Below are 55338 nucleotides of genomic sequence, written 5' to 3'. Positions count from 1 at the left end.
ACTGATGGCACCATAACGATGTCTCCCAGCCCGCCCTCGGGTTGAGGAGACTCAATGCCTTCTTGCTGAGCTTTCAGCCGAGCGGTGGCTCGTTCGAACAATGCACGACCATCAACCTCGTCCGGAAGAAACCGGGGCGCCTCTTGAGTCACCCAAGTCGCCTGAGACACTTTTGAAACCTCAGCGTAAATTTGAGCACCTGAGTTGCCACCGCCGACGACGAGTACGGTCTTTCCTTCGAAAGCATTCGGCCCAGCATAATGTGCGGAATGGATCTGCTGCCCCTCAAACAACTCTTGCCCTGGATAGGCTGGAATGAATGGGTGGCGCCAAGTGCCTGTTGCACTGATGACCGCTTTGGCGTCCCAGTATCTATCCCCAGAGACAACACGCAATCCGCCTTTAATACTCTCGACACGGGTTACTAGCGTGGAGCGGATAATGGGGAAATCATATCGACGCTCATACTGAGTCAGATAGCTGACAACGTCGTCCCGCCCAGGTGTGCCTTCGGCTACAGCTGGCATCGGCCAGCCAGCAATTGAACTCCATGCAGAAGGCGAGAAGAGCCGCAGCGAATCCCATCCGTGCTGCCAGGCTCCTCCCGGCGCTGACTCAGCATCGAGTAATACGTAGGACAGCCCGGTTCGCTTCAGAAAGTACGCAACGGTGAGCGCGGATTGGCCACCACCAATAACTACCACATCAAATTTCGAGTTCTGACTCACTGTCATGCCCCTTACGTATGCTGCACAACGACTGCGTGGCCTCAGACTTTACGGCCATGCTCATCAATAATCACTTGCCCGTCCTCTTTAACGAAACTGCGCGTTGTTCCTGTGGAAGCAAGTCGAGGACGGCTTCGACGGGCGGGCCTTAGCGAGTGTCGCAATCGTGCCTGCTATGACGGCATCACTGACTTTTCGGTTTAGTTGAGTCGAGAGATTCGAGGCCAGGGTTTTGGTAAAAACCTGCTTTAGAAACGAATCATCGGGTTTCGTCAATAAAGACTGCGGTGCTTTAAGCCAGGGTGACTACCCCGATATTCGCCGGCCACTGAAGATGGTCATGAAAGCATCGGGATGAGGCTTACTGTCAACCGATCCCATCTGACCGATCAAGCATCATAAAGAGCGTCGCGCATGCCCTGTCTGATGCCGATGACGAATCTGTCGCTCGTTACATGGCGATAGTGGGAGCAAAAGATAACGGCTATATGCCGCGCTTGCGATAAATCTCTTGTTGGCCGGGTTGATAAAGATCAGAGCCTCAAAACAACGGTGCCAGATAATTTAACCGCCGCGGGATTTTACCCGCAGCCCCCAAGGAGAATACCGATGAATAAGTGCTTACCCGTTGTTGTACTCAGCATACTTCTGGCGATGTCGGCCGGTTGCAGTAGTAAGCCCAAAGAAGTGGATGCACGACTGGATTCCGCGCAAAGCACTGCCGCAGCGGCAAGGGCCAGAGCTGACGAGGCGTACTCGAAGGCGGAGCAGGCAGCTGCAGCGGCCAGCGAGGCGCAACGTGCGGCCGATCAGGCTAACGAGCGTGCAAGTCGCATGGTCGAAAAGGCAAGTCGCAAGTAGTAAACGATTGCAGCACCCGACAAATCGTCGGGCTTGCTGCAGCCGGTTCTATGTTTCCAGCCTCAGGATGCCTGGGCACAGGGCTGAATGTTTATCGGCTACCGGCACCCGCGCTGTCGCGTTACATACATGGGGTTACTATAAAAAGCCCCTTGCCGGCTTCCCGACAAGGGGCGGTGCACACCGGGACTTAATGGCTTTTGATTGGTACGACTTTATCCGCTTTCATGGCTTCCGGTTTTTTTGGCAATGTAATACTCAACACGCCTTTGCTGAAGTTCGCGTCGATTTTCTCCGCATCCACCCCCTTAGGCAGATTGAAGACGCGTTCGAAAGAGCCGTAATGACGTTCGCTGAGGTAGTAGCCCTTCCTGTTTTCTTCCTTGTCCTCATGCTTCTCGCCCTTGATGATCAGGCTGCCGTTGGACAGTTTGATTTCGATATCCTTTTGATCCAGACCCGGCAGCTCGGCGGCGATTTCGTAGCTGTCGTCTTTCTCGCTGATGTCCACGGCTGGCATGCCGTGGCCAATCAGCTCTCGACGCCAGAAGGGTTCGACATCGAACAGGCCTCTGCCCAAAGGTAAAAGCCCTGAACTGTGGTTGAAGTCTTCAAACAGGTGATCGACCTGCTGTCGCAGTTTTTCCAGCGGACGCCAAAGGTCTCTCGTAATCGGGTGCCGGTCAGATTTCTGATCAGTCGTGACCGGCATTTTTTTTACGGAATTGCTCATCTTTTAGTACTCCTCTTCAGAAAGAAGGCAGACTGCGAACTTCCTCGGCGCGGGCTGCCAGGACAAAACAAGCGAGCGATACTCGCCCTTACACGGTCAGCGCCCCGGACCATAACATCCAGGCGGCATAAGCCGCTGCCGCCCAGATGACGAGCAACAGCCCCGTTTCAGGACGGTTGAGCGGTCGTCCCTGACGGGCCTTCAGGGTGCCCAGGTAGATCAACGAGCCGGGCGCGTAGAGCAGGGCGCTGAGCAGCATGTACTTGGGCCCGGCGGCATAAAGCAGCCACAGGCAATAGACGGTGGCGACGGCGGCGATGGCAGCGTCGCGCAGTTGCAGGGCACGGTGGCCGGTATAGGCTTTCCCCTGCCAAGTCAGCTTTAACGCATAAAGACCGCTGAACAAGTACGGCAATAGAATCATTGAGGTCGCCAGGGAAATCAGCGCGAGGTAGCTGGCGCTTGAATACAGCGTCAGCAGCAGGAACAACTGTATGCAGCCATTGGTCAGCCATAGTGCGTTGGCTGGGACGGCTTGGGCATTCTCCGACGCAAGCAGCCCCGGCATGACCTTTTCCCTGGCGGGTGTGAACACCGACTCAGCTGCCAGAAGCGTCCATGCGAGTAGGGCACCGCCCACTGAAACGATCAGGCCAATGCTGATCAGCACCGCGCCCCATGGCCCTGCTGCAGCCTGAAGCACGCCAGCCATCGACGGATTTTTCAAGGCGGCGAGTTCTGGCTGGCTGAGCACGCCCAGCGACAGCAATGACACCGCAATCAGCAGCAACAGGGTGATCACAAAACCGATAACCGTGGCGCGCCCGACGTTGGCGCGCTCCGCCGCACGGGCGGAAAACACGTTGGCGCCCTCGATCCCGATGAACACCCATACAGTGACCAGCATGGTACTTTTTATTTGATCAAGGGTGCTGCCAAGGGCGGGCGTGCCCCAGAAATCCACCCTAAAGGTCTCGCGCTGAAATGCTGCGATCACCAGACCGATAAACAGCAGTAACGGCACGATCTTGGCGACCGTAGTCAGCGCATTGGCCCGTGCTGCAGTACGCATGCCCCTCAGGATCATCCAGTGCAGCGACCACAACACCACAGAAGCCCCGACAATCGCCGCTTTATTGTTGCCGTCACCAAACAACGGGAAGAAGTAACTCAGCGCGGCGAATAGAATCACCAGATAACTGACGTTGCCGATCCAGGCACTGATCCAGTAGCCCCAGGCGGAATTGAAGCTCAGGTAGTCACCCCCCAATGCTCGGGCGTAGGCAAACACACCGTTATCCAGCGCTGGTTGGCGGTTGGACAGGGTCTGGTAGACGAGCGCCAGCGACAGCATGCCGACACCGGTAATCAGCCAGCCAATCAGAATGGCTCCCGCTCCGGCGCTTGCCGCCATGTTCTGTGGCAGGCTGAAAATGCCACTGCCGATCATTGAGCCGACCACCAGGGCAATCAACAGGCTCAGGGACAGACGCTTGGGCGCTGCCTTTTGCACACTGGCTTCAAGAGAAGGGGCAGAAGGTGGGACAACGGGTTGAGTACCCTGCAGGTGAGTAGCCATGACAAGCCTCGAGGCGACCAAAGTTTCTGCATCCATCGGAAAAGACGGTGCGACAGCTGCCTCTAATTTCAGCGCCAATCCCTGCAGCGTGATTGATTTAGATCAGAAACAGGATGAACACTTGGACATTGTCCGCAATGAGTGCGGGCGCGCCCGACAGCTTCATGACCGGGTTTTACTGGAAGGAATATTACTGTCTGATTTTTATCAAGGTGTTCGCCGGTGCAGGGAGGACAGTGCAAAGGTACTGCCGGTACCTCATCAATGCGCTTGGTTGCTCTATCCAAACCCACCGGAGAATGTTCATGGCTGGCTCAATGAAAACCAGTGCTGCCCCACAGAACCGCTATGGCGCATGCAACTCGGGAAGCTGGTATCCGGTCGAGCAAAAATGACACGGTTGTTATCAGGGGGGAAAAGCGCGAGGAGGAAATGATAAGGCAATGAGGCGCCACCTTGCCGAGCGTCGTTTTGGCATGTTTGAGCGGCGTTTCGCTTTGCCCCAAAGCGTGGACTTCAATGAAAGTCTCGAAAATCATGGTAACGGTGTATACAAGCGGGCTTCCCCATACGCCTGGGCGCGAAGAGAGAGGCGTTCCGGAATGAGGGACTTTTACCTTTGAGTGCTGGAAATCCAGGTACCCACCTTCTCGCCGAAAAACGCGCGGACTAAACTGCCGTCCCGAACAGCGCCCCCACGGCTGCCGTAATGCCCATGGCCAACGCGCCCCAAAGGGTTACCCGCCAAGCGCCGATCACTATTTTTGCCCCTCCGGCCTTGGCCGCAATGGCGCCAAGGCCGGCAAGAAATACCAGCGACATGCTGGATATCCACGGCACAACACTGTGCGAAGGGGCGACGAAAGTGACCGCCAGGGGCAAGGCGGCGCCGAGCACAAAACTGGCGGCCGAGGCGAGCGCTGCTTGCAGCGGTTTGGCCGTGAGTGCTTCGCTGATGCCTAGCTCGTCTCGCGCGTGTGCGCCCAGTGCGTCATGTGCCATTAATTGATCGGCCACTTGATGGGCCAGTTCGGATGATACCCCTCGGTGCATGTAGATATGGGCAAGCTCGCTGTGTTCGGCTTTCGGGTTGCTGTCCAGCTCTGCCCGTTCCCGAGACAAGTCAGCTCGCTCGGTATCGGCTTGGGAGTGCACGGAAACGTATTCACCCGCTGCCATGGACATTGCACCCGCCACCAGCCCGGCGATGCCGGTGACAATCAGTGTGGAGTGGGTGGCGTTGGCGGCGGCGACGCCGATCAACAGACTGGCGGTGGAGACGATCCCGTCATTGGCTCCCAGGACAGCGGCGCGTAGCCAGCCGATACGGTCACTGCGATGATGCTCGGTGTGCCTGTGCATAAATCTCATGGTTTAACGGGACTCAGGTTATTGACGGGGTCAGATTCGGCAGGCTTCAGCCTGCGCTTGCAGTGTGCCGCCTACAATCGATATTTCCTTTAGCTCTCCACCGTCGCGCACCACAAACAGTGCGTCCATCCCACGTTCTTGCGCCAGGCGCGGGCCTTCGATTTCGCCCAGCACCATGAGTGCCGTGGCCCAGGCGTCGGCGAGCATGCACGAGGCCGCCACGACGGTGACCGCTGCGAGTGTGTTGCGCAGCGGTGCGCTAGTGTGGGGGTTCATTGTGTGGGCGCAGGATTGCCCATTCACCTCCACCCAGTGTCGGTAGTCCCCTGACGTAGCGATGGCGGCGTCGCTAAGCTCCATGACGCCCATGACTTCTCTCACGCCCCGGCAGGGCTTTTCAATCGCCACGGCCCAGGGTTGGGCATCAGGTTTCATGCCCCGGGCGCGCATTTCGCCGTCGATGCCGACCAGGTAACAGGTGATGCCAGATGCTTCCAGGCAACGGGCCAGTTCGTCGACGCCAAAGCCTTTTGCGATGCCATTCAAGTCCAGGTTCAGCGGCGCCCGTTTGCGCACCCGGTTGCGTTGCGGGTCTACCATCAATGCCGCGCTGGCGCAAAGCCGAGCGCGTGGCGGCGCCTTCATGAGTGCCCGTTCGGTGATCGTCTGTTCGCCGGGGCCGAAGCCCCAGGCGTCCACCAGGTCTCCGACTGCGATGTCGAAGGCACCACCGGATTGCTGGCTGACCCGCAGCGCGGCGGCCAGCACTGTGGTCAGCTCTTTGGGCACTGGCAGCCATTCCTGCTCGGGGGCCGCGTTGAGGCGGTTGAGGTCGGAGTCGGCTTTCCAAGTGGACATTTGCCGGTCCACCCGGCCTACGGCGCGGGCCAGGCTGTGGCCGATCTTGTCGGTGTCGAAGCCGGGCGCGGCATAGAACACGGCGGTGTAGCGGGTGCCCATGGTCTCGCCGTTCAGGTTGTAGCGCCGCATATCAGTAGACATCTTCACGGTAGCGTCCTTGTACCTTGAGGGTCAGCACGCTCAGGTTAAGCGGTGCCAATACTTCATCCAGGGCCTGCATCACGCCTTTGGCCATTTCACGACTGCCGCACACCAGCACCTGGGCGCCTTTCTCCACCAGCGAGCGCAAGGCCAGGGCATCACTGATCAACCGGTCCTGGACGTAGTTGCCGTTCTGTACTTGGGAAAAAGCCGCGCGCAAGGCCGTGAGGCGCCGGTCTGCCAGGTAGCGGTTAAGTTCAGGTTCGTACAGAAAGTCCGAAGCCGGGTTGCGCCCGCCCCAATATAAATGCATCGGGTGGCGGGCAGTGTTGTTGCGAATAAATCCGGCCAGGGGGCCGATGCCGGTGCCGGCGCCGATCAGGATCACGGGGTGTGTACCAGACGCAGGACGAAATTGCGGGTTGGGCTGGATAAAGGCGTTGATCGAAGCGCCGAGGTTCAGGCCATGCAGGAGTTGCGAGCAAATGCCGCCTTCGTGTTTGCGTACGCAGATCTCCAGCACACCGTCTTCAGAGCTGCTGGCCAGTGAGTAAAAGCGTGGGACTGGGCTATTTGGCGGGATAATTCCCACCAGGTCTCCCGCCTGAAAGCCCGCAAGCTCGCTGTGCGCCTTGAAGCGCAGGACGTGGGTTGGCGCATTCACTTCTTCGCCATATACGATGCGTTCGGTCAGCTCCAGTTGATGGGTGCGCGGTTGCTCCGGCGTATGGGTCAGGGTCAAGTCATGCCCCAGTGCTTCGGCCAAGGCGTGGCCCCAGCGCGCAAACTCCTGGGAAGACTGGCGGTTGATGGTTTCCAGCCCCAGCAACGACGAGGCTCCGGCCAGTTCCATCGCTGCCTGCACCTGATGGGCGTACTGACAGAATTGTGGAAACTGTCGATCCCCCAACCCCAGCACAGCAAAGGGCAGGCCGGATTTGACGCCCACTTGGTTCAGCCGAGCCAGAAACTGCGAGGCCGAAGCGGGTGCATCGCCGTCACCGTAGGTTGCGGTGAGGATGAACAGCCGTTGGGCGTTGCGGTACTTGCCTTTCCATTCATTCATCGCCGCGCTATGCACCCGATGTCCGGCTTGGTGCAAGGCATCGTGCAGGGTTTTGGCAAAACCCCAGGTGCTGTTGTTTTCACTGCCCACCAGAATCACGCTGTCAGCGGAATGGGCGGGGCTGTTGTGGCGGAGGGTCGGGGCGGCCTTGCGGCGGCGCCACCACAATAGAATGCCGGTCACACTCATCAATGGCACGCACAGGGCACACAGCCCCAGTGGCAAACCTAGCCACCAGAGGCCTTCTGCGGTGTGTAGCTGATAGATCCATTGGTAGACGTTGTGCATTGAATCGTGAGCCTGATAGGACAGCAGCGTGCCGCTGACCGGGTCTACGTAGCCATCACCCTGAGCTGTGCGCAGGGAGAACACATCGTTTGGGTTGCCCGGACTCGGGTAGACCAGTTCGCGCAGGTCATTCAGGTCGATGGCCTGCAATGCTTGCAGGTTAGCCACCGGTAACGCCGGACCGGCGCTGATGTGGGTGGGGAAGGCCGGTTCGCTCTGGCTGCCGTCGGCGATCAAGCCAAAGGTCGTGGCGGCCATGTACAGCCCGCTCACGGCCGACAGCAGTATCCCGAGCAAGGCCAGGCGCCCGACTTCCGCATGCCAGCGCTGGCTTAACGTGCCGCGCAGTGGCCGCAGCAGGTTGCGCCAGCCACCCAGGCGCCGGGCCAGCAGCAACGCTCCGGACACTGAGAGGATCAACATGAACAGTGCACCGATGCCCGACACGCCATGGCCCGGTATGCCCATGAATAGCGAGCGGTGCAAGTCTTTTACCCAGCGGGTGAAGGTGGACGGCTGGTAGGGCGCGAGGCCCTGGCCCGTCAGCGGGTCGACCGTTTCGGCCCCGGACTGGCCATCCCTGTTGTAGTAGACGATGAGCGTGCCGGAGGCGGTGCGCTGGATTTGCTCCACGCCTGGAAAGTGGCCGGTGACACGTTCCGCTAACTGGCCGATATTGAGCTGGCCGACAGCGGTGGACGTGTTGTGCAGGCGTTCCAGCGCCGGATCAACCGACAGTACCGCGCCGCTGACGGCCAATAACATGACCAACAGGGCGGCGATCAGACCGGGCAGTGAATGGAACTGGCGAAGCATATTCAGCCTCCAGAAGTCGTGTACTACAGGCCGTAAGTAAACGCGTTGACGTAGGTGCTGCCGGTTGCCGGCTTGCCTGATCCTTTGGAGGTCAGGGGGACGCTGACGTCGGCTCGGCCTTCACGCTGGTTTTCCACGGCGCTGTCGATTCGGATCTGATACCCGGCATCAATCAAGGTGTCTGCCAGTTCAACACTGACTTTGAGGGTGCGTCCGCTGCCCACACTGGCGCCGCTGACCCCGTCAAACTGGCTGGGGTTGAGACCGCTGCCGCGGGCCCAGTCGGTCAAGTGCCGGTAGTACTTGGCCTTCTTGCCGGCGACCCAGAGGGTTTTTTGGTACTGGCCGTTGGCATCGGTGACATAAATCGCCAGGTACGCATCGTTACCTCCGTAGTCCTTGAGCTGGGTCGTCAGGGTCACTTCTCGGGCCTGGGCCAGCCCCGGCAAGGTAATGGCGACGGCGAGGCAGGTTGCAGCGATCATTTTTTTCATAAGGATTTCCTGGTTGAATGTTGTGGCGAGAGCCTGGACTTGCTGGCTGACAACAACCTGAAAGCCCTGGAAAAAAACGAATGATCATTCAGAGGCCGGGCTTGCGAGGTAATCCCGAGCATCGCCGTCGTCGCCGAAATTGACTTGCAACGTGCGCATGCGCAGGGAAGCCGGTGCATAACGTGCCTCGATGGCGTTGCCCTTGCGGTCGGCAGCCTTGATCTTGTAGCAACCGTCGTCAACCTTGATGCGCTGCACGTTCCAGCCATATTGCTGCTCTACGCGTTGACGCAAGGTTTCCCGTGGTTGCCAGTCGCTGACGGGCTCGCGGCAGTCGTCATCGGCCAGGGCGTAACCGGTGAGCAGCACGCTCAACAGGGCGGTACTGGCAATAAAAGCTGATTTCATGATCTGTCTCCTGCCGGATCGGCGTCTGTGGCATACCCTAAAGTACATTCCTGACAACTAGCTGAATCTTCAGATTCACGTCGGGTAAGGCGGTTAAAGTGCTACACGACAACCATCACAGGAGGTGCCAGATGCGGGTTTTATTGGTCGAGGATGCGCCTGGGCTGGCGGAGGCTGTGCGCGAACAAATCGCCGACGACGGCCACGCCGTCGATTGGGTGCAACGCCTGGACCACGCGAGCAATAGCGTGCGCACCACGCCTTACGACCTGATCCTTCTGGACCTGATGTTGCCGGATGGTCGAGGGCTGGATTTTTTGCGCCAGCAGCGCTCAGCTGGCAGCGTGACCCCGGTGATTATCCTCACCGCTCAGGACCAAATATCCGATCGCATCGCCGGCCTCAATGCCGGAGCCGACGATTACTTGGTCAAACCGTTCGATCTGTTTGAGCTCTCGGCCCGTGTGGCCGCCGTGGCCCGACGTTATAGCGGCAACCCCAACCCGCAGATCAAACTGGGTGAACTACAGATCGACATCAATGCTCGTACGGTTCAGCGCGCCGGTACTACCGTCGACCTGACGGCACGGGAATGGGCGCTGTTCGAAGCGTTTGTGCAGCGCCCCAACGCCTTGCTCTCGAAGTCCCAGCTCGAGGAGCGTCTGTACGCCTTTGGCGCTGAAGTAGAGAGCAACACCATCGAGGTCTACATCAGTCGCCTGCGCAAGAAACTGGGGCGCGACCTGGTTGAGACCGTGCGTGGCATGGGTTATCGGTTGACGTCGGTATGACGTCGTCGTTAAGCCTGCAAAAGCGCCTCGGCCTGGGATTAACCCTTGGCATGACCTTGCTTTGGCTCGGGGCGACCGTCGGTACCTGGCTGGTGGTACAACATGAGTTGAATGAGGCGTTCGACAGTGCCCTGGAAGAGACCGCGCAACGCATCCTGCCTTTGGCCGTACTGGAGATCAGCAACCGTGAAGTGTCCCGTGAGGCACAACATGTGGCCACTCTGGAAATGCACAAGGAATACCTGACGTACCTGGTGCGCGATGCGCAGGGCCGGATTTTGATGCAATCCCATGACGCCAACCCGAAGACCTTCAACAAACAACCGGGTGAAGGGTTTTCCACCACTGAAAAGTACCGGCTGTATGGCGCGAGCGCTTTGCGCAAAACGCTGTTCATTGAAATTGCCGAACCGCTTGCGCATCGCGGTGAAGCGGCGCGGGAAGCCTTGTTTGCGTTGTTGTTGCCGTTGTTGGCGCTGATCCCAATCAGCCTGTTGGGTACCTGGTTATTTGTGCGCATCAGCCTGCGCAGCGTATTGGCCTATCGCCGCGCCCTGGAAACCCGGGGTGCAGGGGATTTGTCACAGATCAACGTGGCACGACTGCCGGCAGAGATCGACCCATTGGCCGACGCGGTCAACCACTTGCTTGAGCGCTTGCGCAAGACGCTGGAGGCCGAGCGCAGTTTTACCGCAAACAGCGCCCATGAACTGCGCACGCCGTTGGCCGCGACGTTGGCGCAGATTCAGCGCTTGCGCCAGGAGGCGCCAGAGGGCCCGCTGCGTGTGCGGGCGGCGAAGATCGAAAGCTCATTGCGCGACCTGGCGCGGCTCTCGGAAAAACTCATGCAACTGGCCAAGGCCGAGGGTGGTGGGCTTCTATCCGAGGCTCCCCAGGACCTTATCCCGTTATTGGCCCATGGGGTGGACGAGTGGAATCGCAACAACGGGCAACGAATCCAGCTGCTGCTGCCGACCCAGGGTAGTGTTTACTCGGCGATTGACACTGATGCGTTTGGCATCCTGCTGCGCAACCTGATCGAAAATGCCTTGAAGTACGGTGCCGTGGACCAACCGGTCGAAGTCAGCCTCACAGACCAGGCGCTGCTGAAGGTGATCAACGGCGGTCCGGCGTTGCCGGAGTCAGTGTTGCAGCGCCTGACCGAACGCTTTGTGCGGGGTAACAGCGAAGCCAGTGGTTCAGGGTTGGGCTTGGCAATTGTCAAAGCGATTGTCCTGGGCGTCAACGCGCATATGACCCTGACCTCGCCGGCGATAGGCCGGGAAGATGGGTTTGAAGTCGACGTTCAGTTTTTGCGCCCGCCAGCGTAAATGCGGATTGAGCCCCGAAGGCTATAATCTTCAGGGTCCAACGATGGCACCGGCGTCCAGCTCACCGAAACCGGTTAGGCTGCGCATCACCGAGAAATTGATGATCAGCGTTTTGAGCTTGCGCTGGCACAGTGATATGAGTAGTTGTTCTTGGCCGTCACCAGTGATGTTTTCTAGACACAGCCCTTCTGGTGTCAAAGCCCACAAAGCTTTGATGCTCTGCCTTTGCCCTTGCGCCAAGGTCTTGGCCTGCCGAACTGGGCCGAAAGTTGCCGATGCCCTAATCTGCGAGGCGCAAGTTCAACCAGAGACGGACCCGCTGCTTTCTGTTTAGATCCAGACGTCGTTATCGGCTGTTCGTTCGCCACCTTCATGGCCGGTATTCAATACTCCACGAGGCTCGATCATCAGCAACCTGGCTTCGCCTTCGGCAGCTGTTCTATGCTCGACTCCTCGCGGCACCACATAAAGTTCGCCCGGGGCGACGTATACGCTGCCGTGGGGTAGATCGATCCTCAGCGTCCCGTCTATTACGAGGAATGCTTCATCGGTTTCCGGGTGTGAATGCCAAATGAACTCACCCTCAATGCGTACCACCTTGAACTGGTACTCATTCATCTCGGCAATTACCCGTGGGCTCCATTGTTGATCTATAAGGGAAACTTTTTGCGCAAGATTGATCGCGTGCTCACTTGAGTGTCGTTGAGTGTGTTGCATGGCGGATTCTCTCTAAAAACGGGAGCCATGACTCTAAAAGAGGGGCGCCGGTCCCGGCTTGTACGATCCTGCAAGTTGATGCCTGGCTCGAATACGCTCCAGCCAGCGCAGTGGGGGCACTCCGTAACAGGCGCTGAAATGCCGGGTCATATGACTTTGGTCATGAAACCCTGCTGCCAGCGCGGCATCTACGAGGGTGAATCTATCAAGGATCAGCGCGCGAAAAAGATCCAGGCGGCGCAGGGTCACGAAACGATAGGGGCTAGTGCCGAATAACGCCCTGAAGTCTCGCGAAAGGCTCCACCGCTCTCGACCGCTGGCATGCTCAAGCATCTCTAAGGTGATCCCCATGTGAAGATTCGCCATAATGAAGTCGCGCGCGCGCAGGGCCGCTTGGTAGTCCAATTTCTTGCGCCCGTGAGGCTTGTTCGCAACAGCTCGCAGCGCCATTGCAAGGTCGAACAACGCATCCTGTTCTTCCAGCAAGTCGAGCGGATGATCCATGGCATGCATGAACGGTTGGCTGGCGTTATATAGGCGCACATCTTCGGACAGCCCGCCTGCAACGTAGGGCAGGGATTCCCCGCCCAATACTTGCTGAATCAGGGCGGGGTCCACATACGCCATCCGGTAACGGAAGCCCGATTCAGTCCCGGCCATACCGTCATGCAGCTCGTCTGGATGCAGTACTAACGTATTTCCCGGCATGCCGTGGCGCAGAGTGCCTTTGTAATGGAAACTCTGTACGCCCGACATCGTCCGGCCGATGGAGTACGTATCGTGGCGATGCGGGTCGTAGCCATGCCCTCCGAACCATGCCTCGATTCGTTCTATCCGCCCCGGTGCGGCGCTGCGCAGAACCCAGTCCGTAGTGGGGAACGATTTATTTCGATCCATGAATAGCCTGCTGATAGTTCTTCGGTCTATTGGTCCGTATCAGACCATGGAGGGAAAACTATACCCGTGCTTGGACAGAGGCGGGGGCTCACATACTTCAAGGCGTCATCATTGGCTGGAATCGGCTCTTCGCCAACATCCGACCATCAAGACGTAGACACATGTCATTGCCGCAAGCATGTCCGGGGTAATCGGCGAGATCGCCAGGTCCGAGCAGAGCAGGGCGGTTTCCAGGGTGATCGAGCGCGCGCCTTGTGTATCGATCAACATCAGATCGAAATCATCAGCAAAAGCCGCGACCAGGTTTTTCAGGCGCAGACGCCCGTCAGCCGCGTACAGCAGCATATTGCTGAGCTGGTTATGGGGATCGTTGGACAGGATAAGCGACAGGTTGGGGATGCAGGTGCGGGAGATGACCTGATCGGCCCGCGTCTGATTTTGCGAAATCAGCTCGTAGGTACCGCCCGGCGCTTCGTGGTCAAGGCGGTAAAACGAGGACAACGAAGGTTGTGTATCGAGATCGACAAGCAGGGTACGGAGATTGGCTTCGGCGCAGAGCGCGCCCAGATTGGCGGTGACCGTGGTTTTACCAGGGCCGCCTTTGGTCGAGATGACCGATGCGATTTTCATGATGCAAGCCTCTAAATCGAATGATTAGAGACAGCGGGTGCACCGGCACAAAAAACCTGAAAGCTTTGTAACCAGATGTGTAAAACGACAAAGAGCGGGTCTGCAGAGCGATTCAGCGACCTCGATGATGGTCATCGTGGTCTTTGAAACATCCTGCAAAACCCGCTCAAAGCCTTGTAGCATCTGGCTCCACGACCTGGACTCGAACCAGGGACCCAGTGATTAACAGTCACTTGCTCTACCAACTGAGCTATCGCGGAATGAGGGCTATCTTACTGATTGCTATAGAGAAGTCAAGCGCGGGTAATAAATTTTTTACTGTTGTTTGCGTGGGGTAACCATTCTCGACACCACTTGCCGGGGGCCGTGCAGCATGTGTGATCGGCCAAGCCATTTCGGCCGCCTATTGGCCGGCCACGCACAATACTGCCTGATCCCTGGATAGACCGAGCCTTCGAATCCGGTGTTTGCCTGATAAAGGCGTTCGAGGCGTTTCGTTCTCGTTCCGGTCATTCGGCAAGTCATCGAGTTCAATGCAGAGGGGAGTAGGGTTCTGGTATGCATATCATGCTTGTCGCCCTGGCAATTTGCTGGGGCGCGTCCTTTGGCGGCCACAGGCCGTTTGCATAATGACGCGCTCTTAATTCAGCACGCTCTTCCAGAGTGGAAAATCCCCAAATGTGGGTGATGCGCGGCGGCCCATCGAGGGCATACATATTCAGCACCAGATGAGAGGTGTATTCACTTGCTGGCGCCAGGGCATCCTTCCAGCTGGCCAGTGTAGGCGTGAGCCCTCCGGGCTTGAGAAAGTAGGTTCTGAATTCATAAATGCTTCCGAATGCGCCCGCAGAAACATCCGCGAGGAACGGAAACCGCTGGTAGCTTTCTGTTTGCAGTCGAATGGCGGGATCCGTGATCCCGAAGGGTGTGTTCGCCATCAGCGCTCGGCGACGCTCATCTTCAAGGGCATCAAGCCTGTCAAACCTACGCAGCAACTTGACCTGAAACAGGTCGCCAATCTCGGAGCGCCAGACGCCGAGGAGTTGGCCTGCCCCTTGCGCCATCCACTCGCAGGCTGCGGTCGCGACGGCTGCCTCCGTGAGTGGTGGGCAACTGAGTGTGATGAGTTCGTAAAACATGGACTATCTCGACTTGCAGAGCAATATGTCCCGGTCCGGGTTTCAGCGTGGGCCAGGCCCATGCAGTCAACCTTGAAGATAATTGCTATCGGATCTTCGATAAATGCCTGCGCATCAGCTTGTTTAACAACAGATGGTTGTTAATGCTCGGTCGACCGCTCAGGTTTCAGGGCGTTAACAGGTGCCTGCCTTGCACGCGCATTCGAGGCAGTCAATGGAGCAATTATCAGAAAAAGGCTGGGATCATTTTGTACTCATACAGTCTTTTTGGCTTTCTTGCGGCCGCCCTTCAATTGAATCCAGGTGGGTGCGTGGTCGCTGGCATGTGCTTCACCGCGCACCCAGGTATCGACACCTGCATCATGAAGATAAGGTGCCAGAACCGGATTCAACAGGAGTTGATCGATACGCAGCCCGGAATTCTTCTGCCAATGCTGTCTGAAGTAATCCCAGAAGGTGTAGATGCGTTCCTTCGGATAAAGGTGTCGCATTGAGTCGAGCCAGCCTTGAGTGAGCAGTCGCTGATAGCAGCCACGACTCTCGGGTTGCAACAGTGCATCCTTGAGCCAGGAGCGGGGGTTGTAAATGTCCATGTCGGTGGGGACAACGTTGAAGTCTCCTGCCAGGACGGCGGGGTGTTCACTGGCTTGCAATGACTTGGCGTGCTCGATCAAGTGCTCGAACCACCTGAGCTTGTAGTCGAACTTCGGTCCGGGTTGAGGGTTGCCGTTGGGCAGGTACAGGCAGGCAACGACGATACCTTGCACGGCGGCTTCCAGATAACGGGACTGGCTGTCCTGTTCTTCGCCGGGCAGGCCTTTGTGAATCAGTAGCGGCTCAGCGTCCCGCGCCAGAATCGCCACGCCATTCCTGGACGCCAGGCCATGATGCAGGCAGCCATAACCTGCGGCCTCAAGATCCTGGGCGGGAAAGGCTTTATCCTTGGCCTTGAGCTCTTGCAGACAGACGATATCCGGTTGCTCACGTTCCAGCCATTGCAACAGATTGGGCAGCCTGGCGCCGATGCCGTTTACGTTGAAGGTGGCTATTTTCAGATTTTTCATGACCTCTTCCCTCGCGTCCCGGAGCCTTTTCTTCTGAGGTCGCGCTATCGCAGGAGTTCGGGTTTTTCGCCGGAACCGGACCGTTCGAGAGAGCCTGATGATGACGCGCCGGTGGAGGAGGAGATGGAGAATGTGGACGTGAACAATGCGATCTCTGAAGAGCACCCGCCAAAGCGTTGAGTGTCTATATTGATCGGCACTGAAATCGATAAAGCCGAGGTGAGGGCCTTACATGCACGACCAATCCGCAACGCTGCACGATATTACCCGGCTGCTGGCCGTCATCGACACACGCTTGCCTGCGCCGGTTGTCGCGACGCTTCGGCCTCCTGCCAGTGCAGAGTCGATCGCGCAGATCGAACACCTGTTAGGCGCTTCGCTGCCGTCAGAGTTGCATCAATTACTACGATGGCACGACGGGCAGGAATGGAATGCGGCGCTTCGGGAAAGTGACAACCGCCGCCTGATCTCGGTAGGTGAGATTGTCGATGCATTGAAGTTTTTCCTCGACCCTGAAGAGGAGTTTCTCGAGCCATGGGGGCGGTATTGGTTACCGTTCCTGACCAACGATTCGGGGGATTATGTCGTCGTCGATGCTTCGCCCGAGGGCAAAGGAGAAGTCATCGCGTATTGGCACGATTGGGAGGACAGAAGCGTGGAGTACAGCTCCATGGTTGAGTGGGCGGCGGGTTTGATCGACGAATTGGGTGAAGGAGAGGTATAGGCTCCATTTCCTCAAAAAAACCGGCCGGAGCCGGTTTTTTTGTTGTTACAGCTGCCAACTGAATAGCTGCTTTACACCGTAGATCAGCCGTTGAACGCATCGCGATGCAGAGTCACAAACTCCTGCACTGTCATTGGCGACTTGCCGGTGACCTCGCGGATGATCGAATCTTCACCGGCGAACACGCCGTGTTGATAGTCCTTGGCGACTTCGATCAGGTGCTGGATGAGGAAGGGCGGCAGCCCTGCTTCAGCCAGCTCCTGGCGGTACTGTTCCAGTGTGATGGGCACATAGTTGATTGCCCGCCCGAGAACTTCGCCGACAGCGTCCGCCACACCTTGTTGCGACAGTTCGATCGGGCCATGCAGTGGATAGGTTTTGCCCTGGTGCGGGTTCGGATTCTGCAGGATTTCAGCAATCAGGCGTGCCTGATCTTCAGCCGCGATAGGTGCATGGCGGCCATCGCCGAATGGCAGGCGAATCTCGCCTTGTTCCACGATGTGTTGGCGCCAGTGCGGGTAAATCAGCCATTGCGAGAAATAGGTCGGGCGCAGATGGGTCAGGGCCAGGCCTGACCAGTCGAACACCCGCTCGGCGGTGTAGTGATCCAGCGCCGCATTGCTTTGTGCCACGCGGCGTGCGGATATCTGCGACATATTGACCACCGATTTGACGCCGGCTTCCTTGGCAGCCAATGCGAAGCGGGCGGTGGCATCGATCAGGCCTGGCGCGATGGGGTACACGAAGTAGGCCGTTTGAATGCCTTCCAATGCTGCGCGGGTAGCATTGAGGTCCAGCAGGTCGCCAATGACAACCTCTGCACCCAGCGCGCGCAGTTCTGCGGCGCGATCATCTTCCTTGCGCACCATTGCGCGCACCGCAACGCCTTTGTCACGGAGGATTTGCACGGTTTGCTTGCCGGTAAAACCGGTGGCGCCGGTTACCAGAATGGTTGCTTTGCTCATGAGTCATTCCTCAAAAAAGGTGCTGCGAACGCAGCGTGGATGTTTATATGATGGTTGACATATTAATAGATGGTGACCACCATCTAAGTCAATCTTTTTTATTCGGAGCTTTCGATGCGCAAGAGCAGAGAGGAAACCGCGACAACGCGGCACAGGATCGTTGAATCCTCAGCCAGAGAGTTTCGCCGCCGGGGCATTGATGGCAGTGGCCTGACAGGGCTTATGGCGGCGGCGGGGCTGACCCAGGGCGGGTTTTACAAGCACTTCGCTTCCAAGGCGCAACTGGTCGGCGAGTCGGTGGCGGTGGGGGTGGATGGCCTGATCACCAGTCTTCGGGCACGGTTGGCCGAGGTGGACAATGACAGCGGGTTCGACACTCTGGTCAGCGGTTATCTCTCGCAGGCGCACCGCGATGAGGATGTCGGGTGTCCCTATGCCGGCCTTGGCAGTGAGCTGGCGCGAGCAGACGGGCAAGTACGAAGTGCTGCTGTAGATGGATTCGAACGCATGTTGGGGCTTCTGGCAGAACAATTGGCCGATCAAAGTGATGCTTGCGCGCGCGAGCAGGCCTTGTTCGCAATGTGCGCGATGATGGGGGCTCTGACTGTCTCGCGAATGGCTGAAGGCCGGGCGCTTTCCGATGAGGTGCTCAGTGTGGTGGGCCGCCGGTTACGTGGCGTTGATTGACCGTAAAATCCGAACAAAATCTTTGTGTTTGAGATTGGTCGCAGATTTTCGTCCGCAGGCAACGGTACCTGAACGCTATGGAATAAGCCCCGCCGTCCGATAGGCCTCGATGGTGCGGTCGAACACGCTGATGTCGGCACGCCCCCTGGAAACCAGTTGCGCACCTTCCACCGCTGCGTAGATGGCGAGGGCCTGCTGCTCCCTGGCCTCAGGGCTGTGTGTCGGGCGGCAAACCGACAGCACCTCGGTCAGCCAGCGCACGTTGACGTCAGTGAAGTTGTCCACCTGCACGCGGACCTCTTCTGGAAGGTCGTCGTATTCAGCCGACATGATGCCGCACAGGCACATGCGGTTATCGTCAACCAGAGCCATGCGAAACACATCGGTGTAGCCCTTGATCCAGACCTCTGGATCGTCGGATTTTGCCCGCAAGCCAGCGAGGTATTCGGCGCCGTCCTCCGTATAACGCCTGGCCAGTGCCGCGCCCAGATCGCCCTTGGTGGGGAAGTGGTAGTGAATGCTTGCGCTCTTGATACCGACCTCCTTGGCCAGCTCGCGGAAGCTCAGGCCAGCGTAGCCGCGGGTCTGCACCATTTTTCGGGCGACCGACATGATTGTTTCTCGGGTATCTGTTGTCATGATTTACCATTCTATCGATAGATAGGCGTTGACAGGGTCAAGTTTCTTGCTCATTGTATATCTACCACTAGGTAGATAGCTACGGAGCTTGCAATGAAAGTTTTTGATATCCCAGGTTTCCCCAACCCACTGCGCATTCGCATCGTCCTGGCAGAAAAGGGCCAGGCTTCTCAAGTCGAGTTCATCAAGATCGACTTGCCTGCTGCAGAGCACAAGCAGCCTGCCTTTCTCGATATAAACCCGTTGGGCACCGTACCGGTGCTGCAACTGGATGATGGCACCAATATCTCTGAATGCACTGCCATCACCGAATACCTCGACAATCTGGACGGCAACCCAATCCTCACCGGCAAAACGCCGAAGGAAAAGGCCGTCATTCATATGATGCAGAAACGCGCCGAGTCTGAGCTGGCCGATCCGGTGGGTTTCTACTTCCATCACGCAACGCCCGGTCTGGGCGCCGCTTTGCAGGCCTACAAAAGCCCGGAGTGGGAAGGGCGCGCGGATTGGGGCAACCGTCAGCGTGACAAAGCCGTCGCTGGCATGAAGTACTTCGACAAGGTTTTGCGCAGCCAGTCCTATATCGCCGGTGAGCAGTTCTCCATGGCCGACATCACGGTATATGCGGGCCTGATCTTTGCCGGTTTCGCCAGCATTGCCATCCCGGATGAATGCACGGCACTGGTCGCCTGGCAGGGTCTCGTCCAGCAACGTCCGAGCATAAAGAATCCGGCCTGATTCCGACCTGCCCTGACCCGGCAGCGGTCGGGGCATAACCTTTCAATACTCCATTTCCAGGTATATCTACATGATCGTTTTCAACACTGCCCGGGTCCTGCGCCATACCTTGGCTATCGCTGTACTGGCGGCTGCTTGCGGGACACTGACCGCCCAGGCCAGCAATGCCCCGGCAGCCTCCCATGCCGCTCACAGTTACACCCACCAGACAGCGCCGACTCAATTTGTCGAAGTCGATGGCGCCCGTCTGGCCTATCGCCGATTCGGCAAGCCCAGCGGCGTGCCACTGGTCTTCCTGCAGCACTTCGTCGGTAACCTCGACAGTTGGGACCCTAAAGTCATCGACGGTTTCGCCCGTGATCGTGAAGTGATCCTCTTCGACAACGCCGGCGTCGCCAGCTCTGGCGGCGAAGTGCCGAACAACATTGAAGACATGGCCAAGTACGCTGCCGGTCTGCTCAAGGCACTGAATGTGAAGAAAGCCGACCTGCTGGGTTTTTCCATGGGCAGCCTGATTGCCCAGCAAGTGACACTGGATCACCCGGATCTGGTACGCCGTCTGATACTGGTGGGTTCGTCGCCGCGTGGCGGTGTCGGCATGGCCTCGCTGACGCCGGAATTCCAGGGTTATCTGGCCAAGAAGCGCGAGGTGCCGGATGAGCTGCTGCTGGACGTGTTCTTCACCCAGACCCCAGACAGCCAGGCCTCTGGGCGCGAGTTTCTGAACCGCCTGCGCGCACGCAAGGTCAATCGCGATATCGACGTCAACGGTAAAACCGCACCAGCCCAAGCGGCGGCAATTGCCGGATGGGGTGCACCCGCCGAGCATGCCAACGACTACCTGAAAGCGATCAGGCAGCCCACCCTGGTAGTGGCCGGTAGCAACGACATTGTGTTCTATACCGCCAATGATGTGACCTTGCAGCAGAGCCTGGCCAACGGTCAATTGATCATTTACCCGGACTCCAACCACGGCGCGATCTACCAATACCCGGACCTGTTCGTCAAACACGCGACGCTATTCCTCAATGCAGTGAAATAGGCGGAGCATACGTAGCTGATGCTGATTCAAGCGGCACAAATCAAGCTTATTGAATTATAGTTGTAATTCTATAATTACTCGCCTGGCGACAGACCGGCATCCGGACATCGTCCAGGCACTTGCTCAGCAGCGAGGCATCAGGAGATTGATATGTCAGATTCAACTGACAGCGACGCAGTGGCAGGTCCAGCCAGCCGTTTCGCTTTCCCGCTATTGGCCGTGGTGCTGTTCGGGTTTTTCTTCGCGGCCAGTACGCCTTCGCCATTGTTCGTCGTGTTTCAGCGGCACTGGGGATTTTCCTCGGGAATGCTGACCATCGCGTTTTCGGCCTACGCCATCACGTTACTGGTTGCGCTGCTCAGTGCGGGTGCGTTGTCAGACCATATCGGTCGGCGCCCGGTGATCATTGGCGCTCTGATACTGCAGGCACTGGCAATGGTGCTTTTTGCTTGCGCCGGGGACATTAATCAGTTGATTGCGGCGCGCTGTCTCCAAGGCCTGGCGACCGGCATCGCCAGCGGTGCATTGTCTGCGGCGGTGGTAGAGGCGGCGCCGGTCACACGCAAAAAGGCCGGGGCCTTGTTCAGCAGTATTGCGCCGTTGTCCGGCTTGGCCACGGGGTCTTTGATCACCGGGTTATCGGTGTATTGGATCGTGCAGCCTGAGGTGACGGTGTTCGCCATCCTGGCCTTGATTTTTCCATTGGCGGCGCTGGCGGTCGTGGCGGTTCCGGAAACGGCCACCCGGCGTCCGGGTGCCTGGAGGTCTTTGAAACCACGGATTTCAGTGAGTGCCAGGGCCCTGAGCCCGTACTTTCGTAGCGTGCCTTTGCTGTTGGCGGTATGGGCACTGTGCGGCCTGTATATGTCACTGGCGCCGTCAATTCTGACGGGAGTATTCAAGGTTGAGAGTGCCGGGCTCAATGGCCTGACGGTCGCTGCGCTGTGCGGTCCTGCGGCCGTCGCCGCAGCCCTTATGGGCCGGGCGCTTTCTGCGCCAGTGTGTGCCGTGCTGGGTGGCGTGGCCATTGCGGTCGGGCTGGCTATCTTGCTGGTTTCGCTCAGCGCTGGAGGCGTCCTGCTGTTTTTTATCGGTACATTGATCGCTGGAGTCGGCTCGGGCGCCGGATTTTCCGCTGTGCTGCAAACCCTGGCGCCGCTGGCCGATGAGCACGAGCGAGCCGAGCTGTTCGCCGCTATATTCGTCGCCTGTTACCTGTCGTTGAGCCTGCCGCCGATCCTGGCGGGCTTTGCGGTGGCGCATTTGGGTTTGCTGAACACCAGTCTTGTCTATCTCAGTGCACTGTTGCTGGTTGCTCTGGTCACAAGTTGGGTGCACTGGCGGGCCTGGTCCGAGGGACAGCTGGCCATTTCGCAATCCTGCTCATAAACAATCATGTGATACGAAGGAGGCTGACGTGACTTACCCAATAACGAACCAGACAGCAAAGATGGTGACCTTCAAGCGTCCGGACGGTAAGAATATCAGTGGTTACCTGGCCACGCCCGCCAAGGGCGAAGGCGCCCCGGGGATTGTGGTCATTCAGGAATGGTGGGGGCTCAACGAGCAGATTCGCGGTGTGGCTGATCGCCTCGCCGCTGCGGGCTATGTGGCGCTGGTTCCGGATCTGTATCGCGGTTCGATGACTGTAGAAGAAGAGGAAGCCCATCACTTGATGGAGCAGCTCGACTTCGCTGATGCCGCAGGTCAGGACATTCGTGGGGCTGTGCAGTACCTCAAAGGCCATACGCATAAGGTCGGCGTCACCGGCTTCTGCATGGGCGGGGCGTTGACCCTCTTGGCGTTGAACTCCATCCCTGAATTGACGGCAGGCGTGGTGTTCTACGGTATGCCACCACTGGAATACCTGGATCCAGCCGCCATTAAGGTGCCGCTGCAGGCGCATTGGGCAACACAGGACGAGTTTTTCCCGGCAGAGGGTGTCGACAAACTGGAGGAAAAACTCGTCAGTGCAGGCGTCGATATCGAGTTCCATCGATACCTGGCTCACCATGCTTTCGCCAACGAAACTGCTGTCGGCAGCGGGCGCATTCCCGGCACTCAGTACGATCCGGTCTGGGCGCAACTGGCCTGGGACCGCACGCTGACGTTTTTTGGCCGGACCTTGTGGGGCGCTCTGCCTGAATCGAAGTGAAATTGCTGAGGAGATTGCGCTCCTTATTCGATGATTATGCCCGGTGAATGGCGCGCCCCGCATCGTCCCGGCAGCCACTGCTCCGAACCGGGGGCGCGACCGTTCGACTTCAGCTGAAATAGCGGGCAAGCAGCGCCAGCCCGCTGGCCAGTACCAGCCAGGTCACCAGTCGCACAAAGCTCTCGCGAGACAGCTTGAAGGTCAGTCGCCGTCCGATCCACAGTCCGGCGAACATCATGGGCAACAGGCAGACGGCAAGCACCAGCAGGGACGTATCCGCGTAAACCCCGGCGAGCAGAAACAGGCTCAGGCGGACCACGGTACTGCAACTGATCAGTGCGCTTTGAGTGGCCCGGGCCTGTTCCTTGGAGGTCAGCCGGGCATTGAGGTACAGCGCATAGAGAAAGCCGCCGCTGCCGAACAACGCGGCAAACAAGCCTCCCACCGTACCCGCAGGCAACGCCCACAGGCTGTTCAGGCTCGTGGGCCGCACTTTTACGGCCAGGCTATACAGCGCATAGCCGGTGATGAACAAGCCCATCAGCAGCATCAGCAGATCGGACTTCAGCTGCAGCAAAAACAGCACGCCCAGGCTGCAGCCCACGGCCATGCAGGGTAGCAGCCGCAGCAATTCTTCGCGCACCACCGCTTTGCGCGTTGGTAGCCAGTTCCCAAACGCGGCGACGAAGTCCAGTAGCACTAGAAGCGGGATGATCTGTGACAGAGGCATGAAGCGGATCAGGATAGGACCTGCCACCAGTGCCGTGCCGAAACCGGCGATACCGAACACGATGTAAGCGGCGCCGATACTGGCCAGTATGATCAGCCAATCCAGCGAGGTGAACGGTACAAGTGCGGGGAGGGAACTGAGCATGACGGGTCCTTGCCATGAGAGACAGGTCCAATTTAGCCACTACCAGCTATGCCGACTAATATGTAATTTTGCCATTAGCCATCTCATTAAGGCATATCACGCATGACCTCCATTCGCCAACTGCGATATTTCGTGGAAATCGCCGAGCAAGGCAGCTTCAGTAGCGCTGCCGAGCGCCTGTTCATTGCCCAATCGGCGCTGAGTCGGCAAATCAAGGAACTTGAGCAGCAACTGGGTACGCTGCTATTCGAAAGGACCGCCCGCCAGCCACGTTTGACCAGCGCAGGGCGGGTTTTTCTGGGGCGTGCCCGGCAACTGTTGGCTGACCTGGACAAGGCCGAGCGGCTAACCCGGGAAGTTGGCGAAGGCTTGCTCGGCAGCCTGCAACTGAATCATTCGAGTACCGTACCATTGACCGGGCTTTTGCTGGAGCGGCTGGGCGTCTACCTGAACGGTAATCAGGGAGTATCCATCGAGATCGCCCAGCAATCGTCTGAAGCGCAACTGGCGGATATCGCCGAAGGACATCTGGATATCGGCCTGTTACGCCTTCCTGTGTTGCGCCAGCACGAGGCCGTAGAGATCTATAACTTGTTCAGCGAACCCCTGCTGCTGGCGGTCGCAGCACAACACCCGCTGGCCGGGGAAAACAGTGTGACGCTGGCGCAGTTGCGTGAGGAGCGTTTTATCTCCGTTCCTCACCGTCAGCGTGGCGGGTTGAGTTATCTGTGCGCCTCGCTATGCATGCAGGCCGGTTTCTTTCCCCGCGCCGCCCAGGTGGTGTCGCGCAAGACGACCCAATTGCAGTTGATCCAGGCCAATTTCGGCGTAGCCCTGTTGCCCGAATGCATGCGGGCCATTGCGCCACCCTCGATACGCTTTGTGCCGTTGGCAGAGCAGGGATGCTTCAGTACGGTGTCCCTGGCTTGTCGACGTGACGCCGGGGAGTTGGTGAGGCAGTTTGTCGAGGCCATGCAGGGATAGAACGGTAGATCTACGGATGCGTATTGTTGCGCCGCAAATATCTGAATTGAAATGAGATTTGTAGGAGCCGGCTTGCTGGCGATGACCTCAGATCAGTCACTGACGCAATGCGGGCGCTTCGCACTTGATCGCCACGGTGCGGGATCTCCCAAAAAAGTGTCAGTTATTTCAGCTGGTTATTTGTGTTAAAGGGGAAAGAGTCACGATGATGCCTGGGCCCGAGTGGCCCAGGCAGAAACACAGGGGTATCTACTGGCGCGACTCTGCCGCCATTCCTTGAGGCATGGGCGAGTCATCGGCCGTTTCCACATCCGGTCCTGATTGCGTGCGGTAGTAGGCCTTGGGCACCGCCCAGAGAATCAGTGCGACGGCCAGCAGGCTGACGATACTCAGCAGATAAAGCGCCGAAGTCGTGGCGCCGGTCAGGTCGCGGACACGGCCGATCATGAACGGCGCAATGACGCCGCCGAGCTGACCGAGAGAGTTGATCAGGGCGATACCTGCCGCAGCGGCCACGCCGCTGAGAAAGCGCGGTGGCACGGTCCAGAAAATCGGCATCCAGGCGATGATCCCCGCCATGATCATGCTCATGCCGATCATCAACGGCAGCAACTGTCCGGCAGTCATGGCGCATACCAGATAGCCGGCGGCGGTGAGCAGGGCACAGCCCGCCATATGCCACCGCCGTTCACCACGGCGGTCCGAGCTGTAGCCGACGCTCAGGTTGAACACCACCGCGACCAGATACGGCACCATGGTCAGCCAGCCGATATGCAGGGTATCGCTTACGCCTGCGCTGCGAATCAGCTGCGGCATCCAGAACAGCAGGCCAGTCAGCGCCATGACCAGGCACAGGTAAATCGCCGCCATCACATACGTGGTGGGCTGGCGCCATAGGCCGGCCAGGGACGATTTACCGGTGGGCTTGAAGTCCTGAGTCATGCGCAGAGTCAGCAGGCGTTTTTCATCGGCTGTGAGCCAGGGAGTGTCTTCGATGCGGTCGGACACCAGCCAGAACACCACGCCTCCGAGAATGATCGAGGGGATGGCCTCGAGCAGGAACAGCCATTTCCACCCGGCCATGCCGAGGGCACCATCCAGTTGACCAAGGATCAGCCCGGCCAGTGGCCCGCCGACGATACCGCAGAGGCAGATGGAGCTTTTGAAGTAGCTGTTGACCTGAGCCCGACGGTTACTCGGGTACCACTGAGTGAAGTAGTAAAGAACGCCGGGGACGAAGCCAGCCTCCATCACGCCGATCAGGAAGCGCAGGGTGTAGAACCAGAATTCACTCTGCACGAACATCATGCAGGCGGAGGTGATACCCCACGAGACCATGATCCGGGCAATCCATAGTCGCGCGCCGATCTTGTGCAGCAGCACATTGCTCGGTACTTCAAAGAGGAAATAACCGACAAAGAACAGACTGGCACCAAGGCCGTAGATGGTGTCGCTGAAGCCCAGGTCGTTCTGCATCTCGAGCTTGGCAAAGCTGATATTGACCCGGTCCAGATAGGCGAAGAGAAAGCACAGGATAAACAGCGGGACGATCCGCCAGTTGACCTTGCGGTACAGCGCATCCTCGAGAGATTGCGCATCGGCTGCGGATGACGCAGGAGCAGGTATGGCCATGGAACACCTCTTTATTATTGTTGGTGCCGACAGGTAGCCCGCATCGACACGCGGATGCGTGGCGAGGGATCAGGCTGGCGATATAGTAATACTATTTTGAGGGTTGGCTAGGTTTGAGTGACGTCAGTCGTCAGACTTTTATACGCTGCTCTTTACGATTGTTCAGTTGTTTTAGAGGTTTTAGCGCCATTGACCGACTTCCGACAGGTCGAGAGCGCGCAGGCTGGCGCGTTAAAAGTTTGACTAATTGGCAGGACTACAGAGATGGCTAGCAATGCGTCGTACAGGGCGAACGAGGTCTTCATGATATATCCAGATTTTGTCAGGGCAGCGCTGCAGGAATTTCAGCAGTTTGCGAGCCATTGTCTGTCAGACATTTCCTGAATCTGCGCTGTCACGCCAACCCCTTGCGCACCCGCCCCGGTGCCTCGCCATAGACTTCCTTGAATTTCTTGCTGAACGCCGCCTGGGATTGATAGCCGACCTGCAAGGCGATATCGCTCAGGCCAAAGTGTGAGTGGGTGAGCAGGCTGAAGGCCAGTTCCATGCGGATCCGGGTCAACAGCACCCAGGGTGATACGCCGGCGACCTTGGTGAAGGCGCGCATGAAGGTGGCCCGGGACATGTTGGCTGTTTCTGCCAGGGTTTCGATGGTCCAGTCGTGGGCCGGGTCGGTGAGGATTGCCTGCCAGGCCTGGTTCAGGCGTTTGTCCGTGAGCAATGCCAGGGTGCCGCTGGCCTGGGTATTTGCGGCCAGGTACGCACGCAAAATCAGGGTGAACAGGGCCTGGGACAAGGCGTCCAGCAGGAACCGCGCGCCTGCCTGTTCACCGTCCGCGTCGTCGCGCAGGATGTTGACCAAGGCCGCCAGCGAGCCATTGGCGGGCAGGGCGTTCCTGGAAATCAGCAGGTATTCGGGCAACGCCGCAAACAGCAGCGAAGCGCGGTTGTAATGAAAACGCCCGCAGAGCATATCCAGATCGGCACTCGCCGAACCGATGCGATGCACCGGCAAACCGTTTCCGTTAAGCACTTGCGGCTTGGTCGGTGTGACGGTCTTGCCAGGGCTGCGGATGACGTGGGCACTGCCGACCGGCAACAGCAGAACATCGCCGGCACCCATGGCCAGCCGTTGACCGCTGGGCAGTTCCACTCGACATTCTCCGCCCAGCACCACGTGGTAAGGCGCCATGCCCAGCGCCTCCTGCTCATGCTCCAGCGCCCAGTTACCCTGGAACTGGCAGCGCAGATCCAGGCTGCCACGCACATTGGCCAACGAAATGAGTTTATCGATTGAGTTCATAGGGCTAAGTTGCCAGACCGCTCGAGCCATTCAAGCGGCCAAGATTAAGGGATTTCGCCCGTGCCGGTAAGGCGACTCAATCAATCTCGGTACTCATGGCCTGCTCCTTGTAGTGCTCGAGCTCGGCCAGTCGTTTGCTCAGGGCGGCGTGGACTCGCTCGTAGGCGTCACTGCCCAGTAACAGACGGCGCGGCGCAGCGTGCGCCTTGGCGATATCCAGCATGGCCCTGGCCATCTTCTGCGGATCTCCGGTCAGGGGAAAGGCACCGCTGGCGATGGCCCGGCGCACATCACCTGCCGGGGTATGTTCGTACTCAGGCATCACCGGCGGGCTGACCAGGGCCGCGCCGAAGTTGGTGCGGGTCGGGCCGGGTTCTACCAGGGTGATCTGGATGCCAAATGGCGCCACTTCCAGGGCGACCGATTCAACGAAGCCCTCGATGGCCCATTTGCTGGCGTGATACAGGCTGAAGTTGGGATACGCCAGTTGCCCGCCCTCGGAAGAGACCTGCAGAATCCGCCCGCCGCCCTGTTTGCGCAGAAACGGCAGGCAGGCGCGGATCACCTGGATCGAACCCAGCAGATTGGTTTGCAGCTGTAGATCGATCTGTTCGTCGCTGACTTCCTCGGCGGCGCCAAACAAGGCGTAGCCGGCATTGCTGACGACGACATCTATGCGCCCCAGCTCGTTGAATGCCCGGTCGATTACCCGGCGAATGGCCGCTGTGTCGGTGACATCCAGTGCTGCCGTCCACAGGCGCTCTCCGTAACGAGTCTGCAAATCGCTCAATACCTGCGGTTTGCGCAAGGTCGCCGCGACGCGATCGCCGCGTTCCAGCAATTGCTCGACCAGTGCCAGGCCAATGCCGGACGAGCTGCCAGTGATTAACCAGGTTGTGTTCATGTGCATGTCCTCAGGTAACAAGCAGGTGGCTATGGATGACCTGACACTACGCGCACGGGACTGCTGCTACTATCGGGTGGATTCCGGATGAGTTGATGAAAAATAACCATGAATCATTTGCCGTTATCACTGGCCGATCTGCGTGCACTGTCGCTGATTGTGTCTCACCGCAGCTTTCGTAAAGCGGCTGATGAGCTGGGTGTATCGGCCTCGACTCTCAGCCACATGATGAAGGCGCTGGAAGCCAGCCTTGCCGTGCGCTTGCTCAATCGCACCACCCGCAGCGTTTCACCGACGGCGGCGGGGGAGCGCTTGCTCAAACGACTGGGACCGGTGCTGCGCGAGTTCGAACTGGCGGTGGAAGAGGTCAACGAGTTCCGCGATCTGCCCAGCGGCACTCTGCGGATCAATGCCAGCGAACCGGCGGCACGTATCCTGATGAAAGCGGCACTGCCGAGGTTTCTTGCGCGCTTTGCGCAAATGTCGGTGGATCTGGTGACCGAGGGTCGTCTCGTCGATATCGTTGCTGAAGGTTTCGACGCGGGTATCCGCTTGGGTGAATCAATCCCCCAGGACATGATTGCCGTGCCCATAGGCCCGGATACGCGATTTGTCACCGTCGCCTCACCCGGCTACTTCAGCAGCCACCCTGTGCCCCTGACGCCGGATGATTTGCTTGGGCATCCGTGCATTTGCATCAGAATGCCGAGCGGTAAGCCTTACCGCTGGGAGTTTGAAAAACACGGGCAACCCCTGGTCATCGACCCCAAGGGGCCGTTGACTCTGGATAATCCGCAAATCATGGTTGACGCAGCTGTTGCGGGTCTTGGTATCGCCTATGTTCCTGAGCATATGGTCGCCGGGGCCTTGGCTGACAAGCAGCTTGTCACGGTGCTCGAAGACTGGTGTCCGAGGATTGCGGGGCTGTTTTTATACTATCCGGGGCATCGCCATGTACCGTCGGGCTTGCAGGCGTTTATCGAGGTCTTGCGGGAGACCGCGCCGGGTTGTTGATCTCCTGCAGGATCGCACTCCAAATCACGGGAAGATTCTAAAACCAGATTGGCACAACGGACGCTACCAGCAGCCCGCCCAGGGCCTTGTTCAACATGTGCCACTGCCGCTGGGTCTTCAAAGTTCGCGCCAGCATCAGGCCCGCGACGCACCAGATCATCAGCGATAGCGCGGAGCACAGGGCAAAGACCAGGCCCAACAACAATGCCAGTGCAGCGGGGCTTTGCGCCAGTGCGGCAAAGGATGCGGCGGCGCTGAGGGTCATGGCCCAGGCCTTGGGGTTTTGCCCGAGCAGCCATACGCCGGTCAGAAAGCTGGCCGGCTTTTCCTGGGTTCCCGCGACCCCCGGAGCACCACGCCGGGCTATTTGCCAGGCAAGCCAGAGCAGATAGATCGATCCCACGAGTTTCATTGCCAATTGCAGGGACGGTGCCGCCAGAATCAGACCGGCGAGGCCACCGGCAGCCGCTGCAGCCACGCTCGCCAGGCCAAAGGAAATGCCCGCCAGCAGCGGCAATGAACGACGCAGCCCGAAGTTCGCGCCGGAGGCTGTGGCCAGAGTGGTTGCACCACCCGGGCTGAAGGTAGAGATGAGAGCAAACAGCACGAGCGGGAGGATTGATTCGAACATACGCCGACTTCCAGAGATGATCTCGACTTGATACCGGCTTGCCGCTTAGTATGGAAACTAATGTTTCTAATTCGATGAATTACAAAGCCTAATATATAGAATCATGCGTACTCTCGATCTGCTGCTCTTGCGAACATTTGTAGTGGTTGCCGAACAACGCGGCATGACCGCCGCTGCCCGTGTTCTACACCTGACTCAGGGAGCGGTCAGTCAGCAGATCAAAAAGCTGGAAGAGGCGTTCGATGCGCCCTTGCTGATCCGGGATCGACGGGGCATGCGTCTGGCTCCGCTCGGAGAGCGGCTGTTTGCCAAGGCCAGGCAGATGCTTGCCCTTAACGAGCAAATCTGGGCAGACGTGAAGGGCGATGCCATGCAGGGCCGTGTTCGCCTCGGTGTGCCTTACGATCTGGTTGGTGCCTGGATTGCACCGACTCTCAAAACCTATGTCGAGGCCAATCCTCAGGTTGAGCTGTCCTTGCGATGCGGCTCGTCCGGTGACCTCAAAACTGAAATCGCCAACGGCTCGCTGGACGTGGCCATCATCGAAGAAATCGCCACGGCCGCTACCGGTGAGTGCCTGTCCATCGAGCGTCTGGTCTGGGCCGGGGCCAAGGGCGGCACAGCCTTTCTAAAGTCGCCGTTGCCGGTGTCGCTGGTGGCGGATACCTGCGCATTTCGCGCACCGGTGATCACGGCGCTGGAAAGCCAGGACCGCCCCTGGAAGACCCTCTTTGAGAGCGGCAATCTGGAAGCGACCGTGGCGATGGTGAGCAGCGATCTGGCAGTGTCGGTCTGGCTGCAATCAACTCTGCCAGATGGCCTCGACATTCTTTCCCCCGAGGCACAATTGCCGCAGCTTCCTCCGTTTGCGATCTCCCTGCATCGCGCAAAGGGTTCTGCACAGCCCGCAGTTGAGGAGCTGGTGCGGCACATTCGTCAGTCCCTGGGGCGTGCCTGAATCAGTCCTTCATTGCGGTTCACTGAGGTACCGCGCCTGGATACGGGCGATGCTGCCGTCGGCGCGCAGGGCATCCATGGCATGGCGCAATGCTTCTACCAGCGTCGTATCGCAGCGTTTCGAGCAGACCAGAAACATATCGGTGATCGCCATCTCCGGGCTGATGAGCAGTGGTTTGGCATTGCTGCGTCCCCAGTCGTACTTGCCTTCCGGTACCACGGTGAACCAGGCGTCGATACGACCCAGTTCCAGCAGTTTTATCGGCGTATCACCCAGTTTGAGCGGGTAGATCTGGCTGGGGCTGAAGCCATGTCGCAGCAGGATCTCTTCCTGAGCCGTGCCGACGCCAACACCGATGCGTTTGTAGAGCATGCGCGCCTGCTCGAAGTCTTGCACCGGTTCGGTAAAGCTGAAAAAAGCCCGGGGCAGGGGCATCACCGAGGCGACCCAGGTGTAGTGGTCTTCCCGGTCAGGGGTGCGGGAAAAAGGCGTGAACAGCAGGTTTTCTTCTTCACGCAACCGTGATGTGACACGAAGCACGGGATCGGACTTTATCGTCACCCGGTAACCGGCCTTGTCCAAGGCCTCCAGGGCGATATCGCCGAACAACCCATGCCGCGCGGAATTGGACGAAGTCGCCAGCGGCATGGCCTCGGGCAGGTAAATCACGGCAGCGGGCTGATCAGCCAATACAGTCACGCTGAACAACCCCAACAGCAGATGGACGGTACACAACCGCATCATTGAACTCCGGGTGAGGCGGGCGACGCACGAGTAAAGCCTGGTAGGCAGTGTAGCGGTATAACTACAGACCCGCAGGAGCTGCCGAACGCTGACATCCCGGCCTTTGGCAGCTGCTGCGGCATCTCATTCAACATCACGAAATTGAGTTGTACGTGATGGGATAAGCCTTGGCGCCGAAGTAGACTCCCGGCTTCTCCAGTGTTTGGAAGCATTGCCCCATGACCGACGATCAGCCGATAAAAACCAATAGGCCCGCTGAACGAGTCGCCAGAATAAGACCCATTCACCCGGTAACCGGCGACGATGGTCTGGTTCGACCGCCATGGGCAGCGACTGATTTACTGCTCAAGCACTACTACGACACCGAGTGGGGCATGCCCATTCACGATGAGCGCGGGTTGTTCGAACGCTTGAGTCTGGAAGCCTTTCAGTCAGGGCTGTCTTGGCTGACCATCCTGCGCAAGCGCGAAGCTTTCAGGGCCGCATTTGCGCAATTCGACCCGGACAAGGTCGCCGCTTTCGATCAGGACGATATCGCCCGGCTTATGAATGATGTCGGCATCATCCGCAACCGCGCCAAGATTCTCGCGACCATCAATAACGCCAGGGCCACGATCAAGCTCAGGGAGGATGGCGGGCTGGCTGATTTCATCTGGTCCTTCAAACCCCTGGTCACCCCGACGCCCCGGACCATAGAGGACGTACCGACCACTTCAGCCGAATCCCTGGCCATGAGCAAGGCGCTGCGCAAGCGCGGTTTCAGCTTTGTCGGGCCGACGACGATGTTTGCCTTGATGGAGGCGATTGGCATGGTTGATACGCATTTGCTGGACAGTTATCGGCGGGGGAGTTCGGGGATCTGGGGGCGTGTGGATTAGATCTATTGCAGGACTGGCTTTAGCCGGGAGGGCTTTAGCACTATCGCGATTTAAGCTCGGGCCAGTAGGAGCTGCCGAAGGCAGCGATAGCGATGCGACAGATAGATCCATTCGCAGCCTTCCGCAGCTCTTACAAAAACATCGCATTTCAATCTGACTGCATCACTTGAAATCCCGACTGCGCACATCCAGCCCCGTCAGCAATGGCGTCAGATCAAACAGGCGCTGGGCAATCACATGGCGCACGCCTTTTTGAAATTCGAACTTGCCGAACACCTGCAGCAATTGCGAGCCGACCAGGACTTTGCGTTGGCGCTCGGCCAGGTCGCGCCAGACCACGACGTTGATGGTGCCGTGTTCGTCTTCCAGGGTGACGAAGGTCACGCCGCTTGCGGTGCCGGGGCGTTGGCGGCCGACGACCAGGCCGGCGACACTGAAGTTGCGGCCGTGCTCTTCGTCGAGCAGGTCTTTGGAACTGCGAAAGCGCTTGGCCGCCAGGCTGTTGCGCAGCAGGGCCAAGGGGTGGGGGCCGAGAGTGGTGCCGAGGGTGTCGTAGTCGGCCTTGAGGTCCTGGGCCACGCTGGGCAGAGGCAGGACGACTTGTGCTTCGGCGCCGAAGCAGTCATCGCCGAACAGTGGCCGTTGGACTTCGACCCCGGCAATTTCCCAACGGGCGCGATGGCGATGGCCGACCAGCCCGCGCAGGGCACCTGAGTCCGCCAGCAGGGCCCGGGCGCGATTGTCCAGATCGGCGCGCACGCACAGGTCGGTCACATCCCTGAACTCGTGTTGTTGACGCACCTGTTCGATACGTCGGCCATCGTCTTCGGCAAGTCCGCGAATCATGCGCAGGCCCATGCGGATCGCCAGGTTCTGTGTGTATTCGCGATTTTCCAGAGGTTCCAGGGAACAGTCCCAGTCGCTGTAGCGCACGTCCACCGGACGCACTTCGATATGATGGCGGCGGGCGTCCTGCAAGAGTTGGTCGGGACTGTAGAAGCCCATGGGCCAGCTGTTGATCAGAGCACAGGTGAAGGCTGCCGGTTCATGGCATTTGAGCCAGCAGCTGGCGTAAGTCAACAGGGCAAAACTGGCGGCGTGGGATTCGGGGAAGCCGTAGCTGCCGAAGCCTTTTATCTGTTCGAAGATGCGATGGATGAAATCCTCGGGGTAATCGTTGGCGCGCATGCGGGTAGCCAGGCGTTCCTTGTGCGGATCAAGGCCGCCGTGGCGCTTCCAGGCAGCCATGGCGCGGCGTAATTCATCGGCTTCACCCGGAGTGTAATCGGCGGCGATGATTGCCACCTCCATCACCTGTTCCTGAAACAGCGGCACGCCCAGAGTACGCTCGAACACGCCCTTCAGCCTGGGAGGATAGGTGATCTGCTCTTCGCCATTTCGACGACGCAGGTACGGATGCACCATATCGCCCTGAATAGGACCCGGACGGACGATGGCAACTTCGATGACCAGATCGTAAAACGTCTGTGGCTTAAGACGCGGCAGCATGGACATCTGCGCCCGTGACTCGATCTGGAATACCCCTACGGTGTCGGCCCGGCTGATCATGTCGTAGGTCGGTTTGTCCTCTGCAGGGATGTTGGCAATGGTCAGGTCATAACCGCGATAACGGGTCACCAGTTCGAAAGTGCGACGCAGCGCACTCAGCATGCCCAGGGCCAGAATATCGACCTTGAGCAGGCCAACCAGATCGAGGTCGTCCTTGTCCCACTGAATGATGGTGCGTTCTGCCATCGCGGCGTTTTCCACCGGTACCAGGGTTTCCAGCGGATGCTCGGAGATTACGAAGCCACCGGGGTGCTGGGACAGATGGCGGGGGAAGCCGATCAGTTCACCGGTAAGAGTCAAAACCCGACGCAGTACCGGGCTGTCCGGTTCAAAGCCGCTCTCGCGCAAGCGATCTGCTGGCGGGATATTGTCATTCCAGCGTCCGCAGCAGTCTGCCAGAGCGTTGATCTGGTCGGGGGGCAAACCCAGAACCCGGGCCACGTCACGAATCGCACCAGCGCCGTGGTAGGTGCTGGCTACGGCTGTAAGGGCTGCCCGACCCCGACCATAACGGCGAAATACATATTGCAGGACTTCTTCGCGACGATCGTGCTCGAAATCCACGTCTATGTCCGGCGGCTCGTTGCGTTCTACGGAGAGAAAACGCTCGAACAGCATTCGGGACTTTTCTGCCGCAGGATTCAGTTCGGTAATGCCCAGGGCGAAGCACACTGCCGAGTTGGCCGCCGAGCCGCGACCCTGGCAAAGAATGCCGCGCTCGCGGGCAAACCTGACGATGTCATGCACAGTGAGAAAGTAACTTTCGTACTCTAACTCCGAGATGATGTTCAGCTCTTTTTCCAGCGCTTTGCGGGCAACCTCCGGGACACCTTTCGGCCAACGGATACGCGCACCTTCCTCGGTCAGATGCCTCAGCCAACTGGCTGGAGTCTGCTCGGCGGGCACCAGTTCATGGGGATATTCGTACTTCAACTGATCAAGGCTGAAGGTGCAGCGCCGGGCAATGTTCAGGGTTTCGTCGAGCAGGTGCGCCGGGTAGATCCCGGCCAATGCATCGAGGGAGCGCAGGTGGCGCTCGCCATTGGCGAACAGGCGATGCCCGGCTTCGGCCACGGTGGTGTGATGGCGAATGGCGGTCATGGTGTCTTGCAGAGCGCGGCGGCCCCGGGCGTGCATATGCACGTCGCCACTGGCCACTGCCGGAATGGCCAGGGACCGTGCCAGGGCCAGCAGGGTGCTCAGGCGCTGACGGTCATCTGGCCCACAGTGTAGTTCAACACCTAGCCACAAGGTCTGTGGAAAAATCCCGCGCAGCCAATCGCCCTGTTCCTGGCGTGTATCGGCGTCCTGATCAAGGTCGGCAATCCACAAGGCCAGCAGGCCTGCAAGCGGCCCCTGAAAATCTTCGCGCAACAGCCGGTATTCGCCTTTTTTGCTGCGACGTCGGCCCTGGGTGATCAGGCGGCAGAGTGCCTGGTAACCGGCAAGATCCTCTACCAACAGCACCACTTTCGGGCCCAGCTCGATGCTGATTTCGCTGCCGATAATCAGATGCAGTTCGCTGGCCTTCGCCGCCTGCCAGGCCCGGACGATCCCGGCCAGTGTGCATTCGTCGGTGATTGCCAGGGCGCTATAACCATGCAGCTTGGCCCGTTCGAACAGCTCTGCGGCACTGGACGCGCCGCGCTGAAAGCTGAAGTTGGACAGACAGTGCAGCTCAGCGTAATTGCAGTTCATGCGAACCAGCCATGCAGCAACAGGTCGCTGTTATCACCGACCCGGCGATAAGCCCAGCCGCGCTGGCCAGTGCGGGTTTCGACGAGAAAGTAGTCCCGGCGCACATCGCCGCCATCCCACCAGCCGGACTCGATCCGCTCGGGCCCGGCCAGCACCCGCACACTGGCCTGTGCCAGGGGTTCAGGCTCGGGCAGCAGCCAGCCGGGGCGCGGCATTGAATCAATCACAGGGGCAGGCTTGCTTGCCGAGCAGCTTCGCCAGGCGCATTCCGGACGATGATCCGCCTGAAAGCTCAAGCCACTGACGGCCTCGTCGCCCAGCTTGGCGCGCAGCCTCTCGCGCAGTTGTTCCCAGGGCATGTTCTGTTGCGGCCGGTCATCGAAAAGCTCGCGGTGGGAGGGCACAAAGGCGGGCAGGTCCCTGGCTTGCAGGCGCAGGGCCCTTACCGGTGACGGCACTACCACCTGTTCCAGGCGGCCACGGGCCAGTTCGAAGAGCATGTTGGCTTCCCGTTCGGCACTGAGCAGGCCGACCGGGATCAGGGTGTCCGGCGCCACGCTGCCGACACTGGGTACGTGTTCCAGATGAATGACAAAGCGTTGCACGCCGCTGTCGCGCCCGCCGAGGAACACTGCCAGGTCGGCAATCATGCGTTTGAGTGGAAACAGCAAAGCCTGATGGGATTCGACGTCGAAATTCAGCTCCAGGCGGGTGTCGAAATGGTCCGGCGGCACATAGCATTGCAGCGCCACGGGCCTGCGCCCGAGCAGGGTGTCCAGATGTTGCAGGACATGGGCTGGAAAGCGCCGGGCCAGGGTGTCACGGGGCAGGGCCAGGACCTGGCGCAAGCGATGAAGACCCATGCGGGCGAGTGCCGTGGCGACTTCCTGAGGCAGGCCGATGCGGTTGACCGGCATCTGATCCAGCAGCCCTTGCAACTGGTCAGTGCAGGTGACGGCCAGGCCATCATGAACGTTGGCCAGCATCCGCGCCGCAACCGGGTTGGGGGCCATCACTATCCGGTGGCTGAAACCCAGGGCGCTCAGTTCCTCGCGCAAGCGGGCTTCGAACACCGGCCAGGGGCCGAACAGACCCAGACTCGACTCGACCTCCATCAACAGCACCCGTGGGTATTTGAGGCTGACCTGGGAGCTGAAGCGATAGGCCCAGGCGGCGAGCAGGCGATGCCAGTGTTCGGTGTGTGCCGGGTCATATTCGACGGTGGCGAACCCGCGAGTCATGGCGTGGGCAGCGGTCAATGACTGACCGGGGCGCAGACCCAGTTCCCGGGCGGTGCTATTGACCGTCTGCAGGACCCGTCGCTGGGCCGTGCCGCTGATCAGGGCCAGGGGTTCATCGGGGTTGGCGCGACGACGCATGACGCCGTCCAGCGCCAGTTGCGGCAGCAGGACACAGGCCCAGAGCATAGGTACCTCAGGCGTCAGTGGTGAAGGGAATCGGCGAGGAGGGTGGCAGACCGCCGCGACACTTGAGCACCCGCAACTGGCTGGGGCGCGCATCGATGGCAATGCGCAGCGCCGCCGGAGACGGGTTGGCCGCCGCCAGTTGGCCGCGACAGGCAAAGGCCAGGGTTTCTCCGGTTTCCGCCGCCACTTGCAGGCGGCGCAGAGCGCGATCATCGACCTTGCGCGGCCAGCACAAGACGGCGCCGCAACTGCCGGAACGCAGGCATTGCTCGACGGCCCAGAGGGCATCGCGCTCATTGGCAGAAATGACCGATAACTGGCGCAGATCCACGCCAGCCGCCTGCCAGGCCTGGGCATAAGGCACATAGGGCGGCGCCACCAGAACGATACGCTCGCCGCGGTCGGCCAGCCGCGCCAGGGTCGGCCATAACAGGCGCAGTTCGCCGCTACCGTCAGCGGCCAGAAGAAGTTCCGAGAGCGCCGCCGGCGGCCAGCCGCCCATGGGCAAAGCGGCGTCGAGCAAGGCGTGGCCGGTCGGTTGCGCGGCAACTGGCTGGACCTGCTGGCGACCTTTCCAGACCCGACGCTCGTCCAGCAGCGCGTCGAGGCTGACTACCGCGCCCATCATTCCCGACGTACCAGGCCGCAGAACACACCTTCGATGGCGAAGTCCTGATCGGGGCGCACGACAATCGGCTGATAGGCCGGGTTGCGCGGCAGCAGGCGCAGGCCGTCACGACCACGCTCCAGACGCTTGATGGTGACTTCGCCATCGAGCCTGGCAACGACGATCTGCCCGTCCCGGGCTTCTGCGCTTTGCTGGATGCCGACCAGATCGCCATCAAAAATGCCGTCCTCGATCATCGAATCGCCCTTGACCCGTAGCAGGTAGTCGGGGAGGCGCAGGAAGGTGCGGCTGTCCAGGGTGAAGGTGTCGTGGATGTCGATATCCGGGCCGATCGGCGCACCGGCAGCGACCCGGCCCAGTACCGGAACTTGCAGCAGCTCGGCACGTGGCCCGTTGGCCACCAGGCGAATGCCCCTGGCTTGATTGGCCGTGACTTCGATAAAACCGGCTTCGGTCAGCGCCACCACATGCTTGCGCGCCACGCTGCGCGAGGCAAAGCCGAAGGCGTCGCAGATTTCCGCGAGGCTCGGGGGCTGGCCGTTTTGTGCAATGCGGTCGCGGATGAACGTCAGGATCGCGGCGCGTTTGGGGGGTAAAGTCGTCATGGAGTACATTTGTACTCTTTTCGTTTAAACCTGGCTAGGGCCTCTGGTCGATAGGGAATATTTCATGGCAACCAGGCTGGAATGCGGTTTTGTAGGATCCGCCTTGGTGGCGATCGAGTGCGAAGCGCTCGCAAAAGCAGTGTTGGCTGACACGACGCCATCGCCAGCAAGCCGGCTCCCACGGGATCTCATTCCACTTCGAAGATATGATCAGAGCCCTATATTCATTGGGCGACAGCGCTGTCTCATGACATCTGCCAAACAGAGGCGTAGTGTCTTGTCCAAGCTTTTGGGCAAAAGACTCATGAAGGAGGTCAAGCAATGAACCCGGATAGTCGACTCGCAACGCTGTTCCCGACCCTGGAACAGATCCCTGAACAGTACCGGCCCGGCGTTGCCATCGAGCAGCGTGAGTATCTGGTTGATGGTGCCTTGCAGCTGTGGGCCGGGCCGTTGGCGCCGGTGCGCAGTCCGGTGTACCTGCAAGGCGCACAAGGGCATGAATCTGTGATTCTGGGCAGTACGCCGCTGATGGATGGGCAAACCGCCATGACCGCCCTGGACGCCGCCGTTCGCGCTTACGATCGCGGGCAGGGCGCCTGGCCAACCATGCGTGTGGTCGAGCGCATTCAGCATGTCGAGGCGTTTCTCAAGCGTATGCGCGAGCAGCGCGAGGCGGTAGTCAAGCTGCTGATGTGGGAGATCGGCAAGAACCTCAAGGACTCGGAAAAAGAGTTCGACCGCACCTGCGACTATATCGTCGACACCATCAATGCCCTCAAGGAACTGGACCGTCGCTCCAGCCGCTTCGAGCTGGAGCAGGACACCCTGGGCCAGATTCGTCGGGTGCCATTGGGCGTGACTCTGTGCATGGGGCCGTATAACTACCCGTTGAACGAAACCTTCACCACCCTGATTCCGGCCCTGATCATGGGCAATACCGTAGTGTTCAAGCCGGCCAAGTTCGGCGTGCTGCTGATTCGTCCGTTGCTTGAGGCGTTCCGCGACAGCTTCCCGGCCGGGGTGATCAACGTCATCTACGGCAGCGGCCGCGAGACCGTCAGCCCGCTGATGGCCAGTGGCAAGATCGATGTCTTTGCCTTTATCGGCACCAACAAGGCCGCCAGTGACCTGAAAAAACTGCATCCCAAGCCGCACCGCTTGCGTGCCGCCCTGGGCCTGGATGCGAAGAATCCGGGGATCGTGCTGCCCGATGCCGACCTGGACAACGCGGTCAGCGAGTCCATCACAGGTTCGCTGTCGTTCAACGGACAGCGTTGTACAGCCCTGAAAATCCTCTTTGTCCATGAGGACGTGGTGGACAGCTTCCTGGCCAGGTTCGAGCAGAAACTGGCACAACTGAAACCCGGCATGCCTTGGGAATCAGGCGTGTCTCTGACACCACTGCCGGAGCCGGGCAAACCTGATTATCTGCAAGGTCTGGTGGCTGATGCGATAGAGAAGGGCGCCCGCGTAGTCAATGCCGGTGGTGGCGAGGTCAATGAGTCGTTCTTCTACCCGGCGGTGCTGTACCCGGTGACCGCAGACATGCGCGTCTATCACGAAGAGCAGTTCGGTCCAGTGGTGCCGGTGGTGGCTTACAAGAACGTGGACGATGTCATCGAGTACGTGCTTGATTCGGACTTCGGCCAGCAATTGAGTCTGTTCGGCAAGGATCCGGCCCAGGTCGGTCGCCTGGTGGATGCCTTCGCCAATCAGGTGGGGCGGATCAATATCAACGCCCAATGCCAGCGCGGTCCTGATCAGTTTCCATTCAATGGTCGCAAGAACTCGGCTGAAGGTACGCTCTCGGTGCACGACGCCTTGCGCGTGTTCTCGATCCGTACCCTGGTGGCGACCAAGTTCCAGGAGAGCAACAAGGCGCTGGTCAGCGATATCATCCGCAATCGCGATTCCAGCTTCCTGACAACAGACTACATCTTCTGATGGTTTTTCCACGGTAATAGCGGGGGAGCTTCGGCTCCCTCGTTCACTTATGTCCTACGACGCCTTGTCGATTCTCCTTCGTGCTGTCATGTTTTAACGTCTTTGCTGAACTGTCGCGCCCTTGCGATACTCGAAGCCACATCACGCTTGAGTACACTTGATCTTGCTCGAAGAATCTCTCCCCAGGCCGTCCGTGTCTCCCGTATTGAAGGATCTGCGCGAGGCCACCGGCGATAGCCATCGTGCCCTGGAAGCGCGCCTGCCCTTTATGTCTGCGAATCTGAATGAGGCTCTGTACCGGCGCCTGATCCAGGCCTACTACGGTTTTTACCAGCCGCTGGAACAACGTCTGGAAGCTGCCGACCTGCTGGAGCCAGAGCGACGCAAGGCGCCGGCGCTATTGCGGGACTTGCAGGCCATGGGCATCGATAGTCATGCCCTTGAACGCTGCCAGTATCTGCCGGACGTGAGCGACCCCTGGCACTTGCTCGGCGTCATGTACGTCATTGAAGGTGCGACATTGGGTGGGCAGGTGCTGCGCCGGGTAATCGGTGAGCGTCTGGGAATCGGTGCCGACAGTGGCGGGGCGTTTCTCGACGTCTATGGCCCGGCCACCGGTACGTTATGGAAGGCTTTTCTCAAGCGTCTCTGGGAGGCCGAGACAGACGCCCAGCGCCAGCAGGTAGTGGCAGGCGCCCACAGCACGTTTCTGTGTTTTCAGCGCTGGCTGGAGCAGGCCGGGGTTCTGGCTGGCCTGGCCGAGATGGCCGATGCGTGAAAAAAACAGCTGAATGGATCCAGCTTTGTTTGGAGATGTGTCGACCTGTCCGATATTCTCTTGGTATTCCATCATTCATTGGCATTCACCCGCTTGATCGCTTGAGTGCCGCTGTTTTTTCCGGCAAGGACACCTAATGAGCACCCCCAGCACGCCGTTATCCGGCGTCAATCAGCCACTCAAGGGCATTGCGCTCCTGCTCCTGGCGACCTTCCTGTTTTCCAGCCATGACACGCTGTCCAAGTATCTGTCCGGGTTCTATCCGATTTTCATGGTGGTCTGGGTCCGCTATGTGGTGCATACGGTGCTGATGGCCTGCATCTTCATGCCGTCGGCGGGCTTGCGCGTGCTGCGTACCAAACGTCCCGGCCTGCAAGCCCTGCGTGCGGGCTGTTTGTTGGGCACCAGCCTGTTCTTCACCACAGGCCTGATGTACATCCCCATGGCCGAAGCCACGGCCATCAACTTTCTTGCGCCACTGTTGATTACGGCATTGTCGGTGCCGCTGCTGGGCGAGAAGGTCACGCGCAAGCAATGGGCCGCCGTGCTCGTCGGTTTCTCCGGGGTGTTGATCATCGTCCATCCCGGCGGCGAACTGTTCACCCCGGCCAGCCTGCTGCCGTTGTGTTCGGCGTTGTGCTTTGCGTTCTACCAGTTGCTGACGCGCATGCTCAGTACCTATGACAGTCCGACCACCAGTAACTTCTTTGCCGGGCTGTTCAACAGTCTGGTCATGAGTGCGCTGGTGCCGTTCTTCTGGCAGACCCCGGAACTGAAGCATTTGCCGTTCATGCTGGCCCTGGGCACCTTCGGCATGGTCGCGCACCTGTTGCTGACCCAGGCCTTTCGCTTTGCCGCCCCGGCCATGCTGGCCCCGTTCAGTTATTGCCAGATCGTTTTTGCCGGGTTGCTCGGCTACATCGTCTTTGATCATGCGCCGTCCTTGCTGGCGCAATTGGGCATTACCGTCATCTGCCTGAGCGGGCTGGCGGCGGCCTGGCAGCAGCGGATCAAGAGTTGAGTGCAGGGCAGTGGTTATTGAATGTCAGATGACATGAAATATTTACCCTGCCTGCTTGAAAGCTGTGATGAATCACCCAATATGGGCATATACCACTAATTTTCCCGGCTGCTACTGAGCTTCCATTTCCGGTCCGCCAAGGGCCTCTGGAGAATCGCTATGTATCCTGATGTTCAGCTGTTCATTGATGGTCAATGGCGCGCCAGCCGTGACGGTCGCACTCTCGACGTAGTCAACCCGGCCACCGGCGAGACCCTCGGCACCGTTGCTCACGCCGGTATCCCGGACCTCGATGACGCCCTGGCCGCTGCCGAGCGCGGTTTCGCCACCTGGCGTGCCACTCCGGCGTACGAGCGTTACAAGATCATGCAGAAGGCTGCCAACCTGCTGCGCGAGCGTATCGACACCGTTGCCAGGATCATGACCCAGGAGCAGGGCAAGCCATTGGCCGAAGCCCGCACTGAAGTGATGTCGGCCGCCGACATCATCGACTGGCTGGCCGAAGAGGGCCGTCGCAGCTATGGCCGCCTGGTGCCTTCGCGCAATCCGCTGGTCGAGCAGAAGGTGATCAAGGAGCCGGTTGGTCCGGTCGCCGCCTTTACGCCGTGGAACTTCCCTATCAACCAGGTGGTGCGCAAGCTGTCCTCGGCCCTGGCCGCCGGTTGCTCGATCATCATCAAGGCCCCGGAAGAAACCCCGGCATCGCCTGCCGAACTGATCCGCGCCTTTGCCGATGCCGGCGTACCCGCTGGCGTGATTGCCCTGGTATATGGCTCGCCTGCGGAAATTTCCAGCTACCTGATCCCGCATCCGGTGATCCGCAAAATTACCTTCACCGGCTCGACGCCAGTGGGCAAGCAACTGGCCGCCCTGGCGGGTCAACACATGAAGCGCGCGACCATGGAACTGGGCGGGCATGCCCCGGCCCTGGTGTTCGACGATGCCGATATCGATCTGGCCGCCCGCACCCTGGCGGCGTCCAAGTTCCGTAACGCCGGTCAGGTTTGTGTCTCGCCGACGCGGATTCTGGTCCAGCGCGGCGTGTTCGATGCCTTCGTCGAGAAGTTCGTCGGCCTGACCCAGGAAGTGAAGGTCGGTAATGGCCTCGAGTCCGGTACCACCATGGGGCCGGTAGCCAATGCCCGGCGGATTCCTGCGCTGACCGCGCTGGTCAAGAACGCGGTTGATGCCGGTGCCACACTGCATACCGGCGGCAAGGCCATCGATGGCCCCGGCTACTTCTTCGCTCCAACGGTGCTCAGTGGCTTGACCACTGAAATGCACATCATGAGTGACGAGCCTTTCGGTCCGGTGGCGCTGCTGGTGCCGTTCGACACCGTGGAAGAGGCGGTCAAGGAATCCAATCGCGTCCCATTCGGTCTGGCTTCCTACGCCTTCACCACCTCAATGAAGACCGCGCAGATCCTCAGCAACGGCATTGAAGCCGGCATGCTGTCGATCAACCACTTGGGCATCGGTTTGCCGGAAGTGCCGTTTGGCGGGATCAAGGATTCGGGTTATGGCTCTGAAGGCGGTACCGAGGCTATCGAGGCGTATCTGAATACCAAGTTGGTGACCCAGATGAATCTGTAATCTCAGCAGATGCATGTGTGGGATCGGCTTTAGCCGGGAAGATAATATCAAGGCCGAGGATGTGTTCCGATGTCCCGGCCTCTTCCCGGCTGAAGCCGGTCCACAAAGATAAAAAAGCCCGCCAATATTGCATAGGCGGGCTTTTTTTCGGGCGCGTATCAGGTGCGGAAACGCTTGACCAGGCTATCCAGTTCATTGGACAGCTCAGCCAGACTGCGCGAATCACCCCGTGCCGAGTCGGCCAGTTCGGCGACCAGTTGCGCGTCGCCGTGGATCTGGCTGATATGGCGGTTAATGTCTTCGGCCACCTGATGCTGTTCTTCGGCGGCGGTGGCGATCTGGGTGTTCATGTCGCGGATCACGTCCACCGATTCGCGGATCTGGCCGAAGCTGGTGCGGGCCAGGCCGATCTTGCTTACCGAGTCCTGAGACACTTCCAGGCTGGCGCGCATCTGTTGGGTCACCGAAGCGGTGCGCCGGGCCAGGTTACCCAGCAGGCCGTCGATTTCGGCGGTGGAGTCGGCGGTGCGCTTGGCCAAAGCCCGGACTTCGTCGGCGACCACGGCAAAACCACGGCCCTGTTCACCGGCGCGAGCGGCTTCAATCGCAGCGTTAAGGGCCAGCAGGTTGGTCTGCTCGGCGATGGAGCGAATGGTGCCCAGAATCGACTGGATGTCGTTGCTGTCCTGCTCCAGTTGCTGCATGGCCTGGGCTGACTGTTCGATTTCGCTGCTCAACTGATCGACGCTGGTAACCGCCGCATCGATCTGACGCTGGCCTTCCCGGGCCTGGCGCTGACCGCTGTCGGCCGAGTCGGCGGCCTGGCTGCAGGAGCGGGCGACTTCATTGGAGGTGGCGACCATTTCGTGGAAGGCGGTGGACACCATGTCCACGGCTTCGCGCTGACGACCCGCAGCCTCGGCCATGTCGTGGGAGACTCGGGTCGAGCGTGACGAGGTGTCGAGAATCCGGTTCGCTGCCAGACCGATATGCTGGATCAGACTGCGGATCGCAGTGAGGAACTGGTTAAACCAGTTGGCCAATTGCGCGGTTTCATCGCTGCCGCGCACGCTGAGGTTCTGGGTCAGGTCGCCTTCGCCCTGGGCGATGCCTTCCAGACCGCTGGCCACGCTGCGGATCGGCCGCACGATGACACTGGCGAAGCTGGCGCCGACGATAGCGAAGATCACGGCCAATACTGCAGCGATCACCGCAATCAGCCAGGTCAGGCGGGTGGCGCTGCTCATTACCTCGTCCTGCTTGATCAGGCCGATGAAGCTCCAGCCCAACTGGTCGGACGGGTAGACATTGGCCATGAAGCTTTCGCCATTGAGGGTCACACGTTGGAGACCGCTGCCGGCCTTGGCTAATTGCAAATAGCCATCGCCGAGGTCACCCAGCTTTTTGAAGTTATGGTCCGGCTGTTTGGGATCGACCAGCACGGTGCCCGTGTTCTCGATCAGCATCAGATAACCGCTGTCGCCCAGTTTGATCTGCTTGACCATGGTAGTCAGCTGCTTGAGGGATACGTCGATATTGACCACGCCACCGGTGGCGCCGAACTTGTTGGCCACGGCGCGGATGGTGCTGACCAGCACGGCATCGTCGCCGGCCCAGTAATAGGCGGCGCTGCGCACGGTCTTGCCAGGGTTATCCAGGGCGGTCTTGTACCAGGGGCGCACGCGCGGGTCGTAGTTGGCCATCTTCGGATCGCCCGGCCAGTAGGCATAGCTGCCGTTGGCCATGCCATAGGAGATATAGGAATAGGCCGGGTGGGTCTTGGCGATGCTGTCGAAGAACTCGAAGAACTGCTTGTCCTGCTCGTTCAGCGGGATGTCGGCAGCGTTGGCGCTGCTGTAGTTCTTCACATTGCCATCGGTGTTTTTCACCAGAGCATTGTTGGCGATGTAATCGACGTTCTGGCTGATGCCTTCGAAGAACAGCTGCATGGCATTAGCCACCTGGCGGATCTCCCGACCGCTGCTGTCGACGAAGGAATTCTCGGCCTCGCTGCGCAGGTTCAGGATGACGATCCCGGCGACCACGATAATGGGGAGACTGGCAATGATGGCAAAGGCCCACGTCAGTTTCTGTTTGATATTCATCGCTGCTCCAACTGCAAGTGACGCGCTCGGGGGACGTGCGCAAATCATCAAAGGCGTTTGCGCTATTGTTGTATTATGGTATACCAATGTTGGCAGGCCATCATGCTTCTTTGGCAGACCTGTCCTATATCGACAGGATCGATGGGCCACACAGAATTTTTAACCCTCTTGCTGGCTGTCGGCTGTTACCTACAAAGATTGAGGAAACGTCATGAAATTCTCGTTATTCATTCACATGGAGCGTTACGACGAAGGCCAGACCCATCGCGAGGTGTTCGATGATCTGGTCGAGCTGACACTGTTGGCTGAAGCTGGCGGTTTCAGCACCGTGTGGGTGGGCGAACACCACGCCATGGAATACACCATTTCACCGAGCCCCATGCCGATCCTGTCGTACCTGGCGGCCAGGACCAGCACTATCCGCCTGGGTGCCGGGACCATCATCGCGCCGTTCTGGCATCCGATCCGGGTCGCCGGGGAGTGCGCCTTGCTCGATGTGATCAGTAATGGCCGCATGGAAGTGGGCCTGGCCCGTGGCGCCTATCAGTTCGAATTCGACCGCATGGCCGGCGGCATGCCCGCTTCCAGTGGCGGTCAGGCGCTGCGTGAGATGGTCCCGGTGATCAAGAAGCTGTGGCAGGGCGACTATGCCCATCAGGGTGAACTGTGGAATTTCCCCACGTCGACCAGCGTACCCAAGCCGGTGCAGAAGGCCGGTCCGCCGATGTGGATCGCCGCCCGCGACCCGGACTCCCATAACTTTGCGGTGAAGAATGGCTGCAATGTCATGGTCACGCCGCTGATGAAGGGCGATGAAGAGGTGGTCGACCTGGTCAACAAGTTCGAGACTGCCCTGAGCAACAACCCCGAAGTGCCGCGCCCGCAACTGATGGTGCTGCGCCATACCTTCGTCCATGAGCCCGGCGGTGACTGGCAGAAGGGTGCCGAGGCGATTTCGCGCTTCTACCGCACCTTCGAAGGCTGGTTCTTCAACAAGCAGGTGCCGGTCAATGGCTTCGTCGAGCCGACGCCACTGGAAGCGGTCAAGGAGCGTCCGGAATACGCCCTGGATAACATCCACAAGAACGTGATGATCGGCACCCCGGAAGAGATCATTGCGCGGATTCGTGAGTACGAGCGCCTGGGTGTCGATGAATTCAGCTTCTGGAACGACAACAGCATGAGCCATGCCGAGAAGAAGGCATCGTTGCAGCTGTTTATCGACAAGGTGATTCCGGCGTTTGCATAGCCTGTGACAGGAATACTGTTTTGTGGGACCGGCTTCAGCCGGGAAGAGGCCGGTACATCCGATATAGGTTCAGTGCCTTAGATACCGTCTTCCCGGCTAAAGCCGGTCCCACAGATATTTGTGCGATCAACAGGGCATGCGCTAGCCTTCGAACGCAATGGTTTCCACCACTTCCAGGTCATAGCCCATCAGTCCCGCATACTTCAGCGGCGGGCCAAGGTGGCGCAGTTTGCCCAGTCCCAGATCCTGCAGAATTTGCGCCCCGGTGCCGACGTCGGAGTAGATCTTCGACTGCGAGCGGCTGAACTGGCGGCGCTCCTGAGTCAATTGCGGCACCCGCTCCAGCAGGGCCTGGGACGATTCGCTGTTGGCCAGCACCACGACTACGCCATGGCCCTCGGCGGCGACGCGCTCCAGGGCCGCCCACAAGCTCCAGTTCTTCGGCCCGGTGTATTCGGCGCCGACCAGATCACGCAGCGGGTCGATTACATGGACCCGAACCAGGGTCGGCACTTCGCGCTGCATCTGGCCCATGACCATGGCCATATGCACGCCACCATCAATACGATCCTCGAAGGTTATCAAACGGAAAGTGCCATGCACTGTCGGCAATTCGCGTTCGCCGATGCGCTTGACCGTATGCTCGGTGCTCAGGCGGTAGTGGATCAGGTCGGCGATGCTGCCGATCTTGATGCCATGCCGGGCTGCGAAGACTTCCAGCTCAGGGCGACGCGCCATGCTACCGTCGTCGTTCATCACTTCGACGATCACCGCCGCTGGCGAGAATCCGGCCAGGCGCGCCAGGTCGCAACCGGCTTCGGTATGCCCGGCACGATTGAGTACGCCGCCGTCCTTGGCCCGCAATGGGAATATGTGGCCTGGCTGCACCAGGTCGCTGGCCTTGGCATCAGCGGCTACGGCGGCCTGTACGGTGCGGGCACGGTCGGCGGCGGAGATGCCGGTGGTGACGCCTTCAGCGGCTTCGATGGAAACAGTAAAAGCCGTGGAAAACAGGCTGCCATTGCTCGGCACCATCTGTTCCAATCCCAGGCGCTGGCAGTGCTCGTCGGTCAGGGTCAGGCAAATCAGGCCTCGGGCTTCGTTGGCCATGAAACTGATGATGGCCGGGGTCACGGCTTCGGCGGCGATCAGCAGGTCGCCTTCGTTTTCCCGGTCCTCGTCGTCAACCAGGAGGACCATCTTGCCCTGGCGAAAGTCTTCGATGATTTCGGCGGTGGTATGAAAAGGCATCGTCGTCGGCTCTTGTTTGGTGGATGAAATAAACCCAATAATTATGGTATACCATAATACAAAATAACCAGAAGGAAAGCGTAGATGAAGGCGTACTGGATTGCTCATGTCGACGTCACTGACCTCGACCAATACGGCGGTTACATGGCCCTGGCTCCGGCGGCGTTTACCCTGTATGGCGGCCGCTATCTGGCGCGGGGTGGCCGTACCACATGGCTGGAGGGCGCCCCGACGCACCCGCGTAACGTAGTCATCGAATTCGACTCCTATGAGCAGGCGTTGGCCTGCTACCACTCGCCGGAATACCAGGCAGCAGCGGCCCATCGCCAGGGCGCGGCCGTGGCGCAGATCGTGATTGTCGAAGGGATGCCGCTCTAGCGGATGAAGTGCACGCGGCCTGTGTCGTCATTGCCCATGTACAGGCCATAGCTGCCCGACCGGCGTTCCTCGATATAACGCTCGAGGATCTGCCGGATCGCCGGGTAGTAGATCTGCTCCCAGGGAATGTCTTCGGGAGCGAAGAAGCGGCAATCGAGGGTTTCTTCGCCGTATTCACCGGTGATCTCAAGGGCCAGGGCGCGAAAGATGATGTACACCTCGCTGATCCGCGGCACGCTGAAGATCGAGTAGGGCGAGAGGATCTCGCCGCGTACGCCGCTTTCTTCCCAGGTTTCGCGCAAGGCCGCCTGTTCGGTCGTCTCGCCGTTTTCCATGAAGCCGGCGGGCAGGGTCCAGGTGCCGGGGCGCGGCGGGTTCGCGCGCTGGCAGAGCAGGTACTTGCCGTCCTGCTCGATGATGCAGCCGGCAATGATTTTCGGGTTCTGGTACTGGATATGCCCGCAGGCGCTGCAGGTCAGGCGGATATGGGTATCGCCGGGCGGCACCTGACGAATCAGGTCGTCGGCACCGCAGCAGGGACAGAAGCGCAGGTCGGGCATGGCGTCACCGGGCGATACGCGGCTCGGCGAGGACGATGGGGGTAGCCATCTCGCGCAACGGGCTGCCGTTTTCATCGTATTTGGCGCGCAGGTAATCCAGGGCCACCTTGGCCGCCGCGCGGACATGGTCCACCGACGCCTGATGCGCCGCCGCCGGGTCACCACTCTTGATGGCTTCGACGATGCGCTGCATTTCTTCGTTACTGCTGCTGCGGCGGTTGGTCTGTGAGACTGAAGTGGCGCGCAGATAGCTGATACGCGCCTGCAGCTGGCGCAACTGGGCGGCAGCGATCTGGTTGCCCGAGCCTTCGAACAGCACGTCGTAGAAACCCTGGACCGAGTCGAGTACCTGTTGCAGTTCGCCTTCTTCCAGAGTCTTGCGATTCACCTCAAGGGCTTTCTCCAGGGCGCGGATGTCCTTGGCCTTGGCGTTGAGGGTGAACAGTTGCACGATCAGGCCTTCCAGCACACAGCGCAGCTCATAGATATCGCGAGCGTCTTCCAGGGTAATAATGGCCACGCGCGGGCCCTTGGCATCGGCGAACTCCACCAGTCCTTCGGACTCCAGATGGCGCAGCGCTTCACGCACCGAGGTGCGGCTGACGCCGAGGCGGTCGCACAGGTCGCGCTCGACCAGGCGGTCGCCGGGCAGCAACTGGAAATTCATAATGGCACTGCGCAATTTTTCGAGGACGATTTCGCGCAGGGTGATGGGATTGCGGTTGACCTTGAAGCTGTCGTCCAGTGGCAGGCGTTTCATGTGTTTGACTCTGAAATAGGTTTGTCCGTGACCGGGCGCCGGGGGGCAGCCGATGACCTGAAAAAGCAATGCGCCGATCATAGGGGCTTGGCGCGCTTCGCAACACCAGTAATTGATCAGCTGTGCAGAATATTGACGCCAAATGACGTTCTTCAGGTCCGGACACGGCCTGTTTTCAGGCCATCGCCGCCAATGCACCCATCTTGCCCTTGCAGTAGACCATGGGCGTGACACTGTCGTCGGCGACGATCAGGTTCTTGATTTCACCCACCAGAATCGCATGGTCGCCGCCTTCGTATTCGCGCCACAGCTCGCACTCGATGATCGCCGTCGCCTTGCTCAGCAGTGGGTTGCCCAGTTCGCTCAGGGTCCAGTCGATGCCCTGGGCCTTGTCCTTTCCCTTGCGGGCGAAGGCATAGGCTTCGACCTGTTGCTCGGCACTGAGCAGATGGATGGCAAAGCGCTTGCTCGCACACAGCACCGGGTAGGAGTCCGATGCGTAGTTGGGGCACACCAGCACCAGCGGCGGGTCCAGGGACAGCGGGCTGAAGGCGCTGGCAGTGATGCCGACAATGGCGCCGTCGTCGTCGAGGGTGGTGACGATGGTCACGCCGGACGGGAACGAGCCCATGACTTTCTTATAGAGTGCTGCGTCGATCATGCTGGATTACCTCGTCGGGCCTGCAAATTGGGGTGAATACCATGCAATGGCGGTGCGCGTAGGCTCAGCGCATCACAAAGGGATCGGGCATCGGCGCGCTGGACAGGTTGATCCACACCGTTTTCAGCTCGGTGTAGGCGAGCACAGAGTCCAGCCCGCTCTCGCGGCCGTAGCCGCTGTTCTTGAAGCCGCCGATGGGCGCCATGGCGGAGACCGCGCGGTAGGTATTGACCCAGATGATCCCTGAGCGAACAGCCTTGGCCATGCGATGGGCACGACCCAGATCGCGGGTCCAGATCCCGGCGGCCAGGCCGAACTGCGAATCGTTGGCCATCGCCAGGGCGTCGGCTTCGTCCTTGAACGCAATGATCGCCGCCACCGGGCCGAAGACCTCTTCCTGCATGATCTTCATGCTGTTGCTGTCGCACTCGAACAGGGTCGGTTCGTAGAACCAGCCTTGCTCATCCAGTTGCGGGCGCTTGCCGCCCATGCGCAGGGTCGCGCCTTCAGCCAAAGCGTCGGCTACCAGGCCCTCGACCACGGCCAGTTGTTGCGCGGTGGCCATGGGGCCCATTTCACTGTCGTCGTGCTGCGGGTTGCCGATCTTGATGCGCTGGGCGCGGGCGATGAGGCGCTGGATGAACTCTTCGTAGATCTCTTCCTGCACCAACAGGCGCGAACCGGCCACGCAGCTTTGCCCGGAGGCGGCGTAGATCCCGGCGATGGCGCCATTGACCGCACTGTCCAGGTCGGCGTCAGCAAAGATGATATTCGGCGACTTGCCGCCCAATTCCAGGGACAGCTTGGCGAAGTTCTCGGCGCTGCTGCGCACCACATGCCGGGCCGTGGCCGCGCCGCCGGTAAAGGCGATCTTGCGCACCAGCGGGTGGCGGGTGAGTGCGGCTCCGGCACTGGGGCCGAAACCGGTCACCACGTTGATCACGCCGGGCGCAATGCCTGCCTCGTGGGCCAGGCGAGTCAGCTCCAGCACCGTGGCCGACGCATGTTCCGACGGCTTGAGCACGATGGTATTACCGGCGGCCAGGGCGGGCGCCAGCTTGATCGCGGTCAGGTACAGCGGGCTGTTCCAGGGAATGATCGCCGCCACTACGCCCAACGGTTCGTGGGTGGTGTAGGCAAACAGATCGGGCTTGTCCAAGGGCAGGGTCGCGCCTTCGAGCTTGTCGGCCAGGCCTGCGGTGTAATGGAAGAATTCCGGCAGATAACCAACCTGGCCACGGGTTTCGCGGATCAGCTTGCCATTATCGCGGCTTTCCAGCTGGGCCAGGCCTTCCTTGTTCTCGGCAATCAGGTCACCGAGTCGGCGCAGCAACTTGCCTCGTGCAGTGGCGGTCAAGCCACGCCAGGCCGGGCTTTCGAACGCTTTCTGCGCAGCCTGCACGGCCAGTTCGACGTCACGCTCATCGGCATCCGGCAGTTCGGCCCAGGCCTGGGCACGGGCCGGGTCGAGGCTCTCGAAGGTCTTGCCGGACACAGCGTCGAGCCATTGCCCATCGATGCACATATGAAAGCGTTCAAGGCTCATAAACGGTTTTCCTTCTGCGAAACGGGCGCCGCCAGGGCGCGGTCGAGAAATTCCAGCAGCATCCGGTTGACCAGACGCGGCGATTCCATCGGCATCATATGTCGTTGCTGCTCCAGCACCACGACTTCGGCACCGGGAATCTTCTGCGCCAGTTGCCGGGCCATTTGTGCTGTGGAGCCGGGGTCCAGTTCGCCGGTGGCGATCAGGGTCGGCACCTTGAGGCTGCCAAGATCCTCGGCGCGGTACATGTCCTGGGTGGCGAACAGCGAATAAGTGGTCAGGTAACCCTGAGGATCGTTATCGGCCAGGGTCTGGCGCAGGGCCTTGATCTGCGCCGGGTTGGCGCCTTGATATTCGAGGCTGAACCAACGTGCCAGGGCGGCCTCGGCATTGGCGTCCGGGCCATGTTCGGCGGCCTGGGCGGTGCGCTCGATGACCCCGGCGCGCTGTTGCTCGCTGCGGTTGAACACACTGTTGAGCACTACCAGCGCATCAAGGCGTTGCGGGAAGTGCAGGGCAAAGGCCCGGGCGATCAAGCCGCCCATGGAAAAGCCGATCACCGTGACCTTTTGCAATTGCAGATGATCAAGCAGCTCCAGCAACTGCTCGGCATAACCCTTGAGATCAACGTTGGCTGGCGGACGCGGGCTGGCACCATGGCCAAGCATGTCGTAGACGATGACCTGATACTGGTCCGCCAGGCCAACGACCTGGCCGCCCCACATTTCCTTGTTCAGGCCCACGCCGTGGATCAATACCACGGGCTGGCCCTGGCCTGAGACCTGATAACAGGTCCCGGCTTTGGTGAATTCAGCGCTGCCCCCGATCATGCTTGGCTCCCGTTCACTGCGCCTTTTCCGCGGCCAGTTCCTGCAAATCGCTGTAGCGATTGCCGATCCGTGGATGCACCCGGCCACCGTCGGCCGCGCCCAACACCACCACCAGCTCATCGGCGCGAGGGGCGTCCTCGATCTTCATTTCCAGGGTGATGTAGTGGGAGCGGAAGCCCTCGTCATCCTTGTGCATCATCGGCACCTGGATCGACGTACCCGGCGCACCGCGCTTGTTGGTGAAGCTCAGGTAGCTCTTGGCCTTGACCGCCTCGCGGTAGTGGTTGCCGAAACGCAGGGTATGGATCACCGCAGAAGCGTGCTCGATTTCGCCATCGGCTCCGACCACAGCGGCTTTACCGTAAGCCTCGATCTTGTCGGCACCGCCAATGGCCGCAGTCAACCTGGCGACGATCAGCGCGCCCAGCTCCGAGCAGTTGGCCATGATTTCCGGTTTCAGATCTTCGACAAAACCACGCCCGGCCCAAGGATTCTTGATCACCGCCGCCACACCAATCATGGTCACCGGCTTGTCCGCTGCCTTGCCGCCTTCGATCAGGGTCTCTTCGATATAGGTGACGATCTTGCGAATCTCGAAACTCATGTGTGCACTCCAGGAGCTGGTATTTGGTCTGTTGTATGATGGTATACCAGATTACGAGGCGTGCAAGTGTTTTGTTATGGGTGGTGGGGAGGGGAGTGGCAGAATATGGGGCAGGCACCGATTTGTGGGAGCCGGCTTGCTGGCGATGGCGTTGGGTCAGTCACCGCCATTCATTGCGAGTGCTGCGCACTCGATCGCCACCAAGGCGGCTCCTACAGTATTTCGATTTCAATCGAGGTGGTGTGGTGTGCTTGAGGCCAGCACCTGATTGATCAGCATCTTGATGCCAATACCTCCCGCGTCAACCTGCTCGCGAATGGCCTGGAGGATGGTGTTTCCCAGCAGGAGGGTGATGACAGTCATGCCTTTGGCAGGGATGACAGCACCGCGTTTACCTTGGGAAAAATCGTAGTGTTTCTTCATTGAAAAGCAGTGATCGAGTTTATTAGCTCGAACGCACATCAGTGGCGAAAATCATTTTGATTCGTCACCCTGGCGCCGCAGCCATTCGTCCACCACATCGCCCAGGGTCTTCGCCACGTCGTTGCGAATCCAGGTCATGAAGTCCCGGTCGAATTTGAAGGTCGCACCACAGTGTTCCACCATGAATCGGCGGACGTTCTGGGTATTCTTATAGGTGCTGCTGACGGGCGTACTACGTGTCAGCGGGTCGCTGTGCCAATTGAAACTCATGGGGGCAGACTCCGTTCGCAATGATCTGATTCATCCGTTCGCTCTTGCATCAATGTGCGTTTGCGGGATGCAGCATAACGTTGCTCCAAAAACGGCAGCAACGTCAGCGATGTTTTGCCCCTATGGTTACGGCGCGTTCAGGCGACCAGTCGATGGCAGAAATACACCACCAGCACCCCCGCCAGCAGTGTCACGTAAGGCAACATCCCCGCGCGTTTGCTGCCGCCATCGGCCTGCAGGTGCAGGTCGCTGAGCATCGCTGCCGGGAAGTGGCCTTTGTCCTGCACGTAGTGGCGATAGAGGAAGACCGGGATGATCAGCAGCGCCAGCAGCACGCCGGTGAACAGGGTGCCGGTGCCCCAGATATCCGCGCCCAGGCCCATGCAGGCGAGGTTGACGAAGCTCAGCAGGGCGCCCAGGGCCAGCAACACTTTGGGGGCTTTGTAGGGGCGGACCCAGTCCGGGCGGTCAAGGCGGTGGATCCAGCCGGCGTTGAGGTTGAGGAAGTTGAAGATGATGTAGCTGACGTTGGATGCCGCCAGGACGAAGACGTAGTCCGACATCAGCAACAGCAGCAGGTTGAACGACAGGTCGGTCCACATGGCGGCGGTCGGCGCGCCGTGTTCGTTGGTGCGACCCAGATACTTG

At 59.6% G+C, this 55338-nt stretch carries 56 protein-coding genes, 1 tRNA gene and 1 pseudogene (2 of these 58 only partly in view); 20 read left to right on the top strand and 38 right to left on the bottom strand.

Annotated elements, in window-relative coordinates; genetic code table 11:
• Positions 1-734 carry the 5' portion of an ArsO family NAD(P)H-dependent flavin-containing monooxygenase gene (locus ACCD02_RS05855; protein ID WP_413299333.1) on the bottom strand. The gene continues 346 nt to the left of window position 1, outside the view, so the window shows 734 of its 1080 coding nt (coding positions 1-734); it begins with the start codon at positions 732-734; its stop codon lies beyond the left edge, outside the window.
• A 603-nt stretch (positions 735-1337) separates the two neighbouring features.
• Between ACCD02_RS05855 and ACCD02_RS05850 the strand changes: the two genes are divergently transcribed.
• On the top strand, positions 1338-1589 hold the full coding sequence (locus tag ACCD02_RS05850) for an Lpp/OprI family alanine-zipper lipoprotein (RefSeq protein ID WP_413299331.1): 252 nt from the start codon (positions 1338-1340) through the stop codon (positions 1587-1589).
• A 190-nt stretch (positions 1590-1779) separates the two neighbouring features.
• Here the strand turns inward: ACCD02_RS05850 and ACCD02_RS05845 are convergent, their stop codons facing one another.
• On the bottom strand, positions 1780-2322 hold the full coding sequence (locus ACCD02_RS05845) for an Hsp20/alpha crystallin family protein (protein ID WP_413299329.1): 543 nt from the start codon (positions 2320-2322) through the stop codon (positions 1780-1782).
• 88 nt (positions 2323-2410) lie between these two features.
• Positions 2411-3901 carry an arginine-ornithine antiporter gene (gene arcD, locus ACCD02_RS05840; protein ID WP_413299327.1) on the bottom strand — a complete coding sequence of 497 codons (1491 nt, stop codon included), beginning with the start codon at positions 3899-3901 and terminating at the stop codon, positions 2411-2413.
• On the opposite strand from arcD, the gene ACCD02_RS05835 reads away from it, so the two are divergent.
• On the top strand, positions 3900-4337 hold the full coding sequence (locus tag ACCD02_RS05835; protein WP_413299325.1) for a hypothetical protein: 438 nt from the start codon (positions 3900-3902) through the stop codon (positions 4335-4337). The two genes, arcD and ACCD02_RS05835, sit on opposite strands and share 2 nt — an antisense overlap.
• Before the next feature lie 233 nt (positions 4338-4570).
• On the opposite strand, the gene ACCD02_RS05830 is transcribed toward ACCD02_RS05835, so the two are convergent.
• The 5 genes from ACCD02_RS05830 to ACCD02_RS05810 all read right to left on the bottom strand — a co-directional run bounded on the left by ACCD02_RS05830 (position 4571) and on the right by ACCD02_RS05810 (position 9346).
• Positions 4571-5272, bottom strand: coding sequence for a VIT family protein (locus ACCD02_RS05830; RefSeq protein ID WP_413299323.1), 702 nt, complete (start codon positions 5270-5272; stop codon positions 4571-4573).
• Positions 5273-5302: 30 nt separating this feature from the next.
• Positions 5303-6274, bottom strand: coding sequence for an FAD:protein FMN transferase (locus ACCD02_RS05825; RefSeq protein WP_413299611.1), 972 nt, complete (start codon positions 6272-6274; stop codon positions 5303-5305).
• The gene (locus tag ACCD02_RS05820; RefSeq protein ID WP_413299321.1) at positions 6264-8444 is read right to left on the bottom strand and encodes a PepSY domain-containing protein; all 2181 of its coding nucleotides are present in this window, start codon (positions 8442-8444) and stop codon (positions 6264-6266) included. Before ACCD02_RS05820 ends, ACCD02_RS05825 begins: the two co-directional genes overlap by 11 nt.
• Before the next feature lie 23 nt (positions 8445-8467).
• Complete coding sequence (locus ACCD02_RS05815; RefSeq protein ID WP_413299319.1) at positions 8468-8938, bottom strand: DUF2271 domain-containing protein; 471 nt, start codon at positions 8936-8938, stop codon at positions 8468-8470.
• Between the two features lie 84 nt (positions 8939-9022).
• A complete protein-coding gene (locus tag ACCD02_RS05810) occupies positions 9023-9346 on the bottom strand; it encodes a PepSY domain-containing protein (RefSeq protein WP_413299317.1) in 324 nt (107 codons plus the stop codon).
• Between the two features lie 131 nt (positions 9347-9477).
• On the opposite strand from ACCD02_RS05810, the gene ACCD02_RS05805 reads away from it, so the two are divergent.
• Entirely contained in the window at positions 9478-10137 is a 660-nt protein-coding gene (locus tag ACCD02_RS05805) for a response regulator transcription factor (protein ID WP_413299315.1), read from the top strand.
• Positions 10134-11468, top strand: a complete 1335-nt coding sequence (locus tag ACCD02_RS05800) for a sensor histidine kinase (protein WP_413299313.1) — start codon at positions 10134-10136, stop codon at positions 11466-11468. The genes ACCD02_RS05805 and ACCD02_RS05800 overlap by 4 nt, the downstream gene beginning before the upstream one ends.
• Before the next feature lie 30 nt (positions 11469-11498).
• Here ACCD02_RS05800 and ACCD02_RS05795 read toward each other — a convergent pair whose 3' ends face one another.
• The 7 genes and pseudogenes from ACCD02_RS05795 to xth form a co-directional block, all read right to left on the bottom strand.
• The gene (locus tag ACCD02_RS05795; protein ID WP_413299311.1) at positions 11499-11708 is read right to left on the bottom strand and encodes a hypothetical protein; all 210 of its coding nucleotides are present in this window, start codon (positions 11706-11708) and stop codon (positions 11499-11501) included.
• A 90-nt stretch (positions 11709-11798) separates the two neighbouring features.
• A complete protein-coding gene (locus ACCD02_RS05790; protein ID WP_413299309.1) occupies positions 11799-12185 on the bottom strand; it encodes a cupin domain-containing protein in 387 nt (128 codons plus the stop codon).
• Positions 12186-12218: 33 nt separating this feature from the next.
• Positions 12219-13082: an AraC family transcriptional regulator gene (locus tag ACCD02_RS05785; protein WP_413299307.1), complete on the bottom strand. Its 864-nt coding sequence runs from the start codon at positions 13080-13082 to the stop codon at positions 12219-12221.
• Between the two features lie 168 nt (positions 13083-13250).
• A pseudogene (locus ACCD02_RS05780) lies at positions 13251-13712 on the bottom strand (ParA family protein); the annotation flags it as partial.
• Between the two features lie 184 nt (positions 13713-13896).
• A tRNA-Asn gene (locus ACCD02_RS05775) sits at positions 13897-13972 on the bottom strand.
• Positions 13973-14242: 270 nt separating this feature from the next.
• Entirely contained in the window at positions 14243-14851 is a 609-nt protein-coding gene (locus ACCD02_RS05770; protein WP_413299305.1) for an NIPSNAP family protein, read from the bottom strand.
• A gap of 254 nt (positions 14852-15105) precedes the next feature.
• Positions 15106-15915, bottom strand: coding sequence for an exodeoxyribonuclease III (xth, locus tag ACCD02_RS05765; RefSeq protein WP_413299303.1), 810 nt, complete (start codon positions 15913-15915; stop codon positions 15106-15108).
• 232 nt (positions 15916-16147) lie between these two features.
• On the opposite strand from xth, the gene ACCD02_RS05760 reads away from it, so the two are divergent.
• A complete protein-coding gene (locus ACCD02_RS05760) occupies positions 16148-16639 on the top strand; it encodes an SMI1/KNR4 family protein (RefSeq protein WP_413299301.1) in 492 nt (163 codons plus the stop codon).
• 83 nt (positions 16640-16722) lie between these two features.
• Here the strand turns inward: ACCD02_RS05760 and ACCD02_RS05755 are convergent, their stop codons facing one another.
• Complete coding sequence (locus ACCD02_RS05755) at positions 16723-17604, bottom strand: NmrA family NAD(P)-binding protein (protein ID WP_413299299.1); 882 nt, start codon at positions 17602-17604, stop codon at positions 16723-16725.
• A gap of 114 nt (positions 17605-17718) precedes the next feature.
• Between ACCD02_RS05755 and ACCD02_RS05750 the strand changes: the two genes are divergently transcribed.
• A complete protein-coding gene (locus ACCD02_RS05750; protein WP_413299297.1) occupies positions 17719-18291 on the top strand; it encodes a TetR/AcrR family transcriptional regulator in 573 nt (190 codons plus the stop codon).
• A 75-nt stretch (positions 18292-18366) separates the two neighbouring features.
• Here ACCD02_RS05750 and ACCD02_RS05745 read toward each other — a convergent pair whose 3' ends face one another.
• Entirely contained in the window at positions 18367-18903 is a 537-nt protein-coding gene (locus ACCD02_RS05745) for a TetR/AcrR family transcriptional regulator (RefSeq protein WP_413299295.1), read from the bottom strand.
• A gap of 120 nt (positions 18904-19023) precedes the next feature.
• Between ACCD02_RS05745 and ACCD02_RS05740 the strand changes: the two genes are divergently transcribed.
• The 4 genes from ACCD02_RS05740 to ACCD02_RS05725 all read left to right on the top strand — a co-directional run bounded on the left by ACCD02_RS05740 (position 19024) and on the right by ACCD02_RS05725 (position 22865).
• Positions 19024-19668 carry a glutathione S-transferase gene (locus ACCD02_RS05740; protein ID WP_413299293.1) on the top strand — a complete coding sequence of 215 codons (645 nt, stop codon included), beginning with the start codon at positions 19024-19026 and terminating at the stop codon, positions 19666-19668.
• Positions 19669-19738: 70 nt separating this feature from the next.
• Positions 19739-20710, top strand: coding sequence for an alpha/beta fold hydrolase (locus tag ACCD02_RS05735; protein WP_413299291.1), 972 nt, complete (start codon positions 19739-19741; stop codon positions 20708-20710).
• 150 nt (positions 20711-20860) lie between these two features.
• Complete coding sequence (locus ACCD02_RS05730) at positions 20861-22099, top strand: MFS transporter (RefSeq protein ID WP_413299289.1); 1239 nt, start codon at positions 20861-20863, stop codon at positions 22097-22099.
• 40 nt (positions 22100-22139) lie between these two features.
• A complete protein-coding gene (locus ACCD02_RS05725) occupies positions 22140-22865 on the top strand; it encodes a dienelactone hydrolase family protein (RefSeq protein ID WP_413299609.1) in 726 nt (241 codons plus the stop codon).
• Positions 22866-22974: 109 nt separating this feature from the next.
• On the opposite strand, the gene ACCD02_RS05720 is transcribed toward ACCD02_RS05725, so the two are convergent.
• Positions 22975-23739 (bottom strand): sulfite exporter TauE/SafE family protein, encoded by a 765-nt coding sequence (locus ACCD02_RS05720; RefSeq protein WP_413299287.1) that lies wholly within the window; start codon positions 23737-23739, stop codon positions 22975-22977.
• Between the two features lie 102 nt (positions 23740-23841).
• On the opposite strand from ACCD02_RS05720, the gene ACCD02_RS05715 reads away from it, so the two are divergent.
• A complete protein-coding gene (locus tag ACCD02_RS05715; protein WP_413299285.1) occupies positions 23842-24723 on the top strand; it encodes a LysR substrate-binding domain-containing protein in 882 nt (293 codons plus the stop codon).
• 249 nt (positions 24724-24972) lie between these two features.
• On the opposite strand, the gene ACCD02_RS05710 is transcribed toward ACCD02_RS05715, so the two are convergent.
• From ACCD02_RS05710 to ACCD02_RS05700, 3 genes are all read right to left on the bottom strand, one after another.
• The gene (locus ACCD02_RS05710) at positions 24973-26355 is read right to left on the bottom strand and encodes an MFS transporter (RefSeq protein ID WP_413299283.1); all 1383 of its coding nucleotides are present in this window, start codon (positions 26353-26355) and stop codon (positions 24973-24975) included.
• 394 nt (positions 26356-26749) lie between these two features.
• Positions 26750-27658 (bottom strand): AraC family transcriptional regulator, encoded by a 909-nt coding sequence (locus tag ACCD02_RS05705; protein WP_413299281.1) that lies wholly within the window; start codon positions 27656-27658, stop codon positions 26750-26752.
• 76 nt (positions 27659-27734) lie between these two features.
• Complete coding sequence (locus ACCD02_RS05700; protein WP_413299279.1) at positions 27735-28562, bottom strand: SDR family oxidoreductase; 828 nt, start codon at positions 28560-28562, stop codon at positions 27735-27737.
• Positions 28563-28670: 108 nt separating this feature from the next.
• Between ACCD02_RS05700 and ACCD02_RS05695 the strand changes: the two genes are divergently transcribed.
• Positions 28671-29576, top strand: a complete 906-nt coding sequence (locus ACCD02_RS05695; protein WP_413299277.1) for a LysR family transcriptional regulator — start codon at positions 28671-28673, stop codon at positions 29574-29576.
• Positions 29577-29613: 37 nt separating this feature from the next.
• Here ACCD02_RS05695 and ACCD02_RS05690 read toward each other — a convergent pair whose 3' ends face one another.
• The gene (locus tag ACCD02_RS05690) at positions 29614-30207 is read right to left on the bottom strand and encodes a LysE family translocator (protein WP_413299275.1); all 594 of its coding nucleotides are present in this window, start codon (positions 30205-30207) and stop codon (positions 29614-29616) included.
• Positions 30208-30310: 103 nt separating this feature from the next.
• On the opposite strand from ACCD02_RS05690, the gene ACCD02_RS05685 reads away from it, so the two are divergent.
• Complete coding sequence (locus tag ACCD02_RS05685; protein WP_413299273.1) at positions 30311-31165, top strand: LysR family transcriptional regulator; 855 nt, start codon at positions 30311-30313, stop codon at positions 31163-31165.
• 9 nt (positions 31166-31174) lie between these two features.
• On the opposite strand, the gene ACCD02_RS05680 is transcribed toward ACCD02_RS05685, so the two are convergent.
• Entirely contained in the window at positions 31175-31909 is a 735-nt protein-coding gene (locus ACCD02_RS05680) for a substrate-binding periplasmic protein (protein ID WP_413299271.1), read from the bottom strand.
• Between the two features lie 218 nt (positions 31910-32127).
• Between ACCD02_RS05680 and ACCD02_RS05675 the strand changes: the two genes are divergently transcribed.
• Positions 32128-32787, top strand: coding sequence for a DNA-3-methyladenine glycosylase I (locus ACCD02_RS05675; protein ID WP_413299269.1), 660 nt, complete (start codon positions 32128-32130; stop codon positions 32785-32787).
• 162 nt (positions 32788-32949) lie between these two features.
• Here ACCD02_RS05675 and ACCD02_RS05670 read toward each other — a convergent pair whose 3' ends face one another.
• Genes ACCD02_RS05670 through lexA form a run of 4 tightly spaced genes read right to left on the bottom strand, consistent with a single transcriptional unit; the run spans position 32950 to position 38723 of the window.
• The gene (locus ACCD02_RS05670) at positions 32950-36054 is read right to left on the bottom strand and encodes an error-prone DNA polymerase (protein ID WP_413299267.1); all 3105 of its coding nucleotides are present in this window, start codon (positions 36052-36054) and stop codon (positions 32950-32952) included.
• A complete protein-coding gene (locus ACCD02_RS05665; protein WP_413299265.1) occupies positions 36051-37481 on the bottom strand; it encodes a Y-family DNA polymerase in 1431 nt (476 codons plus the stop codon). Before ACCD02_RS05665 ends, ACCD02_RS05670 begins: the two co-directional genes overlap by 4 nt.
• A gap of 7 nt (positions 37482-37488) precedes the next feature.
• The gene (gene imuA, locus ACCD02_RS05660) at positions 37489-38106 is read right to left on the bottom strand and encodes a translesion DNA synthesis-associated protein ImuA (protein ID WP_413299607.1); all 618 of its coding nucleotides are present in this window, start codon (positions 38104-38106) and stop codon (positions 37489-37491) included.
• Positions 38106-38723 carry a transcriptional repressor LexA gene (gene lexA / locus ACCD02_RS05655; protein WP_413299263.1) on the bottom strand — a complete coding sequence of 206 codons (618 nt, stop codon included), beginning with the start codon at positions 38721-38723 and terminating at the stop codon, positions 38106-38108. The genes imuA and lexA overlap by 1 nt, the downstream gene beginning before the upstream one ends.
• 312 nt (positions 38724-39035) lie before the next feature.
• On the opposite strand from lexA, the gene ACCD02_RS05650 reads away from it, so the two are divergent.
• From ACCD02_RS05650 to ACCD02_RS05635, 4 genes are all read left to right on the top strand, one after another.
• On the top strand, positions 39036-40661 hold the full coding sequence (locus ACCD02_RS05650; RefSeq protein WP_413299261.1) for an NADP-dependent glyceraldehyde-3-phosphate dehydrogenase: 1626 nt from the start codon (positions 39036-39038) through the stop codon (positions 40659-40661).
• A 193-nt stretch (positions 40662-40854) separates the two neighbouring features.
• Positions 40855-41439, top strand: a complete 585-nt coding sequence (locus ACCD02_RS05645) for a biliverdin-producing heme oxygenase (RefSeq protein ID WP_413299259.1) — start codon at positions 40855-40857, stop codon at positions 41437-41439.
• A 136-nt stretch (positions 41440-41575) separates the two neighbouring features.
• The gene (locus tag ACCD02_RS05640) at positions 41576-42460 is read left to right on the top strand and encodes a DMT family transporter (protein ID WP_413299257.1); all 885 of its coding nucleotides are present in this window, start codon (positions 41576-41578) and stop codon (positions 42458-42460) included.
• 159 nt (positions 42461-42619) lie between these two features.
• Positions 42620-44053 (top strand): NAD-dependent succinate-semialdehyde dehydrogenase, encoded by a 1434-nt coding sequence (locus ACCD02_RS05635; RefSeq protein ID WP_413299255.1) that lies wholly within the window; start codon positions 42620-42622, stop codon positions 44051-44053.
• A gap of 158 nt (positions 44054-44211) precedes the next feature.
• Here ACCD02_RS05635 and ACCD02_RS05630 read toward each other — a convergent pair whose 3' ends face one another.
• Positions 44212-46158 (bottom strand): methyl-accepting chemotaxis protein, encoded by a 1947-nt coding sequence (locus ACCD02_RS05630; RefSeq protein WP_413299253.1) that lies wholly within the window; start codon positions 46156-46158, stop codon positions 44212-44214.
• Positions 46159-46369: 211 nt separating this feature from the next.
• Between ACCD02_RS05630 and ACCD02_RS05625 the strand changes: the two genes are divergently transcribed.
• Positions 46370-47407, top strand: coding sequence for an LLM class flavin-dependent oxidoreductase (locus ACCD02_RS05625; protein WP_413299251.1), 1038 nt, complete (start codon positions 46370-46372; stop codon positions 47405-47407).
• A 141-nt stretch (positions 47408-47548) separates the two neighbouring features.
• Here the strand turns inward: ACCD02_RS05625 and ribBA are convergent, their stop codons facing one another.
• Positions 47549-48658 carry a bifunctional 3,4-dihydroxy-2-butanone-4-phosphate synthase/GTP cyclohydrolase II gene (ribBA, locus tag ACCD02_RS05620; RefSeq protein ID WP_413299249.1) on the bottom strand — a complete coding sequence of 370 codons (1110 nt, stop codon included), beginning with the start codon at positions 48656-48658 and terminating at the stop codon, positions 47549-47551.
• An 84-nt stretch (positions 48659-48742) separates the two neighbouring features.
• On the opposite strand from ribBA, the gene ACCD02_RS05615 reads away from it, so the two are divergent.
• A complete protein-coding gene (locus tag ACCD02_RS05615) occupies positions 48743-49036 on the top strand; it encodes a DUF1330 domain-containing protein (protein WP_413299247.1) in 294 nt (97 codons plus the stop codon).
• Here the strand turns inward: ACCD02_RS05615 and ACCD02_RS05610 are convergent.
• The 9 genes from ACCD02_RS05610 to ACCD02_RS05570 form a co-directional block, all read right to left on the bottom strand.
• A complete protein-coding gene (locus tag ACCD02_RS05610) occupies positions 49033-49596 on the bottom strand; it encodes an NUDIX hydrolase (RefSeq protein ID WP_413299245.1) in 564 nt (187 codons plus the stop codon). The two genes, ACCD02_RS05615 and ACCD02_RS05610, sit on opposite strands and share 4 nt — an antisense overlap.
• A 4-nt stretch (positions 49597-49600) precedes the next feature.
• Positions 49601-50356, bottom strand: coding sequence for a GntR family transcriptional regulator (locus tag ACCD02_RS05605; RefSeq protein ID WP_413299243.1), 756 nt, complete (start codon positions 50354-50356; stop codon positions 49601-49603).
• 175 nt (positions 50357-50531) lie between these two features.
• Positions 50532-51017, bottom strand: a complete 486-nt coding sequence (locus tag ACCD02_RS05600; protein WP_259105024.1) for a flavin reductase family protein — start codon at positions 51015-51017, stop codon at positions 50532-50534.
• Between the two features lie 64 nt (positions 51018-51081).
• A complete protein-coding gene (locus tag ACCD02_RS05595; RefSeq protein WP_413299241.1) occupies positions 51082-52563 on the bottom strand; it encodes an aldehyde dehydrogenase in 1482 nt (493 codons plus the stop codon).
• Positions 52560-53393 (bottom strand): alpha/beta fold hydrolase, encoded by an 834-nt coding sequence (locus ACCD02_RS05590; RefSeq protein ID WP_413299239.1) that lies wholly within the window; start codon positions 53391-53393, stop codon positions 52560-52562. The genes ACCD02_RS05595 and ACCD02_RS05590 overlap by 4 nt, the downstream gene beginning before the upstream one ends.
• A gap of 13 nt (positions 53394-53406) precedes the next feature.
• Entirely contained in the window at positions 53407-53997 is a 591-nt protein-coding gene (locus ACCD02_RS05585) for an amino acid synthesis family protein (protein WP_413299237.1), read from the bottom strand.
• Positions 53998-54225: 228 nt separating this feature from the next.
• Positions 54226-54420, bottom strand: a complete 195-nt coding sequence (locus ACCD02_RS05580; RefSeq protein WP_413299235.1) for a hypothetical protein — start codon at positions 54418-54420, stop codon at positions 54226-54228.
• A gap of 51 nt (positions 54421-54471) precedes the next feature.
• Complete coding sequence (locus ACCD02_RS05575) at positions 54472-54690, bottom strand: DUF6434 domain-containing protein (RefSeq protein ID WP_413299233.1); 219 nt, start codon at positions 54688-54690, stop codon at positions 54472-54474.
• 137 nt (positions 54691-54827) lie between these two features.
• Positions 54828-55338, bottom strand: partial view of an APC family permease gene (locus ACCD02_RS05570; RefSeq protein ID WP_413299231.1) — the 3' end only. Its footprint extends 1169 nt past the window's final position; 511 of the gene's 1680 nt are visible here — the last part of the coding sequence; its start codon lies beyond the right edge, outside the window — the gene reads right to left on this strand; the stop codon is at positions 54828-54830.

Source organism: Pseudomonas sp. Pseusp88 (assembly GCF_047303955.1).
GTDB lineage: Bacteria > Pseudomonadota > Gammaproteobacteria > Pseudomonadales > Pseudomonadaceae > Aquipseudomonas.
Note: the sequence above shows the minus strand (reverse complement) of the source record. Positions and strands in the feature narration are given on the sequence as shown.

Excerpts from the sequence above, each read along its gene's own strand:
- ACCD02_RS05850 (WP_413299331.1), top strand. The coding sequence starts at position 1,338 with ATGAATAAGTGCTTACCCGTTGTTGTACTCAGCATACTTCTGGCGATG.
- ACCD02_RS05845 (WP_413299329.1), bottom strand. The coding sequence starts at position 2,322 with ATGAGCAATTCCGTAAAAAAAATGCCGGTCACGACTGATCAGAAATCT.
- ACCD02_RS05835 (WP_413299325.1), top strand. The coding sequence starts at position 3,900 with ATGACAAGCCTCGAGGCGACCAAAGTTTCTGCATCCATCGGAAAAGAC.
- arcD (WP_413299327.1), bottom strand. The coding sequence starts at position 3,901 with ATGGCTACTCACCTGCAGGGTACTCAACCCGTTGTCCCACCTTCTGCC.
- ACCD02_RS05830 (WP_413299323.1), bottom strand. The coding sequence starts at position 5,272 with ATGAGATTTATGCACAGGCACACCGAGCATCATCGCAGTGACCGTATC.
- ACCD02_RS05825 (WP_413299611.1), bottom strand. The coding sequence starts at position 6,274 with ATGTCTACTGATATGCGGCGCTACAACCTGAACGGCGAGACCATGGGC.
- ACCD02_RS05820 (WP_413299321.1), bottom strand. The coding sequence starts at position 8,444 with ATGCTTCGCCAGTTCCATTCACTGCCCGGTCTGATCGCCGCCCTGTTG.
- ACCD02_RS05815 (WP_413299319.1), bottom strand. The coding sequence starts at position 8,938 with ATGAAAAAAATGATCGCTGCAACCTGCCTCGCCGTCGCCATTACCTTG.
- ACCD02_RS05810 (WP_413299317.1), bottom strand. The coding sequence starts at position 9,346 with ATGAAATCAGCTTTTATTGCCAGTACCGCCCTGTTGAGCGTGCTGCTC.
- ACCD02_RS05805 (WP_413299315.1), top strand. The coding sequence starts at position 9,478 with ATGCGGGTTTTATTGGTCGAGGATGCGCCTGGGCTGGCGGAGGCTGTG.
- ACCD02_RS05800 (WP_413299313.1), top strand. The coding sequence starts at position 10,134 with ATGACGTCGTCGTTAAGCCTGCAAAAGCGCCTCGGCCTGGGATTAACC.
- ACCD02_RS05790 (WP_413299309.1), bottom strand. The coding sequence starts at position 12,185 with ATGCAACACACTCAACGACACTCAAGTGAGCACGCGATCAATCTTGCG.
- ACCD02_RS05785 (WP_413299307.1), bottom strand. The coding sequence starts at position 13,082 with ATGGATCGAAATAAATCGTTCCCCACTACGGACTGGGTTCTGCGCAGC.
- ACCD02_RS05770 (WP_413299305.1), bottom strand. The coding sequence starts at position 14,851 with ATGTTTTACGAACTCATCACACTCAGTTGCCCACCACTCACGGAGGCA.
- xth (WP_413299303.1), bottom strand. The coding sequence starts at position 15,915 with ATGAAAAATCTGAAAATAGCCACCTTCAACGTAAACGGCATCGGCGCC.
- ACCD02_RS05760 (WP_413299301.1), top strand. The coding sequence starts at position 16,148 with ATGCACGACCAATCCGCAACGCTGCACGATATTACCCGGCTGCTGGCC.
- ACCD02_RS05755 (WP_413299299.1), bottom strand. The coding sequence starts at position 17,604 with ATGAGCAAAGCAACCATTCTGGTAACCGGCGCCACCGGTTTTACCGGC.
- ACCD02_RS05750 (WP_413299297.1), top strand. The coding sequence starts at position 17,719 with ATGCGCAAGAGCAGAGAGGAAACCGCGACAACGCGGCACAGGATCGTT.
- ACCD02_RS05745 (WP_413299295.1), bottom strand. The coding sequence starts at position 18,903 with ATGTCGGTCGCCCGAAAAATGGTGCAGACCCGCGGCTACGCTGGCCTG.
- ACCD02_RS05740 (WP_413299293.1), top strand. The coding sequence starts at position 19,024 with ATGAAAGTTTTTGATATCCCAGGTTTCCCCAACCCACTGCGCATTCGC.
- ACCD02_RS05735 (WP_413299291.1), top strand. The coding sequence starts at position 19,739 with ATGATCGTTTTCAACACTGCCCGGGTCCTGCGCCATACCTTGGCTATC.
- ACCD02_RS05730 (WP_413299289.1), top strand. The coding sequence starts at position 20,861 with ATGTCAGATTCAACTGACAGCGACGCAGTGGCAGGTCCAGCCAGCCGT.
- ACCD02_RS05720 (WP_413299287.1), bottom strand. The coding sequence starts at position 23,739 with ATGCTCAGTTCCCTCCCCGCACTTGTACCGTTCACCTCGCTGGATTGG.
- ACCD02_RS05715 (WP_413299285.1), top strand. The coding sequence starts at position 23,842 with ATGACCTCCATTCGCCAACTGCGATATTTCGTGGAAATCGCCGAGCAA.
- ACCD02_RS05710 (WP_413299283.1), bottom strand. The coding sequence starts at position 26,355 with ATGGCCATACCTGCTCCTGCGTCATCCGCAGCCGATGCGCAATCTCTC.
- ACCD02_RS05705 (WP_413299281.1), bottom strand. The coding sequence starts at position 27,658 with ATGAACTCAATCGATAAACTCATTTCGTTGGCCAATGTGCGTGGCAGC.
- ACCD02_RS05700 (WP_413299279.1), bottom strand. The coding sequence starts at position 28,562 with ATGAACACAACCTGGTTAATCACTGGCAGCTCGTCCGGCATTGGCCTG.
- ACCD02_RS05695 (WP_413299277.1), top strand. The coding sequence starts at position 28,671 with ATGAATCATTTGCCGTTATCACTGGCCGATCTGCGTGCACTGTCGCTG.
- ACCD02_RS05690 (WP_413299275.1), bottom strand. The coding sequence starts at position 30,207 with ATGTTCGAATCAATCCTCCCGCTCGTGCTGTTTGCTCTCATCTCTACC.
- ACCD02_RS05685 (WP_413299273.1), top strand. The coding sequence starts at position 30,311 with ATGCGTACTCTCGATCTGCTGCTCTTGCGAACATTTGTAGTGGTTGCC.
- ACCD02_RS05680 (WP_413299271.1), bottom strand. The coding sequence starts at position 31,909 with ATGATGCGGTTGTGTACCGTCCATCTGCTGTTGGGGTTGTTCAGCGTG.
- ACCD02_RS05675 (WP_413299269.1), top strand. The coding sequence starts at position 32,128 with ATGACCGACGATCAGCCGATAAAAACCAATAGGCCCGCTGAACGAGTC.
- ACCD02_RS05670 (WP_413299267.1), bottom strand. The coding sequence starts at position 36,054 with ATGAACTGCAATTACGCTGAGCTGCACTGTCTGTCCAACTTCAGCTTT.
- ACCD02_RS05665 (WP_413299265.1), bottom strand. The coding sequence starts at position 37,481 with ATGCTCTGGGCCTGTGTCCTGCTGCCGCAACTGGCGCTGGACGGCGTC.
- imuA (WP_413299607.1), bottom strand. The coding sequence starts at position 38,106 with ATGGGCGCGGTAGTCAGCCTCGACGCGCTGCTGGACGAGCGTCGGGTC.
- lexA (WP_413299263.1), bottom strand. The coding sequence starts at position 38,723 with ATGTACTCCATGACGACTTTACCCCCCAAACGCGCCGCGATCCTGACG.
- ACCD02_RS05650 (WP_413299261.1), top strand. The coding sequence starts at position 39,036 with ATGAACCCGGATAGTCGACTCGCAACGCTGTTCCCGACCCTGGAACAG.
- ACCD02_RS05640 (WP_413299257.1), top strand. The coding sequence starts at position 41,576 with ATGAGCACCCCCAGCACGCCGTTATCCGGCGTCAATCAGCCACTCAAG.
- ACCD02_RS05635 (WP_413299255.1), top strand. The coding sequence starts at position 42,620 with ATGTATCCTGATGTTCAGCTGTTCATTGATGGTCAATGGCGCGCCAGC.
- ACCD02_RS05630 (WP_413299253.1), bottom strand. The coding sequence starts at position 46,158 with ATGAATATCAAACAGAAACTGACGTGGGCCTTTGCCATCATTGCCAGT.
- ACCD02_RS05625 (WP_413299251.1), top strand. The coding sequence starts at position 46,370 with ATGAAATTCTCGTTATTCATTCACATGGAGCGTTACGACGAAGGCCAG.
- ribBA (WP_413299249.1), bottom strand. The coding sequence starts at position 48,658 with ATGCCTTTTCATACCACCGCCGAAATCATCGAAGACTTTCGCCAGGGC.
- ACCD02_RS05615 (WP_413299247.1), top strand. The coding sequence starts at position 48,743 with ATGAAGGCGTACTGGATTGCTCATGTCGACGTCACTGACCTCGACCAA.
- ACCD02_RS05610 (WP_413299245.1), bottom strand. The coding sequence starts at position 49,596 with ATGCCCGACCTGCGCTTCTGTCCCTGCTGCGGTGCCGACGACCTGATT.
- ACCD02_RS05605 (WP_413299243.1), bottom strand. The coding sequence starts at position 50,356 with ATGAAACGCCTGCCACTGGACGACAGCTTCAAGGTCAACCGCAATCCC.
- ACCD02_RS05600 (WP_259105024.1), bottom strand. The coding sequence starts at position 51,017 with ATGATCGACGCAGCACTCTATAAGAAAGTCATGGGCTCGTTCCCGTCC.
- ACCD02_RS05595 (WP_413299241.1), bottom strand. The coding sequence starts at position 52,563 with ATGAGCCTTGAACGCTTTCATATGTGCATCGATGGGCAATGGCTCGAC.
- ACCD02_RS05590 (WP_413299239.1), bottom strand. The coding sequence starts at position 53,393 with ATGATCGGGGGCAGCGCTGAATTCACCAAAGCCGGGACCTGTTATCAG.
- ACCD02_RS05585 (WP_413299237.1), bottom strand. The coding sequence starts at position 53,997 with ATGAGTTTCGAGATTCGCAAGATCGTCACCTATATCGAAGAGACCCTG.
- ACCD02_RS05580 (WP_413299235.1), bottom strand. The coding sequence starts at position 54,420 with ATGAAGAAACACTACGATTTTTCCCAAGGTAAACGCGGTGCTGTCATC.
- ACCD02_RS05575 (WP_413299233.1), bottom strand. The coding sequence starts at position 54,690 with ATGAGTTTCAATTGGCACAGCGACCCGCTGACACGTAGTACGCCCGTC.